This is a genomic window from Acinetobacter junii CIP 64.5 (assembly GCF_000368765.1).
In the GTDB taxonomy this organism is placed as follows: domain Bacteria; phylum Pseudomonadota; class Gammaproteobacteria; order Pseudomonadales; family Moraxellaceae; genus Acinetobacter; species Acinetobacter junii.
On record NZ_KB849654.1, the window covers coordinates 27,535 to 85,205 of the forward strand.

General features: G+C 36.9%; 44 protein-coding genes and 5 pseudogenes. 20 read left to right on the plus strand and 29 right to left on the minus strand.

Going from position 1 to position 57,671, the window contains the following annotated elements:
• Positions 1-360: IS4 family transposase (locus F948_RS01690; RefSeq protein WP_004959256.1), on the plus strand; the 360-nt coding region annotated here is incomplete at its 5' end.
• Positions 361-649: 289 nt separating this feature from the next.
• On the plus strand, positions 650-1,807 hold the full coding sequence (gene hpxO, locus F948_RS01695) for an FAD-dependent urate hydroxylase HpxO (protein ID WP_004959259.1): 1,158 nt from the start codon (positions 650-652) through the stop codon (positions 1,805-1,807).
• A 72-nt stretch (positions 1,808-1,879) separates the two neighbouring features.
• Here hpxO and F948_RS01700 read toward each other — a convergent pair whose 3' ends face one another.
• The 4 genes and pseudogenes from F948_RS01700 to uraD all read right to left on the minus strand — a co-directional run bounded on the left by F948_RS01700 (position 1,880) and on the right by uraD (position 4,791).
• Positions 1,880-2,227 carry a lysozyme inhibitor LprI family protein gene (locus F948_RS01700; protein ID WP_004959262.1) on the minus strand — a complete coding sequence of 116 codons (348 nt, stop codon included), beginning with the start codon at positions 2,225-2,227 and terminating at the stop codon, positions 1,880-1,882.
• A gap of 309 nt (positions 2,228-2,536) precedes the next feature.
• Positions 2,537-3,911, minus strand: a pseudogene (locus tag F948_RS01705) (nucleobase:cation symporter-2 family protein).
• A 43-nt stretch (positions 3,912-3,954) separates the two neighbouring features.
• Positions 3,955-4,290 (minus strand): hydroxyisourate hydrolase, encoded by a 336-nt coding sequence (gene uraH / locus F948_RS01710; protein WP_004959281.1) that lies wholly within the window; start codon positions 4,288-4,290, stop codon positions 3,955-3,957.
• Positions 4,290-4,791, minus strand: a pseudogene (gene uraD / locus F948_RS01715) (2-oxo-4-hydroxy-4-carboxy-5-ureidoimidazoline decarboxylase). Before uraD ends, uraH begins: the two are co-directional and overlap by 1 nt.
• A 261-nt stretch (positions 4,792-5,052) precedes the next feature.
• Between uraD and F948_RS01720 the strand changes: the two are divergent.
• Genes F948_RS01720 through F948_RS01735 form a run of 4 tightly spaced genes read left to right on the plus strand, consistent with a single transcriptional unit; the run spans position 5,053 to position 7,274 of the window.
• Positions 5,053-5,619, plus strand: coding sequence for a nuclear transport factor 2 family protein (locus tag F948_RS01720; protein WP_004959294.1), 567 nt, complete (start codon positions 5,053-5,055; stop codon positions 5,617-5,619).
• A gap of 36 nt (positions 5,620-5,655) precedes the next feature.
• Positions 5,656-6,024: a roadblock/LC7 domain-containing protein gene (locus F948_RS01725; protein WP_004959297.1), complete on the plus strand. Its 369-nt coding sequence runs from the start codon at positions 5,656-5,658 to the stop codon at positions 6,022-6,024.
• 49 nt (positions 6,025-6,073) lie between these two features.
• Positions 6,074-6,571, plus strand: a complete 498-nt coding sequence (locus F948_RS01730) for a chalcone isomerase family protein (protein ID WP_004959300.1) — start codon at positions 6,074-6,076, stop codon at positions 6,569-6,571.
• A gap of 13 nt (positions 6,572-6,584) precedes the next feature.
• Positions 6,585-7,274 carry a response regulator transcription factor gene (locus tag F948_RS01735; protein ID WP_004959303.1) on the plus strand — a complete coding sequence of 230 codons (690 nt, stop codon included), beginning with the start codon at positions 6,585-6,587 and terminating at the stop codon, positions 7,272-7,274.
• A 2-nt stretch (positions 7,275-7,276) separates the two neighbouring features.
• Here the strand turns inward: F948_RS01735 and F948_RS01740 are convergent, their stop codons facing one another.
• The 10 genes from F948_RS01740 to F948_RS01785 form a co-directional block, all read right to left on the minus strand.
• Positions 7,277-8,605, minus strand: coding sequence for a sensor histidine kinase (locus tag F948_RS01740; RefSeq protein ID WP_004959305.1), 1,329 nt, complete (start codon positions 8,603-8,605; stop codon positions 7,277-7,279).
• A 28-nt stretch (positions 8,606-8,633) separates the two neighbouring features.
• A complete protein-coding gene (locus tag F948_RS01745; RefSeq protein ID WP_004959306.1) occupies positions 8,634-9,683 on the minus strand; it encodes an SAM-dependent methyltransferase in 1,050 nt (349 codons plus the stop codon).
• Between the two features lie 9 nt (positions 9,684-9,692).
• Complete coding sequence (locus F948_RS01750; protein ID WP_004959307.1) at positions 9,693-10,472, minus strand: DUF1295 domain-containing protein; 780 nt, start codon at positions 10,470-10,472, stop codon at positions 9,693-9,695.
• A gap of 37 nt (positions 10,473-10,509) precedes the next feature.
• Complete coding sequence (locus tag F948_RS01755; protein WP_004959309.1) at positions 10,510-11,709, minus strand: SAM-dependent methyltransferase; 1,200 nt, start codon at positions 11,707-11,709, stop codon at positions 10,510-10,512.
• The gene (locus F948_RS01760) at positions 11,684-12,499 is read right to left on the minus strand and encodes a DUF1365 domain-containing protein (protein WP_004959312.1); all 816 of its coding nucleotides are present in this window, start codon (positions 12,497-12,499) and stop codon (positions 11,684-11,686) included. Before F948_RS01760 ends, F948_RS01755 begins: the two co-directional genes overlap by 26 nt.
• 15 nt (positions 12,500-12,514) lie before the next feature.
• Entirely contained in the window at positions 12,515-13,789 is a 1,275-nt protein-coding gene (locus tag F948_RS01765; protein WP_004959314.1) for an NAD(P)/FAD-dependent oxidoreductase, read from the minus strand.
• Positions 13,789-14,775, minus strand: a complete 987-nt coding sequence (locus F948_RS01770) for an acyl-CoA desaturase (RefSeq protein WP_004959315.1) — start codon at positions 14,773-14,775, stop codon at positions 13,789-13,791. Before F948_RS01770 ends, F948_RS01765 begins: the two co-directional genes overlap by 1 nt.
• A 200-nt stretch (positions 14,776-14,975) precedes the next feature.
• Entirely contained in the window at positions 14,976-15,773 is a 798-nt protein-coding gene (locus tag F948_RS01775; RefSeq protein ID WP_004959321.1) for a sulfite exporter TauE/SafE family protein, read from the minus strand.
• Between the two features lie 105 nt (positions 15,774-15,878).
• The gene (locus tag F948_RS01780; RefSeq protein ID WP_004959324.1) at positions 15,879-17,534 is read right to left on the minus strand and encodes a bifunctional protein tyrosine phosphatase family protein/NAD(P)/FAD-dependent oxidoreductase; all 1,656 of its coding nucleotides are present in this window, start codon (positions 17,532-17,534) and stop codon (positions 15,879-15,881) included.
• Between the two features lie 14 nt (positions 17,535-17,548).
• Positions 17,549-18,232 (minus strand): MBL fold metallo-hydrolase, encoded by a 684-nt coding sequence (locus F948_RS01785; RefSeq protein ID WP_004959326.1) that lies wholly within the window; start codon positions 18,230-18,232, stop codon positions 17,549-17,551.
• A 194-nt stretch (positions 18,233-18,426) separates the two neighbouring features.
• Here F948_RS01785 and F948_RS01790 point away from each other — a divergent pair, with 194 nt between their 5' ends.
• Positions 18,427-19,725 carry a sigma-54 interaction domain-containing protein gene (locus tag F948_RS01790; RefSeq protein WP_004959328.1) on the plus strand — a complete coding sequence of 433 codons (1,299 nt, stop codon included), beginning with the start codon at positions 18,427-18,429 and terminating at the stop codon, positions 19,723-19,725.
• 56 nt (positions 19,726-19,781) lie between these two features.
• On the opposite strand, the gene F948_RS01795 is transcribed toward F948_RS01790, so the two are convergent.
• Both F948_RS01795 and F948_RS16305 read right to left on the minus strand, forming a co-directional pair.
• Positions 19,782-22,247 carry an acyl-CoA dehydrogenase gene (locus tag F948_RS01795; RefSeq protein ID WP_004959331.1) on the minus strand — a complete coding sequence of 822 codons (2,466 nt, stop codon included), beginning with the start codon at positions 22,245-22,247 and terminating at the stop codon, positions 19,782-19,784.
• A 350-nt stretch (positions 22,248-22,597) separates the two neighbouring features.
• Positions 22,598-23,672: pseudogene (locus tag F948_RS16305) on the minus strand (IS4 family transposase); the annotation flags it as partial.
• A gap of 60 nt (positions 23,673-23,732) precedes the next feature.
• On the opposite strand from F948_RS16305, the pseudogene F948_RS16310 reads away from it, so the two are divergent.
• The 6 genes and pseudogenes from F948_RS16310 to F948_RS01830 form a co-directional block, all read left to right on the plus strand.
• Positions 23,733-23,894: pseudogene (locus tag F948_RS16310) on the plus strand (dihydroorotase); the annotation flags it as partial.
• A gap of 318 nt (positions 23,895-24,212) precedes the next feature.
• Positions 24,213-25,706: a DUF4331 domain-containing protein gene (locus F948_RS01810; protein ID WP_004959341.1), complete on the plus strand. Its 1,494-nt coding sequence runs from the start codon at positions 24,213-24,215 to the stop codon at positions 25,704-25,706.
• Positions 25,707-25,721: 15 nt separating this feature from the next.
• Positions 25,722-25,961, plus strand: coding sequence for a putative periplasmic lipoprotein (locus F948_RS01815; RefSeq protein ID WP_004914937.1), 240 nt, complete (start codon positions 25,722-25,724; stop codon positions 25,959-25,961).
• Positions 25,962-26,017: 56 nt separating this feature from the next.
• Positions 26,018-27,133, plus strand: coding sequence for a tetratricopeptide repeat protein (locus tag F948_RS01820; protein WP_004959343.1), 1,116 nt, complete (start codon positions 26,018-26,020; stop codon positions 27,131-27,133).
• Between the two features lie 96 nt (positions 27,134-27,229).
• On the plus strand, positions 27,230-29,347 hold the full coding sequence (locus F948_RS01825) for a TonB-dependent receptor (RefSeq protein ID WP_004959344.1): 2,118 nt from the start codon (positions 27,230-27,232) through the stop codon (positions 29,345-29,347).
• A gap of 30 nt (positions 29,348-29,377) precedes the next feature.
• Positions 29,378-30,226 (plus strand): hypothetical protein, encoded by an 849-nt coding sequence (locus F948_RS01830; RefSeq protein ID WP_004959346.1) that lies wholly within the window; start codon positions 29,378-29,380, stop codon positions 30,224-30,226.
• 906 nt (positions 30,227-31,132) lie between these two features.
• Here the strand turns inward: F948_RS01830 and F948_RS16610 are convergent.
• From F948_RS16610 to F948_RS01850, 4 genes are all read right to left on the minus strand, one after another.
• A complete protein-coding gene (locus tag F948_RS16610) occupies positions 31,133-33,640 on the minus strand; it encodes a DUF1998 domain-containing protein (protein WP_004959348.1) in 2,508 nt (835 codons plus the stop codon).
• Between the two features lie 12 nt (positions 33,641-33,652).
• Entirely contained in the window at positions 33,653-37,432 is a 3,780-nt protein-coding gene (locus F948_RS16615) for a DEAD/DEAH box helicase (protein WP_004959350.1), read from the minus strand.
• A gap of 1 nt (position 37,433) precedes the next feature.
• Positions 37,434-40,802, minus strand: coding sequence for an STY4851/ECs_5259 family protein (locus F948_RS01845; RefSeq protein WP_004959352.1), 3,369 nt, complete (start codon positions 40,800-40,802; stop codon positions 37,434-37,436).
• 131 nt (positions 40,803-40,933) lie between these two features.
• Positions 40,934-41,431 carry a hypothetical protein gene (locus F948_RS01850; protein WP_004959354.1) on the minus strand — a complete coding sequence of 166 codons (498 nt, stop codon included), beginning with the start codon at positions 41,429-41,431 and terminating at the stop codon, positions 40,934-40,936.
• Here F948_RS01850 and F948_RS01855 point away from each other — a divergent pair.
• The gene (locus tag F948_RS01855; protein ID WP_228128830.1) at positions 41,415-41,951 is read left to right on the plus strand and encodes a hypothetical protein; all 537 of its coding nucleotides are present in this window, start codon (positions 41,415-41,417) and stop codon (positions 41,949-41,951) included. The genes F948_RS01850 and F948_RS01855 overlap by 17 nt on opposite strands.
• An 80-nt stretch (positions 41,952-42,031) precedes the next feature.
• Here F948_RS01855 and F948_RS01860 read toward each other — a convergent pair whose 3' ends face one another.
• The 5 genes and pseudogenes from F948_RS01860 to F948_RS01880 all read right to left on the minus strand — a co-directional run bounded on the left by F948_RS01860 (position 42,032) and on the right by F948_RS01880 (position 46,415).
• Complete coding sequence (locus F948_RS01860; RefSeq protein WP_017397506.1) at positions 42,032-42,805, minus strand: 3'-5' exonuclease; 774 nt, start codon at positions 42,803-42,805, stop codon at positions 42,032-42,034.
• 17 nt (positions 42,806-42,822) lie between these two features.
• Positions 42,823-43,092, minus strand: a pseudogene (locus F948_RS01865) (transposase); the annotation flags it as partial.
• Positions 43,093-43,188: 96 nt separating this feature from the next.
• Positions 43,189-44,070, minus strand: a complete 882-nt coding sequence (locus F948_RS01870) for a copper resistance protein B (RefSeq protein ID WP_002058497.1) — start codon at positions 44,068-44,070, stop codon at positions 43,189-43,191.
• Positions 44,057-45,976, minus strand: a complete 1,920-nt coding sequence (locus F948_RS01875; protein ID WP_004959362.1) for a copper resistance system multicopper oxidase — start codon at positions 45,974-45,976, stop codon at positions 44,057-44,059. The genes F948_RS01870 and F948_RS01875 overlap by 14 nt, the downstream gene beginning before the upstream one ends.
• An 88-nt stretch (positions 45,977-46,064) precedes the next feature.
• Complete coding sequence (locus F948_RS01880) at positions 46,065-46,415, minus strand: hypothetical protein (protein ID WP_002058521.1); 351 nt, start codon at positions 46,413-46,415, stop codon at positions 46,065-46,067.
• Positions 46,416-46,565: 150 nt separating this feature from the next.
• On the opposite strand from F948_RS01880, the gene F948_RS01885 reads away from it, so the two are divergent.
• Both F948_RS01885 and F948_RS01890 read left to right on the plus strand, forming a co-directional pair.
• Entirely contained in the window at positions 46,566-47,249 is a 684-nt protein-coding gene (locus tag F948_RS01885; RefSeq protein ID WP_002058525.1) for a heavy metal response regulator transcription factor, read from the plus strand.
• Positions 47,239-48,615 (plus strand): heavy metal sensor histidine kinase, encoded by a 1,377-nt coding sequence (locus tag F948_RS01890; RefSeq protein ID WP_004959365.1) that lies wholly within the window; start codon positions 47,239-47,241, stop codon positions 48,613-48,615. The genes F948_RS01885 and F948_RS01890 overlap by 11 nt, the downstream gene beginning before the upstream one ends.
• Positions 48,616-48,688: 73 nt before the next feature.
• Here the strand turns inward: F948_RS01890 and F948_RS01895 are convergent, their stop codons facing one another.
• Positions 48,689-51,034, minus strand: a complete 2,346-nt coding sequence (locus F948_RS01895; RefSeq protein WP_004959368.1) for a heavy metal translocating P-type ATPase — start codon at positions 51,032-51,034, stop codon at positions 48,689-48,691.
• Between the two features lie 277 nt (positions 51,035-51,311).
• Between F948_RS01895 and F948_RS01900 the strand changes: the two genes are divergently transcribed.
• The 4 genes from F948_RS01900 (at position 51,312) to F948_RS01915 (ending at position 54,037) form a co-directional block, all read left to right on the plus strand.
• Positions 51,312-51,692: a copper resistance CopC family protein gene (locus F948_RS01900; RefSeq protein ID WP_002058523.1), complete on the plus strand. Its 381-nt coding sequence runs from the start codon at positions 51,312-51,314 to the stop codon at positions 51,690-51,692.
• A 66-nt stretch (positions 51,693-51,758) separates the two neighbouring features.
• Entirely contained in the window at positions 51,759-52,640 is an 882-nt protein-coding gene (locus F948_RS01905) for a copper resistance D family protein (RefSeq protein ID WP_004959372.1), read from the plus strand.
• 203 nt (positions 52,641-52,843) lie between these two features.
• Complete coding sequence (locus tag F948_RS01910) at positions 52,844-53,197, plus strand: antitoxin Xre-like helix-turn-helix domain-containing protein (protein ID WP_004959375.1); 354 nt, start codon at positions 52,844-52,846, stop codon at positions 53,195-53,197.
• Positions 53,198-53,701: 504 nt separating this feature from the next.
• Positions 53,702-54,037, plus strand: a complete 336-nt coding sequence (locus tag F948_RS01915; protein ID WP_002058504.1) for a hypothetical protein — start codon at positions 53,702-53,704, stop codon at positions 54,035-54,037.
• Positions 54,038-54,188: 151 nt separating this feature from the next.
• On the opposite strand, the gene F948_RS16620 is transcribed toward F948_RS01915, so the two are convergent.
• From F948_RS16620 to mobC, 3 genes are read right to left on the minus strand one after another with little or no spacing between them, the layout of a single operon-like run.
• Complete coding sequence (locus tag F948_RS16620; protein WP_004959380.1) at positions 54,189-55,037, minus strand: hypothetical protein; 849 nt, start codon at positions 55,035-55,037, stop codon at positions 54,189-54,191.
• On the minus strand, positions 55,019-56,617 hold the full coding sequence (locus tag F948_RS01925; RefSeq protein ID WP_004959383.1) for a relaxase/mobilization nuclease domain-containing protein: 1,599 nt from the start codon (positions 56,615-56,617) through the stop codon (positions 55,019-55,021). The genes F948_RS16620 and F948_RS01925 overlap by 19 nt, the downstream gene beginning before the upstream one ends.
• A 41-nt stretch (positions 56,618-56,658) precedes the next feature.
• Positions 56,659-57,231 carry a plasmid mobilization relaxosome protein MobC gene (gene mobC, locus F948_RS01930; RefSeq protein ID WP_004959385.1) on the minus strand — a complete coding sequence of 191 codons (573 nt, stop codon included), beginning with the start codon at positions 57,229-57,231 and terminating at the stop codon, positions 56,659-56,661.
• Positions 57,232-57,671 lie beyond the last annotated feature (440 nt).

Sequence of the window (57,671 nt, forward strand, 5' to 3'; positions counted from 1 at the left end):
AAGAAAAGAACATTCGAATTTCTGAGCAACAACTTTCATCTGGCAGCATCCACCATTGCTGCAATTTATAAAGACCGCTGGAAGATTGAGTTATTCTTTAAAGCCATCAAGCAGAATTTAAAACTGAAGTCATTTCTAGGTCGAAGCCGCAATGCGATACAAACGCAAATATGGATTGCATTAATTGCCTATTTGCTGGTGAACTTCGCTAAACACATGGCACAAGAAGGATGGATTGTTCAGCGTTTACTGAGAATTATTCAGGTCAATTTATTTGAAAGGAAACTTTTAAGGTCACTCTTTGTGCCTGATAAAAAATGGCGAAAACAAGAAGAACCTCAATTGAGGTTCTACTTGTGATATTTGTGGGACAGCAGTGCCATACACATACTTCTTTTTTTATTTTATAGATTGATGATATGTAAATAACTTTCTCAGAGAAGCATGTTCTAGATAAAAATTTTACCCACCAAAATACCAATGCACTACTTTAATCCAAACTTTGAACTACATTAAAACACCCAACCTATTCTTGCATTTTAATAATGCAAATTTACTGGTATGACCTGTTCAACCACAGGTTAAAATTGGCACAATTCTCGCTTAAGACTTATTAGAAATTTATAGTTCTAAAATTAGGGTCTAAAAGATGAATATTGCGATTGTAGGTGCAGGTATGGGCGGTTTAACTGCTGGTATCGCTTTAAAAAAATTTGGGCATCAAGTCACGATTTATGAGCAAGCAGCTGAAATATTACCTGTAGGAGCAGCGATATCACTCTGGTCGAACGGCGTAAAATGCCTAAATTATCTTGGTTTGACTGAGCAAATTCAAACTTTAGGCGGACAAATGGAATCATTAGCCTACATCGATGGCCTGAATAATCAAACCATGACTCAGTTTGATTTAACTCCTTTGTATAAAAAAGTTGGACAACGTGCCTACCCTGTTGCGCGTGCAGATTTACAACAACTTCTCATGGAAACATTTGGCTTAGAAAATATTAAACTAGGAATGAGAATGACCGAGATTGAAGATCAGTCTGAATATGTCAGCATTCGTTTTGCCGATGGTTCCGAGATTCAAGCTGATCTATTAATTGGTGCGGATGGAACCCACTCCATCACACGCAAGTTTGTACTCGGCCATCAAGTCGAACGGCGTTATGCTGGTTATGTCAATTGGAATGGGCTGGTTCAAATCGATGAAAAAATTGCACCGGCACAACAATGGACAACCTATGTCGGTGAAGGAAAACGTGTCTCACTTATGCCTGTAGCAGAAAATCGTTTCTATTTCTTTTTTGATGTGCCTGTAGAAGCAGGTCTACCCAATCAACGTGATCAATATAAAACTGAGCTGAAAAAATATTTCAAAGATTGGTGTTCACCTGTGCATCAACTGATTGATCGTTTAGATGAGCAAAAAACCAATCGCGTCGAAATTCATGACATTGAACCTTTTATGAATTTTTATAAAGGTCGTGTCGTTTTACTTGGCGATGCAGCACACAGTACTACCCCAGACATTGGGCAAGGCGGTTGCCAAGCAATGGAAGATGCTATTTACTTGGCACGTGCTTTGCAGATAAATACTTTTGGGCTAAGTGATGCACTAGAAAGATACCAAAACAAACGTAATGACCGAACCAAACAAATGGTATTACGTGTTCGTAAGCGTTGTGATGTAACGCATATGAAAGATCAAAAAGTGACTGAAGAATGGTATCAATCACTCTATACAGAACAAGGTTCGCACATCATGCAAGGAATTATTAGCAATATTGTGGGAAATCCTTTAGATTAATAACATAAAGTTTTAACTCCCCCCTTCAATGGGGGCTTTTTTTTTCTATTTTTAATTTTCAGAATTATAAAATTAAAGTGACTTCAAAAAGTCTATACGCTGTTTCAACAGCGTGACCTGACAATCAAGATTAAAAATCATCGTTGAGGGACTATAGCCACTATCAACACTAACAAAATCACCACACTGCTGATCTTTATAATTAAACCAAGACTTCTGAGCTGTATCTAGCTCTTTTTTAGCTTCAGTTTGTTTATAAACTTTTTTATAGATTGTATTTAGCTCAGTCCTCAACCTTTTTACTTCTTTGTCTAAACATTCTGTAGCTTCAAAAGAATTAGCTGATTTAGCACAAATCTGAGCAGCATAAATTTCTGAAGACATGGCTAACGTTAAAATTAATAGGCTTTTTTTCATCATTATTTTTTCAATCAAGATAGTTGTTGATAAATTCAGATAAAGTCTAACCTAATTTTAGAAATTATTTAGAAATAAAATTAACTTAACATACATATACTCTCTTTTTAGACAATCGAAAGCACTCTAATTGTGTTTTTCTAAATTTTTAAGAGCTCAATAACAAATCACTTCTAAGTTATTTAGAATACTGTTTTATCTTTTCTCAAATCAAAGCTCACCTAGACCTATTCAAAAATGAATAAGAAATTTTTTAATGGTTGATGTTTAAAATGTGTGATGGATTTAGAAAATCAAGCCACTTCAGTACCGTTATGAGTGGCCAGAATTAATAGGTAATGTTGTTGTTTCGACCGATTTTTTGGCGAAAGGTAAATGATTAAATAAAATATTGAGCAAAATAGCAGTAATACATGCTGAGCTAATTCCAGAATGTAATAGGGTACTAACCCATTTTGGAAACTGTGCATAGAACTCATGGATTGCAATCGGAATCATTCCAATTGCCAATGAGGTTGCGACAATAATCAGATTTTTATGATCGTTATAATCAACTTTTGCCAATGTGCGGATACCACTTGCGGCCACTGTGCCAAACAATACAATACCTGCCCCACCTAATACTGGCATTGGAATAGCAGCGACTAACCGCCCAACAATTGGTAATAAGCCAAGTACTACCAGAATCCCTCCAGCAGTAGCTACAACAAAACGTCTTTTGATTCCTGTAATTGCAACCAAGCCTACATTTTGTGCAAATGCGGTTTGCATAAACGAACCAAAAATTGGGGCAACTGCACTAGATAACATATCAGCGCGTAAACCGTCTCCAATCCGTTTAGAATCAACTTTGCTTACAACAATTTCACCAATTGCGATAATGTCTGCTTTAGTTTCAGTCATAATAACTAAAGTTACGATCACCATAGAAAGAATGGCAGTAAATTCAAACACTGGCATGCCAAAATGGAAGATATGAGGAAAAGCGAACATTGAACCGTTAGCAACTTTGGAAAAATCTGCAAACCCAGCCAATGAAGCGATAATCGTTCCTAATACAATCGCCATTAAAATTGCCAGACGACGCATTAACTGACTTTTTAACATACTGAAAATAATGACAATCGCTAAAGTCATCGCAGCTAGGCCAATGTTTGCTGGATCGCCCCAATTTTCAGCTTTGGGATTACCCCCATCATCCAACGAATCGCAACGGGTAATAAAGAAATACCAATCATGGTAATTACACAGCCAGTCACCACAGGAGGGAAAAAACGAATAATTTTTGAAAAGAATGGTGCTAGTAATAAACCAATCAATGACGCAACGATGACTGCGCCAAATGCTGAAGCTAATCCTCCACCTGTGGTGACAATTGCCAAAATTGTTGCAACACCAGCAAAAGATACCCCTTGAACAATCGGCAGTTTTGCACCGAAATGCTTAAAGCCCAATGTTTGTAACATTGTTGCTATGCCTCCAACAAAAAGCGCAGCAGCAACCAACAAACCTATTTCCGAGGCTTCTAAACCTGCGGCAGCGCCAATAATGATAGGTGGTGCAATAATTCCACCATACATCGTCAGCACATGTTGCAGTCCATAAATGATGTTTTATTCATTCCTAAATATTGATGTTCTGCAGATACGCTTGCACGAGCTTCACTGTGCATTTTATCGTTGTGCATGTAATTTTCCTCTATAAAAATTCTTTGTTAATGCATGGTGTACCTAGCTACCGCGATAGGTTGAATAGGAAAATGGACTAATTAATAAGGGCACGTGATAGTGCTGATGGATATCTGATATTTTAAAATCGATACAAACCTTTGGATAAAAGCATTCAACATCTATAGATTTAAAATAATTCTCCACATAGAAAACTAGTTGATAATTTCCTTGTATAAATGAATCGAGATTAAATGCTTTAATACGACCATCTATATCAGTTAACTGTTTATCTATAGAAAAATAGCCTTGTGACGTTTCATGTAATAATTCCACAGAAACCCCTACAGCAGGTTTACCTAATGCAGCATTTAGAATATGTGTACTTATACCTGCCATTATTGAATCTCCTGCTTTAAGCGAATTAATGCAATTTCACTGAGTTGTTGTTTAACTTCTTGCTGCTCTTGTTCAGCTGAATTTTCTAAACGTCGATTGAGTTCTGTTAACATTTCTGTACCTGAACGCCCTGCTGCTCGAATCAAAAAAATATGACTAAATTTGTGCTCGTAAGCTAAATTGCCCTGAAAGAGTGCTTGTTGAATATCTTGATCTACACCGAGCTGAGCCTGTTCTTTTTGTGAAAACTGCTGCTCTCTTTCCGATAAAGTCATGGCAGCTTTTTTTTCACCAATTCGTGGATGTTGTGCCAGTGCTTCTAATATTTCTGACCATTGCCATATTCGAGCTTGTAAAGCAGCCGCTTGATATAATTCTTCAGCTGAACCAAAAGGGTCTTTGCAGAACAATACTTTCAATCCATGATGGAATATGAACGCATGGTTTTAATGCTTCAAATGCTTGCTCATCATTTAAAAGATTAAATCTTTCTAAATTCATTGTTGCTCCAAATTATTTCATTGTCAGACTGGTCTGACCAGATAATTTATATTTAAGCAATGAACATGCCAAGACTGAATTTTATGGATTAATTGATTTTTGAATTAAATAAAATTAACAGTTAGAAAAATCTTAAATCAATGTTCAATAATTTAAAAAATTGTGATGTTTCATCGCTATAAAAGCATTGTTTTTTCAAGTTCACGTGATATTCACAGCGCAGCATCTAACATGAAATTAAAATGTAATTGGATGATAAATATGACACTCTTAAAAACTCTAGCAATATCAACACTTACCTTGATTTCGCTTGTCGGATGTAAAAGCATACCAAGTTATACATCTGATTATCGTCAAGCTGATAAAAATATTACGGGTGTGGCTCTCGATCAAGAAAAGGCACAAATGATTGGTAACCGTTTTGTGAATGCCTTTAATACTTTAGGTACACCAGATTTTGTTAAGAATGCCAGTGAATTATATGCAGATCGTTTATTTATCAATGACACACTTTCTCAATTTTCAAATAAACAAGACCTAATCAAACACTTTGAAGGCATGAATAAACGTGTGAGTAATGTCACGGTTAAACTTGTGAGCGCCACACATCAACGTGACTCTGCTTATATTCATTGGTATATGGCATATGACTTTAAAATGTTTGGTCGAACCAAATCTATGGCTTCATATGGTGTCACTCAGATGAAAATAAATGGTTCAAATCAAATCATTTTCCAACAAGACTATTGGGACCCAGCAAATGGTTTATATCGCTCATTACCATATGTCGGAAGTGGTTATTCTATGATCTTACCGTTCAAAAAATAGTTTAAAATTCAGCCCCCTTTAAGCAGAAAATAAATTATGGAAATCAATTTATTATCAAAACAATTAAAACGGATTAAGGGTTTAATTGTTCTAGCGCTGATCGATGCCTATGATGGTTCGATTCTCGAATACTTTGGTGATGAATTTTTCAATATTGATTTAGCTGCTGCTGAAGGGGCAAATTTACTCAGCTATCAACGACAACTGATGGCTGAGCTTGATTCAAATGATTACTTAGAAGGTGTCTTGGTCACGATGCGCGATCAATATCATATCGTGACGCCATTGGAAACCAATCATACGCTTTTCCTTTATGCTGTTTTAGATCGTACCGACACAAATCTTGCTTTCGCACGGTATGAGATACAGCAAGTTGAACGAAACCTTAATTTCTATACCTATTAAGCTCGGTCTATATAAGGCTAGATCTACATTTGAAAACTGAGGATTTGTTATGTTTTACCACAGAAAAATCATAGTGCTCTCAAGTGTACTATTTCTCTCTCTCGCAACAAATCTTAGTCATGCAAGCACTCAATTTTGTAAAAACGCACCGATTATCGTGACTAAAAAGAATGTTGGTACAGTCAGTTATTATGCTAGTGACTGTAGTCAAAAATGGGATAATCAAGATATACAGCTCGATTTCATGTACACACGTGATATTCCAGAATGGGCTTTTAAAAGAGCAGCCACTCATTTCCTCAAGAAAAATGTCAGCAATTTTACGGATAATTCTGCGTTGAATAAAATTACATCTTTATATAAGCCTGTCCGTAAAGGCGATCTCTACTCGTTAAAATATAATCATTCTAATCAAACACTTTCACTGTCTTTAAATCAAAAACCACTTGGGAAAATCACGGATACTGAAGCCAATCAGTACTTTAAAATTTGGTTTGGAAGCCAGCCATTTAATGCTAAATTAAAGCAACAATTACTAAATCAATAACTTGACTATTATTATGAGCAATCAATTTATTCTGATGGTTGAAGATCACTATGAACTTGCAGCAACAGTGTGTGAGTTCCTAGAAGAGCATGGCTTTGTGATCGATCATGCACGCAACCTTGATGCGGCACGAAATTTTCTAAAGAACCAACCCTACCATTTGCTACTTTTAGATATCAACCTTCCAGATGGTTCAGGCTACGACTTATGTGAATGGCTTAGAAATGATCAAGGTAAAGATATTCCTATCTTGATGTTAACCGCGAGAGATACCTTAGATGACAAATTAAAAGGTTTTACTGCTGGAACAGATGACTATTTAGTTAAACCTTTTGATTTTAATGAATTAGTGATGCGTATTCGTGCGTTGATTAAACGATCTCTTGGAGAGGTTTCTTCTAGTAAAATTCAAATCCATGATCTTATTTTAGATAGTTCTACCCAAACAGTTACCCGTGCAGGTCAACATATTGAGCTGCCAAGAATTCAGTTTAAATTACTCAAAATTTTGATGCGCAATTCACCTAAAGTGATCACTAAACAAGAAATTATCATCGAACTATGGGGAGATGAAGAACCTGAAAGTGATGCTTTACGCAGCCATATCTATAACTTACGCAAAATGGTCGACAAACCATTTGACCAAAAGTTAATTCATACCGTCTCAGGTGTTGGCTTAAAAGTCGCTTTTGAAGATTATTAAACTCAATTCATATACACCACAACGATTAAACCCGTTGTGTTTTCCAGTTTGAGATATTTGCGTGTGCTCAAATAATATTGTCGATCAAATAGCTCAACACGCCAGCCTAATTGATTACAGAGTTTTTGCACCAACTGTAATCCGATACCATGCCCTTTTGCTTTAAGTTGCAGTTGAGTCGTATTTAATTCTTGAACTTTGGAATCATTCGGCATCGTGATTCCAATGCCATTATCCGCAATCACAATACTATTTTTACGTTGAATAATATAAATGTTTGAGCCTTGGGAATAATTCAGAGCATTACGCAGGATATTGCTCAGAACCATTTTAGTCATAGATGGATAAATCATACGAGGAAATTCTTGAGGATCGTATTGAACTAGAATCTCCATTCCTTTGCTTTGACTCACTGGATCTAAGTCACTTACCAAATCACGAATGATCGTTGATAGAATCATTTGTTCAGCGGTTAGCGTGTTCGTGGTGTTTCGAGCAATAGCCAATAGCGTATCAACCAACAATTGCATATCTTCGATGGTATTCGAAATTCGATTTAGTGATTTATCTTCACCATATTTCGCCTGACAAAGTTGCACATTGCCTTTCAAAATCGTTAGCGGAGTACGCAATTCATGGCTCACATCACCCGTAAACTCTCTTTCTCGATAAATAAATTCAGTTAAAACTTGATGATATTTTTCCAGCGCTTGTTTTAGATATTCCGCTTCTAAATTGCCATTGGTACTTATACCTTGAAACGGCGATGCTTCTTTATTTTGATGCGCCCAATCAATATGTTCTAAAGCATTGGCTAATCGGGTTATCGGTGAAAAATAGCGTTTAGCACGGCGGTTGGACCACCATAATATACTGTAAAGCACAATTAGGCTAAACATTAATGGTGCAAGTCCGAACATCCATACAATTTTATTAACGTTACTTTCGCCAAAAACCAATAAAACGTGCTGACCATTTCGCTCTCCGTAAACAGTCATACGTTCTTTTCCATCCACAAAGATGCGCTGTACACCTTGTTCTAAACGTTGTCCTTTAAAAGCAGCGGGCGGCATTGCAGTGTTCCAACGATAGCCGTACAAATTCTTTGTGTCTGGTAAATCTGCATTTGGATTACGATCGACTCGAAGCCAATAATGTTCCATCTCTTGCTCGAGTGCAGTTTTAAGTAAAGAACCCTTAATTACCCATGCACTACACGCAATACCAATAATGATTGAAAGTGCGATCAGACCTATTTGCAACCAATAATGACGATTAAACATCTTGCTCAATGGATGTGTATTCACGCCATGATTTTTCGGTTTTAACATAAGCTGATCTGCAATAAACAATAATTAATTATACGACTTTCTTATTGAACAGGAAGTGACCAATCACCCACTCTTGCCCTTGTTCAAATCCAAATAACTCTGCACAAGCCATAAAGAATATACGCCAACGTTGCCACCATGCATCTGCATCTTGTGCATAGACTTGCTCAAACAAAGGTCTTAACTCATCAGCATGGCGATCCATATTTTCTAGCCAAGCATTCGATGTTTTTTCATAATGTGTGCCTGACCACTGCCAATGCTGCGCAAGCTCTAAATGATCTTGGAAATGTAAGAATGTAGACGTTGATGGCATCAGACCACCCGTAAAAAAGTAACGTGACATCCAGTCATATTCACTTTTGATTTCAAAAGGATAATGTAAGAAACGATGACAGAAAATATGACACCACAACTTACCGTCTTCTTTAAGCCAAGACTGAATTTTCTCAAAGAGTTTCTGATAGTTTCTAACGTGTTCAAACATTTCAACCGAAACTACACGATCGAACGTATTGGTCTTTAATTCAAGCATATTGACATCGCAAGTGATGATTTGAATATTATTCAAATTACGTTTTTCAGCTTCAGCTAAAATATGCTGGCGTTGAGTTGCAGAATTTGAAACACCTGTGATCTTCGCATTTGGATAACGCTCAGCCATCCATAGGGTAAATGATCCCCAACCACAGCCCAATTCTAAAATCTCTTGACCATCCTGCAACTGTGCACGATCACTATATATTTGCAGTGCAAATTCTTCGGCTTCATCTAGTGTGGTGCGCTCATGTGGAAAGAAACAGGCACTATATTTCAAACGTTTCCCTAAGACAGCCTGAAAGAAAGCAGTCGGCAACTCATAATGTTGCTCATTGGCTTTGTCTGTTTCAATCGCAATCTCACTGTGCTTCAACATATTGAGCACGTCCATATAACGCTGTGCACCTTGCTCAGGATGATAGCGCCCTTCTTGAATCAAACGCTTTTTACTCAATGCACGGATTGCTGCACGAATCGCCTGATCTGGAACTAAACCGCTTTCAACGAGTTTTAAAGATTTTTGAATAATAAAGTCCATGTGCAGTACCTACTGTTTGGGTTTCCACGGAATAAACATTGAAGTTCGTTTTTGATAATCGAGATAATTTTGACCGCGATTTTTTAATGCTTGTTGCTCACTAAATGGAATACCCGTGATGTAATACAAGAATAACCACATCAAAATTGGATAGATCCACAAGCTTAATAATCCTGCCGCTACTCCTATGATGGGATAAGCAAACCAATGCAACCATTCAAAGAAATAGTTTGGGTGACGTGAATATCTCCATAGACCTTGATCCATTGTTTTGCCATGATTTTTAGGATTTTGCTTGAAACGATATAATTGTTGATCTGCAACCGTCTCACCGACGAATGCAACAAACATAATTAGACCTGCAATAATCAGATAATCATTGGTATCCATGCTCCAAGACATGCTTGGCACATTGAGCAAGCTCCACATCGGAATGCTAAATAAAATGGCTAATCCAGCCTGAAACATGAAAAATAGAAAGAAACCAAAATGTTGATATTTGCCCATTGCTCTACGCATGTTGGCATATCGACGATCTTCTTCATGCTCAGCTAAATAACGACGGAATAGATGCAAAGTTAGACGCAAGAACCATATTGAACTTAATACGCCGAGAAACAATCTGACATTTAACGGAGCGATCTCAACAAACAATGCTGTCAGAGCAGTATTTAAAAAAATACAAAAGCTCCAAGCGACATCTACAATACCTGCACGATGGTTAACTGTTGCCCACAACCAACACAGCGTCATTACTACGGCATCAAGTAAAAATAATTGCCACAACATAACCACCTCATTGATGCATTAAAAAATCTTGGATTTTTTAATAAGGGCTTGCTTCAAATAGAAGATGCACATCACTGATCACGCCTTCTTTAAAACCTCCTTCGCAATAACAGAGATAGAAATCCCACATCCGAATAAAGTTCTCATCAAATCCTAAAGCCAAAACGCGTTCTTTGGCATTTAAGAAACGCTCACGCCATTGATGAATCGTTTCTGCATAGCTCAAGCCAATATCTTCAAGATGTTTTAAGCGTAACTGTTGTTCAGATGCCGCTTGTGTTAAAACGCTGATACAAGGGATAAAACTTCCTGGGAAAATATAGCGTTTAATATAATCCACGGTATTCAAAGCTTTTTTATAACGTGCATCTTCAATCGTAATAGCTTGAATCAATCCCAACCCGTTCGGTTTTAATAAGGATCGGCATTTATTAAAGTAAGTCGATAAATATTGCTCACCCACCGCTTCAATCATTTCGATCGAAACCAACTTGTCGAACTTGCCTTCTAACAATCGGTAATCTTTGAGTTGAACATCGACACGATGACTAAGGCCCGCATCTGCGATACGTTTGGTTGCTTCATCATATTGTGCTTGAGAAATCGTAATCGTAGTCACTTTACAGCCATAATGCTGAGCAGCGTAGATCGCAAATCCGCCCCAACCACTACCGATCTCAACCAAGTGATCCATAGGTTTGAGCTGTAACTTCTGACAAATCAGTTCTTTTTTATAATCCGATGCTTCTTCTAAAGTCATATCTTTGTGCTTATATACTGCACTGGAATACATCATTGAAGAATCAAGAAAGAGTTTGAAAAAGTCATTGCTCAGGTCGTAATGCTCTGCAATATTTTTTCGACTTCCTGACAATGAATTTTTACGTGTTTTGTACCAAGCTTTTAATACAAGTTGGCTGGCTTGAGAAATCACATTCTGATTAATCTTATCAAGCACATGACGATTTCTCGCCAAAATTTGAATGACTTCAACGAGGTGTTCACTGCTCCAATAGCCGCGAATATAACCTTCAGCTGCACCAAGTACACCGTTTTTAAAAATCAGATCGATCAATTCTTTATTATGAATATCTATCGTAGCTTCTAAATCTGAAAGCTCTCCCACGGTGCCATTCCATTCTCCACGAAAATGAATTTGACCATGACGAAGTTTGAGCAAGCTCCGAAGAACCAAAGGCAGTGAATCGTGTTCACCGAAAATAAGCGTTTTCATCATGTTGTTTTAAATCCTTATCTTTTTTAGGGTGCCGATAAAATGGAACTTTCTTTCGCCATAGATGAAAAGCTTGAACATAGATCGAAGCTAACATCTTGAAAGGTTCAAAGATATGATAAATAGCATAACGATTCAGTTGTGAAGGAACTGTGATGCTGGTTAAAGTGAAACGCATCGTTGCATCAAAGATAAATTTATCTGATTGATAAAGCTGCATATGAATCACATTTTGTTCATCTGAAAAGTTAAAGCACCATTTATAGTGAATATCCATCGGCATAAATGGAGACACATGAAAACTCTTTTCAAATTCGAACTCATAACTTTTGAAATGACTGTGCTCTTTTAATTTTTGACGGCAGTCATGCACATAAACTTTACGTTCATTCCAAGGGGTATTGGTGATTTCACTCAATATGAAAACAGGTTGTTTTTGAGGATTGAGTACAAAATAAAAGATGACTGAATTAAAACTAAATCCTAAAGTTCTTGGCAATGCGAGCACACGAATTTCTGATTGAGTCGATAAAATCGTGTCCACTTGCTGCAAAAGAATTTTCTTAATTCGCTCTCTGATCGAACCTGTATAACCTTTTAGAAAATCATTTTCATAAAGATTTAAGATATTCCAACGCGAAGTTGAACAAAGCCATGAACGATCTAGGTTTTGATCGATACGATCTGGATCAAAGCAAAAATAGCTCAAACTAGACTGAAAATCGTGTGCTTTGGGATGAAAGCGCCGATGTCTAATCTGAGCTTTGGCTATGGAAAGTGAATCTTCAAACATGTGATCACCTCCAAATTAGTCTTTAATTTTTAACAACTTATCTACTACACGCTGAGCACTTCTCGCCCCATCTTCATGAAAGCCCCAACCCCAATATGCTCCACAGAATGAACTGCGGTTTTGACCATTGATCAGTTCCCAACGCGCTTGTGACTCAATTGCTTTTTTATCAAAAACAGGATGTCGATAATGACGTTCGACATAAATCTTATCATTCGCGATCGGCATATTCGGATTCAATGTAGAAAATACCTGCGTTTTACAAGGTAGATTCTGCAAGCTGTTCATCCAATAGGTAAATCCATAGTGTACTTGATGAGCTTTGCTATTTTTTTCAGGTTTTTCTTGAGCAGTGACATGCACATGCCAACTGGCCCATTGAGATTGACGCTTCGGCATAATCGAAGTATCGTGATGTACCACCATAAAGTTATCTTGATAATCAAAACAACCTAATACATCTCGCTCATCTGCCGAAGGATTTTGAATAAGCTTTAACGTATCATCAGCATGACTCGCAAACACAACCCAATCAAAAGTTTCTTGTTCTTGATTTGTGACAATATGAACTAAATCATTTTCACGAATCACTTGTTGAACTTGCGCTTTCTTCCAAATAATCGATGGGCAAGTTTTTTGAATCGCTCGTATATAAGAAGCTGAACCACCTTTTACTGTCTGCCATTGTGGTCGATCAGCCAACTGCAACATACGATGATGTTGAAAGAAACTGACCACAAATTTGTAGGGTATCTTCCCAACTTGATCAACTGGACTTGACCACAGTGCGCCACACATTGGATAGAGATGTTCTTCTCTAAAAACCTGGGAGTAGTCATTTCGATTTAGATAATCTTCAATACTTAACTCAGCATCACATTGATCCACGACAACATCTTTATTCTCCTGATAAAACCTGATCAAATCAGACAGCATCAATCGAAAGTTCTTATTTAAAAAATTTTTCGGACGAGTCAATAATGACCATTTTTTAGATGGATTGTACTGTAGACCAGTGACCTGATTATTCACAGAAAAACTCATATCACTATTCTGTGCTTGGACACCAAGTTCAGCAATCATTGCACTGAATAAAGGATAGTTATAGTCATTAAATACAATAAACCCACTATCTACTGCAACATTCTGTTCATCAATCCAAAGATCGTGGGTGTCAGTGTGTCCTCCGAAATAATTTTCTTTTTCAAAGATCGTGACTTGATGCTGCTGTGATAATTTCCATGCGGCATACATGCCTGAAATACCTGAACCTACAATTGCAATCTTCATCAAGACTTCTCACTTTGAATTTTATTCGCGTTCATTTTTAAATTTTGTATTTGAGTTTTGTACGCATCATAAACGCGCTCAGGTACTGGTTTGATCGCCCAAATGAGACCTAAAAAAGACATCATTTTTAAAATGTAATAAGTAATATCGATTTGCCACCAGAAAAAACCTTGTCGCGTGCTACCTGCATAATAGTGATGATTATTATGCCAACCCTCGCCCAATGTAATAATCGAAAGGAATAAGTTATTTCGACTATTGTCATTAGTCTCAAAATCTCGGCTTCCATACAAGTGAGCAAGCGAGTTAATACATAAAGTTGCGTGAATCAACAAAACTGTTGAAACCACAAAACCCCAAACCAGCAATTGCAAACCTGATGTACCTAAACTTGGATAAGCAACTGCTAACCACTCACCCAAACCATAGATTGATAAAGCAGTCAGTAACACAACGGGTAAACTAAATCGGTCTAACCAAACTAATTCTGGAAATTTGATCCAATCTTTGATGACCTCCTTTCGCGTTGTGAAATTCTGTTCATTTAGGAACCAGCCGATATGGCTATACCAAAAACCATGCTCTGATGAGTGTGGATCATGCTCTGTATCGGTAAAACGATGATGATAGCGATGATGAGCAGCCCACCATAAAGGACCACGTTGCGCACTCATCGTTCCAATCAAGACAAATATAAATTGCACAGGACGAGAAGTCTGAAATGTTTTATGTGACAAATAACGATGAAAGAATGCTGTAATCGCAAACATACGAATAAAATAAAAAAACAGCATAAACGCGACTGCAAACCAAGATACACCGACCCAGAAAACGGCTAAACATGCGATATGCAAAAAAATAAATGGAAGGATTCGCAACCATTGAATTTTAGTATCTTTATATGTTTTAAACGTATCAGACTCATTTGTCTCAGAAGTTTGTGTAGTTGACCAACTGTCTATCCATCGCAGAAAAAATTTAAACATTGATTCTTCCTGACCCATTTCTCTTGTAATTTTGATTTTATAAAATTTGGTATGAAATTTATGTGAAGATCAATTGTATAAAAAAATATTAGCAAAATGATCGTGTAAAATCATTTAAAAACAAAAATTTATTTATACTCATCAGCCTATTCCTAAAAATAAGCTAATCATAGAATTTCATTTTTTAAATATGACACTTTCTATAAAAATAGTACAGAAAGACTTGTCCAAATTAGGTAAACAGCGACACCAATTACCACAGTTGCAAATATCTTTTGCACTGTTTTTAGATCAATCAAATTAATGAGTCGTCGTCCGACCAACATCCCTAAAATGCAAGCAACCACAAAACTGATCGTTACTGAAACTGGATATTGGAAGCCATCGAGTACGTGGATAGAAATGCTCACACCGCCAATCAGAAAAATGATCATTAACGACGTTGCAACTATACTACGCATATCGAGATCCGTTGCTTTACGCAGCGCTGGAACAATGACAAATCCACCACCAACACCAAGCAATCCAGTCAACAAACCCGCAACCACACCAATAAGACCCAATACACTGGCTGTTTTCACATTCCAAATAAGTTTTCCAGTAGACTGATTGACCTTACATGGTGGATCTTCAAAATCATGAACTTTATTGAAGAAAATTCGATAGGCAACAACCATCATCACTAAACTAAAAGCTAGGCTTAACCATGTAGGAGAGATGATGTTAGATAAATGCACGCCATATCGAGCCGATGGAATACTAATCAAAGCAATCCATATTGCAGCTTTATAGCGTACGATTTTTTTCAATAAGCCTTGTACACTCCCTACAAACGCAGAAAGTGTAATTGCAAGTAGTCCGACAGGTGCAGCTTGTGAGACAGTCCATCCTTGACTCGCCATCAGTGCGGGAACGGCTAAAATTCCTCCTCCTGCACCTGTTAATCCAAGCAAGCATCCAATTGCTAAACCTTCCAAGACTAATAACCACATATCCATAAAGGACCTCATGAAAAATGAGATACACTTTTTCAAGTGTGAAAAAACCTAACCCAGCTCTAAAATTAGAGCTAAGCTAATGATCTATAGGATCTAATGAATAAATTACAGTTTAGGTTTTACCAGCCACTCATGCCCTTTTAACATGCCATCCCAATACATCGGGGGTAGGATTTGTTCTTTTAATAGCCATGCCATACGTGAAGGTTTTTGACCATCCAAGAACCACTTTGGAAAACTCGGTAGCAGTTTCCCACCATAGCCAAATTCTGCAAGAACGATCTTGCCTCGCTCAACAGTCAAAGGACATGAACCATAACCATCGTACTGAGCAAATTGATCACTACCTTTTAAGTACTGCAAAACATTCACTGCAACAATTGGCGCTTGTTTACGTGCTGCAGCAGCAGTTTTCGCATTCGGAGCATTCATGACATCTCCAAGTGCAAAAATGTAAGGATATTTACTGTGCTGCAAAGTATTTTGATCAACGCTCACCCAACCTGCTGCATCAACTAAATTACTTGCACGAATAAAATCAGGTGCTTGTTGCGGTGGAACGACATGAATCATGTCAAAATCAGTTTCTAACAGTGATGTACTTTCACCTTGATTGACCTTGAACCATGCACGTTTGTTTGCACCATCAACTTTTACCAGCTGATGGTTGAAGTGCAGATTGGCGTTATAGCGTTTCACATATTCCATCAATGCTGGCACATAAGCCTCAACACCAAATAACACCGCACCCGTATTGAAAAAATCAACTTGAATATCTTTCAATACGCCTTGTTTTTGCCAATAATCGGCAGATAGATACATCGCTTTTTGTGGCGCACCCGCACATTTGATCGGCATAGGTGGTTGAGTGAAAATTGCCTTACCACGTTTCATTTGGCTGACTAACTGCCATGTATACGGCGCTAGATCATAACGATAATTCGAGGTCACACCATTTTTGCCCAATGTTTCAACTAAACCTTCAATACCGTGCCAGTTAAGCTTCAAACCTGGGCAAACCACCAATACTTCATAGTTGATCGGCTTACAGCCCTCTAACAACACCTGTTTATTGTCTGGATCAAAGGCCGCCACAGCAGCTTTTATCCACTGTACTTGCTTAGGTATCAAACTCGCCATGGTTCGAACTGTTTTTTCTGGTGCAAAAATTCCACCACCGACCATCGTCCAACCGGGTTGATAGTAATGAATTTCTGCTGGATCAATCACAGCAATATCTAGATTTGGCTCTCGTGAAAGTAAGCTTGAAGCAACTGAAATCCCAGCAGCTCCACCACCTACGATCACCACCGAAAATTTAGGCACATTATTTAATTGTGTTGGGTGTTGATTGAGGATTCTTGGAACTAAACCTTGTAAGTCATAACCCAGAGTTTTAGACACCAATAGCATTTGATCCAGACTTAATCCTGAAACCTGAGATAATCCCCAAAGCGTGATTGAGCGTGTACCTGTGCGGCAAAACGCCAAGATTGGCTTTTGAGCTGCTTGATAAACTGATTTAAACTCTTCAGCCTGCTCATCAGTTACACGACCACTCACCACAGGTAAATACTCAACTTGAATCCCGTGAGTAGATGCTACTTCTTGTATTTCAATGATATTGGGTTGATCAGCACCCTCACCATCAGGACGATTACAAATAATTGTTTTGATACCTTTATTTGCAAGTTCAGCCACATCTCGTTGAGAAATTTGATCTGCAACATAAAATTCTTGATTCACTTGTTTTAATTGCATGCCACTCTCTCGTATTACTGACCGCAGGCTTTATTCGCAGGTAAAGCAATATCAATTTTCTTTGGATAAGGAAGATTGAGGTTTTCCATCAAAATAATGAAGTCTTGCTTACTTTTGCCTTCCCCCAATCGAGAGTTATGTAGTCGCTCTTGTCCAACCGTAGATGACACGCGCCCCTTGTAGTCATGACCTGGATAAACAATAGTTTCATCAGCTAAAGTGAATATCTGTTGATGAATACTGTCATACAAAGTTGCAGCATCACCTTCTTGGAAATCAGTACGCCCGCAACCGTCTATAAGCAATGCGTCACCCGTAAATACCATACCATCCAATACATAACTGGTACATGCATTGGTATGTCCAGGCGTATAGCGAGCTTCAATTAAAATCTCTCCTACGCGAATTGCACTGCGGTCAGATATAAAAATGTCACCACATGCAACTTCGGAGTTGCGATGTAACACTGTTTTACATCCAAAACGTTCACGTAACAGATTTGCTGCCGTTACATGATCTGCATGCACATGCGTATCAAGGCTATAAACCAGCTTCAAATTGTTTTGTTCAAGCATGTCCGCATAACGCTCAATTTCCGATGCAACAGGATCAATCAGTACCGCTTCACGTGTCTGTTCAGATGCGATGAGATAGGTATATGTTGAACTTTCATTTTCAAAAAACTGATGAAATATCATGTGGATCAATCTCGATGTAATTATTTATATATTCTTAAATTGCAAACAAGATGCCAATTCTATGCACAAATTATTATATTCAAATAAAACAATATATTATTACATATTATTTAATGATTTCTTAAATTCATGTTTCACCATCAGTTCATTTTATGTTTCAATGAAACATTCAAAGAAATAACACCTGAAACAATATGAATCAATCCATTGATTTTATAAAACAAGTAGATTTGGAAAACTTCTTAGGGTATTTACAACAACTCATTACAGACTGCGCCCTGTTTATTGTTGATCAATCAAACTCAGCTATAGTTTATGAGTTCAAATCAACACGTTTTAATCCCTCTATTGCTCAACTGACTAAACAAAAAATACTAAACAACCTATTAGAAACTGGGAAAATTCATCTGCAATCTGCCACAGCTTCAATTGAGCTTTTATGTCACCAACACAATATCCAAGTTTCAGATCAGGATTTCTCTGGAAAGTTGTACATAGTTCAACCATTGCAACAGGCTGAAACATCAAAAAAAGAAAATAGTGGTCAGAGTTTGTCTGAAACATTTCATAGCCAATCTCCTGAAATGCAACGTATGTTTTCAATTATTGAACGTGTGGCAATTACAGAATTTCCAGTCTTAGTTCGTGGAGAGTCTGGAAGTGGCAAAGAACTGGTCGCACAAGCCATCCATGACCATAGTCAGCGAAAAAGCAAAGTTTTTATCGCAATCAACTGCGCTGCTTTAAATGCAAACATCTTAGAAAGTGAATTGTTTGGGCATGTCAAAGGTGCTTTCACAGGTGCTATTCGTGAACATAAAGGAGTTTTCGAGCGAGCTGCTGGCGGAACGCTATTTTTAGATGAAATTGCTGAAATCCCACTAGAGTTACAAGCCAAACTTTTGCGTGTACTCGAGACAGGTGAATTTACGCCTTTGGGTGGTGAAAAATCTATTAAAGCCAATGTTCGAATCATCACCGCGACCCACCGAGCTTTGCGCGAAGAAGCGAAACAAGGACGTTTCCGTCAGGATTTATTGTATCGCCTGAGAGTTATCCCTATTTTTATTCCGCCTTTACGTGATCGTAAAGAGGATATTCCGTTGATTGCTGAATTTATTTTGAGTCAACAGCAATCTGTATTTCACACACAACCGCATCTATCCGATGAAGCATTAAAAACATTGATTGCTTATGATTGGCCAGGAAATGTCCGTGAGCTAAAAAACACTCTTTTATATGCATTGACCATGGCAAATGAAAAATCAGAAATTGAAGTTGCTGATCTACCAGATGAAATCATAGATATTCATTTGCATTCATCACTAATACAGAATGAGGTATCAGAGAAGCCTGTTTATCCAGAAAAAATCAATAAAAATAAAATTAGAGATGTTTTGATTAAGCATCAAAATGACCTGAATCTTGCTGCAAAAGAACTCAATATGAGTCGAACAACTTTATGGCGATATAGAAAAAAATTTAATCTCTAATAAAAAAGCGAGCTATTTAAAATAACTCGCTTTTACTTATGATGGATGACAAATCCTTATCTTGGCAGATGCGGATTTGCTAAAGGTCGTTCTTGTTTCAATTCACGATCAAATACATCCGTTAACATACTGTCATAACGCTTAGCATTATATTTCAGTAGTTTATCTGCCTCTGTGGGAGTAATAAAATCAATCGCCACAGCATCATGGATTCTTTCTTCAAAGCTGAGTCCTTTGAACTTATCTTTTGATTCTGCGCGTTTGAACTTATCCCACAACGGTTGAATAGTGAGCAACATCTGGAATGTAGATTCCATACGCCCCATCACATCTGTTACTTCAGTGGTGTAATACACATGCTTCTTCAATTCTTCACGGAAAGCATTTTCCTGTAAGAGCAATTGAGCTACTTCTTGTTTCAAATGATCTGTTGGTTTTGCGACTGGACGTCCAAATGGGAAACAGATCAATTTCACTAATTTAGCTGCAACTTTTACTGGGAAGTTTTCATAGAATCCAAAGAAAGCTTCTTGTGCATTAAATAAAGCTTTGTTTAATGCCAATTCTGCATGTTTTTGCTCAGCTTCCGTCCGTTTACCACTTTCATAATATTTAAGAATCGAAGTTGCGATAAATAAGTATGAATGGATATCCGCCAAGCGTCCTGAGAGCATTTCTTTACGTTTTAAATCTCCAGCTAAAAGACCTAAAGCCATATCCGCGGTTAGAGCAAAATCTGTGCTCATGCGATTGATAATCACATAATACGGTTTGGTGAAAGCATCAGATTGCTTGGATGCATGACTCGGTCCACCCGTAATACCATAAGCGAAAGCTCTCGCACCTCGGTTAAAGGTATAAGCCAAATGCTTAAACAACAACGTGTTAAATTGTTTCAAAGCAACTGATTTATCTTCTGCTTGCAGGAGTTGTAATTCTTCAAACAAATACGGATGGCAACGCATAGAACCTTGACCAAAAATCATCAATGATCGAGTTAAAATGTTCGCACCTTCAACGGTAATCGCTACTGGGATAGATTGATAAGTCAATGCCAAGAAGTTACGAGGACCAAGCTGAATCGCACGTCCACCGACTACATCCATCCCGTGATTGATCACAGTTCTCATCGTTTCGGTTGCATAATACTTCGCCATAGCGGTCATAACTGATGGTGTACCACCTTGATTCAAACCACAAGTGACCATGTATCTAAATGCCTCTAACATATAAGCATCACTGGCAATATCACTGGTCGCTTCTTGTACACCCTCAAAGTTACCGACAGAAACTTTGAACTGTTGTCGTACACTCGCAAATGCACCAACCAATAAGTAACTCATCTCACCTGCGGCTGTAGCTAATGCTGGTAATGAAATACCACGTCCGACGCCGAGACACTCCATCAACATACGCCAGCCTTTACCAGCATTTTTTTGTCCGCCGATGATCCAGTCAATTGGAATAAATACATCTGTTCCTTCGACTGTACCATTCATAAACGGCGCGCCTGGATTATGACGTGCACCAATTTTAATTCCTTCATGATTTGCAGGAATTAATGCACAGGTGATGCCATATTCGGTTTTGGATTTATCACCCAGCAAACCATCAGGATCATACAGTTTAAAAGCCAATCCAATCACAGTCGCAATTGGTGCTAGTGTGATCCAGCGCTTAGAAAAATTCATTTTTAATCCAAGCACATCCTGACCTTGATACTGACCATAACAAACCACGCCCGTATCAGGAATTGCACCAGCATCTGACCCTGCTTCAGGACTTGTTAAACCAAAACATGGAATTTCTGTACCATCCGCAAGACCTGGTAAGTAACGTTGTTTCTGTTCAGTCGTTCCATAATGCAATAAAAGCTCTCCTGGTCCTAAAGAGTTAGGAACCATACAACTCACAGCTGCAGTTAAAGAGCGTGATGCAATCTTGCTCATAATACGACTTTGCGCAAATGGGCTAAATTCTTTGCCACCAAAAGATTTTGGAATAATAAGACCTAAGAAACCTTTATCCTTGATGAATTGCCATACTTCAGGAGGTAAATCTTTATCTTGATGATGAATTTTCCATTCATCGAGCATGGCACATAGCTGCTGAACTTCGTTGTCCAAAAAGGACCGTTCTTCAGCTGACAATGTCGGATAAGGATAATCATCAAATTTATTCCAATCAGGAGAACCCATAAACAGTTCTTTTTCCCACCAACTGGTTCCTGCTTCTAGGGCTTCTCTTTCTGTCGTACTCATCGACGGCATTGCTTTTGACAATGCTTTATATGCTGGACGACTGATGAATGCTTCGCGTAATGGAGGGAGGAGAAGAATCACACTCGCGAGAATAATTGGTAAGCCAATCGATAAACTCCAAGGTGTGATAAATACACTACATAAAATAGCGATAGTAATTGATAAAATACTACCAATCGTGCGATTTAGTTCGAAATAAAATACAGCCCACAACAAAACAAACTGAATAAACAAGCTAAGCAATATCAATAATAGAGTCATGGTTACTCCTTTGCCTTCAACTTGAACTGAGAAAATTGATTTATTTGAATTACTTCATGTTTGAACTTAGATGGCGATAAGTGAAAAAAGAGTGAATTTTGATTGTACTGATTAAAGACTGATTTGCTTAAATAACTACCATTCATTACACAAGCACATCACAAAAAAAACTTTTTAAAATAAGAAAACAGAATAATTTACAGATACTTAAAATTACCAAAAGATAAATTAAAAGCCCAATAGGTATATAATGATTTATTCAAATCATTGCAATCGGTTTAAATTATATTGAACGCTACAGTCAACTTATAATATTTTGCTCTGTACACGACAAATTTCATAGGGCCTATCCTATCAGGCTTTTTCTTTCTTAAAATTGCGAGCACTTTCTTAAATTCTTCTTTTTTTCCAAAACCAATCAAACGTAGAATAACCATTTGAACATAGTCCAAACCGTAGCGAAATAAACTTATTGAAAGTCGTCCATGCTTCTTTATTTTTATCGCTTTTTTTCGATCATGTTGCCATTCACCTGTTAAATAACACCAACAGAAACCGATAGCTAGCACTGCTATCAATTTCTTGACTCGTCTAGGGTCTGTTAAACGAGTATTTTCAAGATTGAATCCACGTCCTTTGAGACAACTAAATAAGGTTTCGATTTCCCAGCGTAATGCATAATCACCAATAGCAGAAGCATTAAACATAGGAGAAACAACAAGTAAAAGTTCTCCATCTTCTAATCGTAGCGCACTAATATACAGTTTCACTCGACCAACCCAAATACGTCGTTTACGACATTCTGTTTGACCAACTTGAAGATGACGAAATAAATCACTAATTTTATGATTCTTGGCTAAGTGATTGGTCACAATAAAGTTTTTTTAACACGTATACAGAAGTGAATGTCATTTTCAATTAACCATGTAAACCATTTCTCACCGATAAATTCTCTGTCTGCGAACACATTCACAATACGATCTTTACCAAAAATGGAGATAAAGCGTTGAATCAAAGCAATACGCTCTTTTGTATCTGAATTGCCACGTTTATTGAGCAATGTCCAAACAACAGGTATCGCTATTCCACGATAGACGATGGCTAACATCAAGATATTGATATCTCGTTTTCCCCATTTCCAGTTGGTTCTATCCAAAGTTAATTGGACTTTATCGAATGATAATATATTGAAAATTAACTGAGAAGTTTGACGATAATCGAAATACTGATCTGCAAAGAAGCGTTGTATACGTCGATAAAATGATTGTGGTAAGCACTTGGTGGGTAAGGCTTTAGATGCAGAAGAAAGATAACATGTCTGTTTTACAATTAATGCAAGCATAATCAGTGTAAACATTTTGCATGTGACTTGTTCCACTTTAGATATTTGTTTAAGATGAGATGTAACTCATTGAAATGTGTCATCATATTCGTCGTCAGAAAACAAGTATTATGCCATTATTTCAATGAGTTATCTTTTTTGTCGTGTACAAAGAAAAAAATTATATGCAATGTGGTTGGACTCCATTCCAAGATAAAACCTTTCGTTATGAAGTTGATACTACCATTGTTTCTGGGCAACTGGCTTGGCATCAAAATCAGTTATTCTTAAATTGTCGTGGACAAGCATTAGAAATTAATCGTTAAACAAGGGATGATTTTATATTTTTAGAGATCAATGAAACTAAAATTCACTGATCTCATTTCATAGATTCAATATTTTCCTGCCTGATTTGATCATCAACTTAGGCTATTAACGTATAAACTAAAAAACTATTTAAAATATAAAAATCAATCACATAAGAAAATATGTTAAGTGCATCACACAAAATTCACAAGCTGATCTGTAAAACTAAAATGTCTAATGCATATAACTACTTTTCAAATTAGGGAAAAGCATAAGACCCATAACAACTTATCAAAAATTAAAACCTAAGATCAAAAAAGTGATCAAGGAGATATTCTATGGACTCTCGCCTACTTATTGCAATCTTGCTAAGTAGCTTTAGTGCAACCACATTTGCTTCAAGTCACCGAGAAGCACCCTCAATCACTAAGCTACCAAAAGTAGATGCTACAGATTTTTATATGTTTAAAAGCTATGAATCTGGGCGCAGTAACTTCGTTACATTATTAGCCAATTATCAACCACTTCAAGATGCCTATGGCGGCCCGAACTACTTTTCTCTTGATCCAAAAGCATTATACGAAATCCATGTAGACAATAATGGCGATGCTCAAGAAGACATCACCTTTCAATTCAAATTCAACCAAGAATTAAAAGACCTTCAAGTTCCAGTGGGCGGCAAAAATATTTCTGTTCCATTATCTAACATCGGCAAGATTACCAATGACGGTAGTTCAGCACAAAATACGGCTGAAACCTACACAGTGACGATGATTAAAGGAGATCGTCGCAAAGGTGATCGTAATGTGCTCGGCACTTTCAAAAAACCATTTGATAATGTAGGAACAAAATCTATTCCTAACTATCAAGCTTATGCAGATACTTTTGTACAAAACGTGAATTTCGGAAGCTGTGGTTCAGGTAAAGTTTTCGTTGGTCAACGCCAAGAATCTTTTGCGGTGAACTTGGGAGAAGTATTTGACTTAGTCAATATCAAAATTCCAGCCACTCAACTTGCACCTTCTGGTGTCAATGCTGAAGATCAAGGCTTAAATACAATTGCTGATAAAAACGTCACGACGATCGCTCTTGAAGTTCCACAATCTTGTTTAGTATCAACAAACGATACTGTGATTGGTGGTTGGACGACTGCGAGCTTACCTCAAGCAACCTTATTAAATCCAAATCCTGATAGCAACTTGAACAGCGCATCAAAAGTTGGTGGTGCATGGACTCAAGTTTCACGTTTGGGTATGCCGTTAGTCAATGAGGTTGTGATCGGCTTGAAAGACAAAGACAAATTCAATGCCAGCAAGCCAGCCAATGATGGTCAATTTGCTGATTATGTTACTAATCCAGCACTACCAACTTTAATTGAGGTTCTGTTTAAAGATGCCACAGGCGGCGCTGTTGTAGCACCAACCAACTTCCCACGTACAGACTTAGTGAATGCATTCTTATTGGGTATTCCTGGTCTCAATCAACCAAAAAATGTGAAAGCGTCTGAGATGCTACGTTTGAATACAGCAATCGCACCGACAACAAAAGACAAGCAAAGTCGTTTAGGCGTCATTGGTGGTGATACTGCTGGTTTCCCAAATGGTCGTAGACCAGGCGATGATGTCGTCGATATTGAGCTAAGAGTTGCAATGGGCTTACTTTGCACAATTGATGGTGTGAATACTGCGGTTGGCTGTAAAGCGAGTGATGCTAAAGCAGGAGGAATAGGCTTTACTGATGGAGCTCTACAATCACCTCAACAATTTGGTACTGCTTTCCCATACTTAAACACTCCAGTAGCAGGCTCACCGTTTAATACAGCTAGCAAATAATCAGGAGTAAACACCATGAAAAAATATATGCTGTTGTTCATGGTTGCAATTGGATTAAGCGGATGTGGTGGCGATGATAATAAATCTAAACCCAACAATAACAACCAATCTCAAGGTGATGCTGTACTGAAAGAAACGTTGATATTGACCAACCAATCGCAAAGCAACTTTGAACAAGCTGAACCAAAAACTCTGACTGCAATATCAGAAACAACCATAGATAACAAAGCTGAACCTGTAGCAGTTAAATTTTAAAACAAAAGCCCTTGGTTAGATTAGCTAACTAAGGGCTTTTTTAGGAGTTTTTCTAAATGTTAATCCGCCAACTTACCCTTGCTGTTTTAGTACTTAGTTACTTTGGTCCTGTGCATGCACATCCTAAACATCAACATAAAAATACAAGCTCAGAACTTACAAACAATCAAAGCAGTTTGAATAATCATTATAACGATACAGTGAGAAACCAAATTGTGACCGTATTACTCGAAAAAGCATATGCTCGTGGCGATGGTGATTTATTGCAACAAGCTGAAAACCTAATGAAAACCAGTAAAAATCCTTCCGATGTGGAAAATAAATTACTGGCAACTCGATTAGCGCAGGCTAACCATGATTTTAGTACAGCAGAAAAAACTCTAAAAGAAATACTGAAATCTCAGCCAAACCAATATGATGCTATTTTACAGCTCGCAAATATTTACAGACTTCAAGGTCAATTCGATCAATCGCTTAGCTTATGCAATCAACTAAATGATTCCGAAGTCAAATGGTATCAAGCTGGCTGTATCCTCCAAGTTGAGGCAATGACCAAGAATTATTCAGATTTAAAACCTAAAGCAGATGAGCTTTTAAAAGCGACTTCACGACTTAGTAAAAATGATAAACAGTGGTTTGGAAATATATTGCTTGAAGTTGCCACACGATTTAATGACCAACAACTTGCGACGCAAGCTATTCCCTTACTTGCAACAGATAACCTACCTAATACTCTCGCCAAAGCAAATTGGTATATCGCTCAACAACAATATCAAACAGCATTAAAGATCTTAGAACCCTATCGTTATCATGATGGTGCTCTTTATCGAATTATTTTAGCGAAACAGATACTAGATGATCACTCATCAAATAAAGACCTGAGTGAGTTAAGCTTGCGTGTTCAAACCTTATTAAAAGAGCAAGATCACATCCATTTGAGAGAACAAGCACAATATCTTTGGGTATCAAAGCAATACCAAGAAGGTCTCAAGATCGCTGCGAAAAATTGGGATATGCAAAGAGAAAATGAAGATTTTGAGGTTTATGCAGAACTGGCACTCGCAAGCCAAGACCGTATAAGTGCTGAAAAACTGTTGCGTTGGAGCACGATCACAGGTTATCAAAATCCAACTTATCTTCCACGTTTAAAACAAATGGTTGCTGTGCTTTGATTTTTTTTAATATAAAGGATTTTAATCGTTACGATTCACAGTGATTTCACAGCAAAAAAATTAAGCTAAACCATAAAATTATATAAGTGAAAAAAAATGAAAAAAAAGATCATTTCTTTACTTTTGATAGGTAGTAGCCACTTTTACTTGAGTCAAATGACTTATGCAGGTGGTGAACTTATTCTAGGTCTTCCGACGATCAAGCTCTCAGCTTCATCTTCTACAGATGAGTCATTTGGTATCGCTACAACTGCTTCTCAAGGTACGATCTCTCAAGAGCAAATTCAAACTCGCCCACTCTCTAGACCTGGTGAAGTACTAGAAACGATACCAGGAGTCATCGTAACGCAACACAGCGGTACAGGTAAGGCAAATCAGTTTTTCCTACGTGGATTTAACTTAGATCATGGTACTGACTTTGCCACTTCATTCGATGAAATCCCTATCAATATGGTTAGTCATGCACATGGGCAAGGCTATACCGATTTAAATTTTCTGATTCCAGAACTGATTGAAACGATCCAATATCATAAAGGTGCAACATCAATTGATGATGGTGATTTCGCTTCGGCTGGTACTGCGAAAATTTCAAGTATTCATTCATTAGATCGCCCCTATGTACAAATGACACTAGGGAAAAATGATTTACTTAGAGTTTTAGGTGTTGGCAATCTGCAACTACAGAATGGTGAAATTATTGCTGCAATTGAAAATTTAAATAACGATGGACCATGGATAAATCCTGAGAATTTGTCCAAACAAAATGTATTTCTAAAATACTTTAGCGGAGACCACAGTAAAAATAAGTCCATTGCTTTTCAACATTACCAGTCTAAATGGGATGCAACTGATCAAATCCCCGAGCGTTTAATTGACAATGGGGAGATTGATCGATTTGGTAGCCTGAATACCAGTGATGGTGGAGAGTCTTCACGTATTGCCCTTTGGTACAGTGCAAAAAATCATGATGAAAAACAATTTTCTGAGCTTTCATCCTATGCCGTCTATAACAAGCTGAACTTATTTTCTGATTTTAGTTATTTTCTTAATGATCCACTACGTGGGGATCAATTTGAACAAGCGGAGGAACGCACAACGCTTGGAGCAAAGTATCAAAAAGGTTGGGCTACGGTTTGGCAAGATAGAGACGTTTTAAATACATATGGAAGCTCTTTTAGATATGACTACATCGCGGATATCGGGCTTTATCAAACTGAAAACCGTCAACGCTTCCACACAATTCGCCAAGATGATATTCAAGAGTTCTCTTTTGGTATTTGGGGGCAGAATCAAACCAGTTGGCAACCTTGGTTAAAGACTATATTTGGAGTTCGTGGCGATTTTTATTCATTTGATGTCAATTCAGATCGTAAAGAAAATTCAGGTAATGAAACTGATCAAATTCTCAGCCCTAAACTGAGCATCGTTTTAGGACCTTGGAAAAATATTGAATATTATCTGAATTATGCGTATGGATTTCATAGTAATGATGCTAGAGGTACCACGACAAGATTGAATGTTGACCCAAGAGACAGTAACTATTTAAGTAAAATTGATTCTGTTTCACCATTAGTCAGAACCATCAATTCTGAAATTGGACTCAGAGCTAATTTTATTCCAGAACTTACGAGTACGATTGCTTTATGGCAACTTGATTCTGATTCAGAACTGGTATTTATTGGCGATGCTGGTACAACGGAGGCTAGTCGACCAAGTAAACGCCAAGGGATTGAAATTTCACAGTTCTATCAACCTACTGATGCGTGGATCATCGATTTAGATGCGGCATGGTCAAAAGCAAGATTTAAAAATCATAGTATTGAAGGAAACCACATACTAGGTACGATCGAAAAGACTGTCGCTGCTGGTTTTACATACCATTTTAATGACCAATTAAACTTTGGTGGTCGTTTACGTTATTTTGGTTCACGCCCACTGATTGAAGATAATTCAGTTCGTTCAGACTCTTCAACTTTGGTGAACTTGCAAGGCAGTTATCAATTTAATAAGAACTTCCAAGCACAACTTGAATTGTTCAACGTATTTGATCAAAAAATTAATGATATTGAATACTACTATGCTTCATGCGCCCGACAGGATTTAGGAGATTCGGCATGTTCGCCTAGCTCAACTGAACGTGAAGGTATTCTAGATAAGCATGTCCATCCAACTGAGGGAAGAAACCTCAGAATGACCTTACGTTATTTATTCTGATTTTCAACATGAATGCTCAGGAGAAAAGTTATGTGGTCTCAAAACAAACTAAATGTTTCACAGAGCGCATTTCTCTTTAGCATCATCGCGCATGTTGTGATCCTCATCATGCTCTTAAAACCTGATGCTGAAAATAGCTCTGATATTAGATCGACTATGAAAGTAACTTTTGTTTCGGCATCAGTTAAAACAAATAATGATACAGTGCGAATATCTTCTGAGCCTTCCTCATCAACGGTCAATCAACTTCAGACTCAGAATTCAAAAAGTTTAGATGCCTCCTCGACTGACAGCACCACTTTAGCAAATCAAGTCCCCGATTTTTTTGATCTCACTCAAGATACACAAATGATAGAGGCTAATAATTTATATGATCCATTATTAGATGCACAAAACAGAGCTAAAAAAGCCATCAAAGATGCAAAGGATGTGTCTAATCTGTATCAAGCAAATATCAAACCGATGGATACAAATTTTTTGGAAGATAATAAATCACCCATCTCGAAGTCTGAAACTGAGTCATTAGGTTTATACAAGGTCGATGTCATTGATGATCCTAAAGATTTAGAGCTTTACTCTACTTTGATTGAGCTTAGTATGACATCGCCTTCAAAAGATGATGAATTACAAATAAATCAGCTCACTCAACAAATCACAAAACTTTTACATGAAAATGATTTGAGTCTTATCAAAACGAAACCGACAACGATTGAATTTATGATAGATCCCGTCAATCTGATTGTGCTTATTAAACTTTCAGCTGACTCAATCAAAACACATCACAACCTCAAAACATTATTAGAAAACATGTCATTTGACGCGATTTTTATAAATAGCAATCTGAATGAAAGACCTTATTCTTTTACGGTCGAAGTTTAAAAACCTAAATTCTCAACGATCTGAATTTGATTAAAAATAATAACCATACGAAAATGGTGAAAGTATTAAGAAATTTTCAAAAAGCGCTTAACTAAAGTCGAAACCCATAGAAAGAACAAAGCGACTATTATTAAATTAATAGCCGCTTTTCCACCAATATTATCTTGATGTGTGCTGATAAAAATGGATTAGATTTAAAAACACCGAATCAAATGGCAGAGAACTTTTACAAATTATTTGCATAGAAACTTCCAAGTGAAAGTTTCCTGTAGTTTCGATACACATCATCAAGTGCGAAGTACATTACAGATTCCTTGTACTGGAAGAAATCTTAAATTCAACGAGTATCTGAACATTTTTGAATTATTCTTATTTAGATTTTTATAATCCAACATTTGATGTGGGGTAGGTTGAGGGGTAAATGCACAAGTAAAAAATAAACCCTTGTAAAAACAAGGGCTTATTTAGATATTTGGCGGAAGCGGTGAGATTCGAACTCTACAAAAATAACATTAATAGATTCTATTAAATTCTAATTCATTATTTTTCAATAAATTATAATACGTTAGAATCTATTAGGCTTTAACGTTTGTGCCAAATTTTGTGTCAAAATCCTTAATAAAAAATCATCGTTCAAAAGCTAAAGTAGCTGGAACCGAATCCTAATTGAGTTTAGAAAATCCTTAGAAACTTTAGTTGGCTGTAGTATTTGTTTCATAAAGATTTATAATTCGAAACATAGCATGTTCACGGCGTAAGTTAGACACAAGTATTCCTGATTAAGCATGTTTTTATATTATCCCTTATGATATCGCAGCAAAAAATCTACAATACAGATGGGTGAGATTTATTACCACCCATCTAATCTTTCTCGAGATGAAAAGAGACAACATTTCAATAACATTATTATTTAGAAACAACTGCGACTAAATCAGCCACTCTCCTTTTCACATAAATGCTCGTTGGATTCTGTTCTCCATTTCTAACGACAATAAATTTTTGTAAATCAGTAAGCCCTTTAGCCACACTTACGAAGTCCCTTTGAGCATTAAAATAGACATTTCGTTGTGACAATTTATGACTCTCAAATAATCTCCAATAGCCAAGCCCCTGATCGAGCTGAATATCAAATATAGTCCCCGACTCAAAAGTTATAGTTAAATTTCGCTTGTGATACAGAGCCTTACCATTTTCATAGGTCATTAAATCTATTTCTTTTTGGGATATATCTAAATTATCAGTTAATAGTTTTTCAAAAACCTTCTCAAATTGTTTCACACTATGGTAATCATGATGAAGGATCGTTGGTAAATCTTTTGTCTCATCATCAGAAATAACTGTCTTAATCTTCAACTGACCAATATTTCCAACTTGATCCTCAAGCCCCTTTAACCAACTAACAATTAACAACATATTGCTAGCTGACTTGATATAACGATCTGAATACTCAATACTTTTTATAGTTTCATTCTGGCAAATTTCTCCGAACTCACTAGTACTTTCAGCAACCAAATTCCAGAACTTACGACCAAAGCTACATAAATCAACATTCAATTGATCAAGAAGATCTAATCCCACAATCGAGCTTTGATTTTTTTCCACTAAAGTTGGTAATGTTATGACTTTCTCACTCAGTAACTTATAAGTTTCACTAACTCCAACTATGGCATTTGTATTCAACCACTCTTCATTTGGTATACGACTATTCATATCAGGACTAACAACTGTAACAATACGATCTGTCAAATATAGTTGTGCCACAATAGATTGATGAATATTGTCACCATCGACAAATTGTACATTAAAGTGTGTTTGTAAAAATTTCAGCTCAGCCAAATATGCTTTAGAATCTATGATAGTTTGTGGTAGAGAAATATCGATTTCTAAACTTGTATCCTCTGCCCATCTAGCAATTGTTTTTTTAACACTAGGAGATAACAACTCCCAACTATCAGATTCTCCACCCCAATTCAAAATTAGTTTCTTAGCCCCTAATGATACATGGTGTTCAATGCATTCTTTCAAGCTATATGGCCAATATTGTGCACCAGAGAAGAATGACAATTCTTCAGTAGAAATAAAGTTTTTATAGTTTGCACCTAACCACTTTTTAACATCATGACGATTTAACAAACTGTAATGATGTCGTGACTGTGAATCCAAAAGACAATGAGCACATACAGACTCACAATATTTCGGACATTCAAGCTCATCGACCATACTAGATAATAACGACTCAATGTGACGAGGAGCTGAACTCGCAAATCCTGCTCCACCACTAATGACGTCATACACCTGAATAGCTGTAATCTGATGATTACCATCTAATAATATTGGACGCTTACCATATCCCAATTCATTAGCTGATATACCTAACTTTTTCGCTAATGCTTTTCTGAAAGCCACAGCCAAAGTAAATGCTATACTTTCATTTTCTTTACTATCTGTAAGATATTCATTACGTTCAGGGTGATGTAACACCAATTCAAAGATATCTGTAGTCATATAGCTTCCTAGATGTAAATCTTTGATTAAACGCTCACTGCCTTCACAGAACTTTCTTTGCCCATTTTCTCGATCATGTTTAGATGGTTTTAATGGATAATGTTTCTGCTCTGATGAAAGAGACAATGGAAATTTTTCCTTTTCCTTTTGGGATTCTGCTCGACCACATTCAAGGCACACAGCATAACCATGCCCATATAAACCTGAACTATAATTAAATACATGCCCCGATGTATCGGCAACCATAAATCCTAAGGCACTATTCGGCAAGCTTAATCTTGCCCCCTTTCCAGCGATCCAAGGGGTTTGGACAGGTATGAAAGTTTGTGTTGTTACATCGTTACTAGGTTCTTCATAAAAATCATGAACGAAACCAGTTGGCTGCAGAACTTTACGTTGCTCATTTATGCGAATTTTTTCACCGCAACTTGGATTATCACAGTAAACATTATTAATATCGACTGCACTATCTGTATTAAATCCATTTTGACCGCAATGTACACAGCGCCATGCCAAATCAAATTTCTGTGCTTCTTTTGCATCAGAACTATGAATATTATGCCAAGCTAATGATATCCCTTTGGATTTAAAAACCCTTCCATCCAATACAATTTCTGAACCCGGCGCATATTCTCGAATAGCGACAGCTAAATTTCGACTTGGCATATCACGTAATAAAGACACATTATCTTCTCTAGACTTTCGTTGCTTTTCAGCATCTCTATCTTGCTTTTGACGTATGTAGTCAATGACATTGGTCGTTTCAAATGATGCAATATCAGTTGGGAAGCCATACCCTGGTAGAAAGCATTTAGCAGCAAGTTCTCTTAATAAATATTCATCACTGAGTCTACGCATTTCAATACTTAATCTATAAGCGTAAGCACTACCTTTCACTGCCTCACTCATCTGTGTTTCTAGTCACAGGTATTCTCTTAACCATTGATCACGCATTTCAGTGATTTTTTGGATAGTGTTCCCTAAAATACTTTCAACGGAATCAAAAGATAAATCGGTACCTTTGATTAATTTTTCTAGCGCATAAGAATATGTATAAATATTGGCTTTTAACCAATTAATAAATCGATTGCAAACAGAAATATCTTCGTCACCATTTGCTAAATAAAACCACTTCAAATTTAATTTAGTTTTCTCAGCATCTGTATTTCCAATCTCATTTTTTAAAAAGAAAGAGAGATACATGGAATTGACATGCCTTTGGATCAATCTCTTGGAGTTTAAAGCGACATAAGGTGCCGGAATACTGGTCTCAAAAGCCCATTTAGGGTTATGAAATACTTGTTGATCATGTGGATTTGACTTACAGATTGTGTAAGAAAGTGCTCTAGATTCTTTACTACGACCCGCACGACCCGCACGTTGCAGATAGTTTGCAGGATGTGGTGGTACGTTATTCATCACCACTGCTGAAATACCGCCAATATCAACCCCCATTTCCATAGTAGTTGAACAGTTCATTACATTCACTTCGCCTGATTTAAATCGCTTTTCGTAGTCTTGTAATCGCTCACTTGCTTGCTGTGCCGAATGTTCTGCAACTCGATAATACATGCCACCTTCAATAATTCGATCACAAAGATCATTCCACAAATTTAAAGAGCGTAGCTCCTTAATTGTCTCATCATTAGCAATTAATTCACGGATGTATTGAATGTTGTCATGATGATCTTTATTGGAACTAAACACCTTCAAATTCGGCATTTTTGTCTTTTGACAAATGAAAGCCTCTTTACTCTTTGGAATACCTGTCGGTAGATATGGCGTAATACCTTTGAAGGTAGTATCAATTAATCTATGAGTGACGGGACAAATAAATACGTGTTCATTCAATGAAAATTTGAACTTTTGTGGTCTAATGAAAAATTGACCATTATCACTTTCTAAAATAGCTATATCTTGAGTCAAAACTTTCCAAGCGCATTTTAGCCATTCATCGGCGATATCTATATCAATTGGAGCATTTAAATCTAATTGCCCACCTAATGCTAATAGTTTCACTAAACGATTATTCTTTCGCTTAGAAGCTAAAGGCCATTGTTTACTAATTTTATCTTCTGTTAATTTTGAATCAGGTCCAAATAGTCGTTTTGTAACAATTTTCCTCCCCATCCAATTTGAAATACTTCTATCTATATGAATGTAGTAATACTCTCGCACATAGAAATCTAGAACGACTTTTAAAAAGTCCTTCCAGTCTTGTAAGTTAAGGCCTTTAGATTCCCAATATAAAGGAACACTGCTAACTTTTTCTAAACCACTATAACCAACTTTTACTAATCCCAACGTTTCAGTACTATTTCGATTACGTGGACGTCTGCTAAATTCACTCAACAATAACATTGAGATCAATCTATGTGACCCTTCAGTTTGATCTCCAAAAACTTCCGGAGAGTAATACTTCATTGCGTTCAGTATTGAAAAGTTAAAATCGGATAAAGCTGTAAGCTTCTCGATCATCTCTTTCCATGAAATCGAACTTTCGTCTGAGGTGTCTAATTTCAATAGTTCCTGTTGAAGCAATGTCAGAAACATCTTCATCTTTGGATCATGTTTTATTTGTTCAATTTGCTCCTCAATTTCCTCTCGAGACATCTCCCCACCCGATAGATCAGGTATTTTTTTTAACATTTCCACCACAGCACCCCTTAATCGTGAACGCTGCGCCTCCTGTTGCATCTGTACGGACATTCTTGCGGTGCCTTGGCGACTATCCGTAAATGTAATTAAACGACGTCCAAATGAAGGTAAGCTTTGAGGTGAAATGTTCGTAACACCATTTTCTTCTAACTCTTTAATCGTAATATCAGGACAAAATTCTAAAATAGTCGGGATTGCTTTAGTAACATAAAAAGGTGCACCAAGAATGCTTCTATTTACAGGCAAATAACCTTCTTGCGTCTCTAGCTCACAGTAGTGGCATTTATTTGATGTCGCAAAAAGATTGAATTCCTCTTCCCCTGGATATTTTTCAAAGCCTCCACGATCTAGATTCAGCATCTCCCCGTTATCATTTACACTTAGCAATATTGATTGATTGTAATCTATTAACTTGTTCGAGCTATTATTAATGTCGGCTTCTTCAATTTCATCTTCTTCAGTTAGCAGCGAAAACTCATCAATTTTGACTTCCCCAACTTGTTTAAGCTGACGAATACCATCATTAGCGTCAACGAGTTGCCCTAATAAATGTGGTGAATTACATTCTTTACAAAATGTCAGCTCCAAGACTGGTGATTCACATTTACACTTTTGTTCACACGTCGCATATACATTACCGTATGGCCATTTTTTTAATGCTGTACCCTCTTTTTGATTACAATGAGGATTAATACAACTCCACAAGCCATGCGTAATTCTTTGTAAGAAGTGAGCTCGTACTTTTAGGAAAGCCTCTTCTTTTTCTTGTGCTTTTGTATTTGTTAGTAAGTCAATCCAAGCAATAATTTCGACTTGATTCACTGAAATAGCATAGTCGGCATTTAATTTTTCTTTAATTTCCAAAGATGTTAATGGCTTATAACTTTCTCTACCTTGTTGAACAATGATTTCCCGAATTGCTCGTGCTGTTTGATTCGATTCTAATGCTTCAAAACGTTTAGCACTAACTTCTAAATCACTCTCAATTTCAGATAATTCTTTTAAACTGAGTTTATTGTGATTCGTTTCAAGTTTTAATTGTGGGACTGCACGCTGGCCACCTATCACTTCGATTTGACTTTCCTCAATACCAGCCAACTGAGATAAATAGGTCTTTAATTGTTGTTCTGCATTACTGTCAGCAATGGTTGCAGAAGTTGCGACAAATCTTACATCTTTGGCCTCAACACCAAAGGCCTCTAAAACACGTCGTAACTGCAAGGCAAGCTCTGCTGCCTGTGATCCAACATAGCTATGAGCTTCATCTAAAACAATCCAACGCAGGCTTTTCTTTGCTCTAGATTTTTCAATAATCGGTGCATCAATTTGACGCACCATAATATATTCCAACATCGTCCCGTTGGTCACCAAGATTGGAGCAGGACTTTTTCTCATCAATTCTCGTGATAAAACTTGATAAGGACGGTCCTTTTGTAATGTTCTATTTGAACTCTCTGATTCGGGGGTATTCCCGTTATACAAACAATATCTAAGTTTTCCGCCAAAATGTTGAGTCCAAGCACTTAACCGCTCTTCTTGAGAATTAATCAACGCATTAAGCGGATATAAGAATAGAGCATGCACACCTTCCAACGGCGCATTGATATTTTCGCTTAATTCAAATAAATCATTCAGAATTGGTACCATAAAACATTCTGTTTTACCTGAACCTGTACCAGATGTGACAACAATTGATTTTTTATCCGCTAATAAGTTTTTCCAACTTTTTAGTTGATGTTCAAAAGGCTTAAATTCTGCCCCAAAGCGATAGCGACCATTACTCTGCGAATCCAAAGCACTTACAACTGACTTCGCTAATAATTTTCCACTTAATTCTGTCATCGTCACAGGTGCTTGTTTCCAAGCAAAAGTATGCTCAAAAACAGGTGGAGCTAAAAATGAAAATTTGCTTCCCGGAAGCTGAGACATTTGTTCAGCAAGGTGTTCTCTTAACTCAGGATCGTTGATCCCTAATACGCTTAACGTTGATTCTTTTGTACGCTGACATGCTTGTTCTAATAAATCGGAATAATAAGGTTGCATATTAGTGAGCCTTTAAATTTAATAAATAAGATGTTGTTATTTCAAAAATTGAGTTAAACCAAGACTGGTCAAAATCACGGATCTGACGAATCTTATGATGAGTTAAACTATTTGATTTATCTTCAAGCACAAAACTGGTTAGACCTACATTTTTTAGCGCAAGATAAATTGGCAAAAGAATAACTGATGCATGCTGTGGCAAACTGACCATAGGTTTTAATGGAAGATTTAGATTATCTTTTTCAAACCACGCTGTGAGTTGTTGCTGGAACCACATTGGCCACAATTCACCTTCAGGCTGGTATCTCAATAAATTCTGAAGATAATGACCGTTAACAATATTATTCAACTGATTCTGCGTTAATCCATTTAGAACCGGCTCATCAAAATAATAAGCTTCTAAACTTTGATTTAGCGTTGAAATGTCTTGAGATAACTTTGCATATCTCGCTTTCAGCGTTTTTTTAACAATGGCCTCAGGGATACCTTGACTCACATAAAGTTCAAAAGTTTTAGAGATTGCATTTTTCCAAGCTTTAGCAGGGATTAATTCCCATACTAAATCGAATTCTCGTTCGAAGCGTTGATAAATATCATGTTCAAAATCAAGTAACCATATCGCCAGTGCCAAACATGATGGATTTCTTACCAAATCCTTCCACACTTGAAATGTGACCAACGGTAAATGGTTGTACTTCGAATATAAGTGGTAAAGATACAGCCATCCAGAGTTTTGCAAATCACTCGCCATAAGTTCTAAGTAATCTGCAATACTATTTGGGTTAAATGTTGGATGATAATCACGTACGGCAGTATGTAAGGTATCCGCAGTTTCAAAAGACAATGAATCTTCTTTTATCTGCTGCGATATGAATTTCGGTCTAAATTTAATCGATTGTTCATCTCTAGGAATAATTAAACAAGGACCCACATTGCTCAATCTTGGCAATTTATACTTACCTGTTTCAACACCTTCAGTTGTAACTGGTTCGAGTGGTAAAACAGCCTGTTCAGGTTGGTTTAAAACCATGATGACTGGATCAACCACTTGTGAACCTGAAAGATTCAAACCATTTAAAAAATAATGACCTTGTTCATCTATTTCAAACTCGGTTTGATAATGTTTAATCTCATAATTTAAAGATTGTTTCCCACCAGTGACTTCGAGAATAATCCGTGCATCTAAGTCTTTTGTTAATGCTAATAATTCTTCTATTTCAGCTCGATAATGAATAAGTGATTCTTGATGTGGTTTTCCACTCACCAAAAATTGCCATTTGTAGTAAGGCGCATCTACATCTCGAATATGAATGCTCTTCAGTCTGATTGTCATCCGAAAATTGGTTGGCTTATTCTCTGGCGCATATAAACATAATCTTGAACCAAGTAAATCATCTACAGTTAATACTTTTTGTTTAATCGGCTGATGATTTCCGTTGTAGAGCGTTGCACCATGTGATGGAAATGGTAGTAATAAATCTACTTGATCTCCCAAATTCAGCATCAAATTCAGTTTTATATTTTCAGGTGGATGCTCATTGCATTTTAGATGATATTCATAACCATATTGCCCATATATATCATCATTCAGTTTACGCGACTTAAAACTCACTGCTTGATGATCAGTAGTGATTCCTAAGCAAATGATATTACTTTTTGTTATAAGACGAATATTTGCTTCATTAGGCGTATCACCCGCCAGTAATTCAATTTGTAGGTCTTCAGGAAAAATTACAACCTTGCGACGTAACACCACATTTTGAGATGAATTTTTAATGGTTAAAGTCTTTACGCCATATGCTGCAGAACCCATATGATGAGCTAAAAGCTTTTGTTCTGCATAAATAGCTAAACTATCATTTTTTGACTGCAAACCCGTTTCTATATAACGTGCCTTAGGTCTTCCTAAAAAAGCCAATGCAGGTACTGTAGGCCAAGAAAACTTCTTACCAACAAGATCTACAAGTTCTGATTTGTCAAAATATTTAGAGCATTGAATCTGATATTGTTCTTGATTATCACCAATAACTTCAATATCACCTTTTACCTTGTAAACATGCTGGCCAAAAGCATTCGACAAGTGCCCAGTGACACACTCCTGAGAAGTAAATCGATATGATGGCGGTAATAGTAAAATAATTTCTGATTCTGCTGTCTTAAATGAAGCCTGCCCAATAAATGGACAAAGCTCACCCTCATCCTGCGCAAATGCAACAGGAACACTACCGATTTCTAAACAAGTTTGAGGTAATTCTTTTTGATAAAGAATCTGATCTTTATTTTGTAGTGCCAGAATCAATCCATGTTGATAATGCTTTCTAGTAATAATGCGCGTTTGTGCACCTATACGTATATTCACTGGCTTCTTAGCCTCAGGCCTTGCCATAAACGTTGCTGTGCCAAGTTTTGCTAAGGGTTCATGTGCTTCATACAATACAATTTCTACTCGAGGAGGAATCCCTTTAACGTCCTCCAAAGTAATTTCTAAGGAATTTGGTAGGAAAACTTCAGTTAAGATTTGATTAGAATTGCGGTTAAAAAAACTCGCACAGGATAAAGCATCCTGTTTTGTCTTCATTTGCTTCAATTCAGTACTAGAAGTAACGAGTAACTGATTTAAAAACTGCTCCGCCACACTACTTTCTAATGGTAGAGGAAATGCTTCCCTCCACTTCGGGAAATTGTTAGATAAATAAGCTGCTGGATTATCTGTATTGTCTAATTGATGCGTTTCAACCAAATGAACAAGATGTTCTGCCATATCTGAAATAAGCACTCGCGTTTCATGCTCCTTGAATGCCTGTGGCAGATAACGAGTATAAGCTTGAATCAGTTGGTCATTTATTTCAGGGTTATAATGTCTATAGTGACTAAACTGCGCCACAATACGTTTAAATACAGTCTGATAATGATTGCCTTTTTCCATTAAAAGATTTGAAGGGAATCCCCCTTCTTTAAATGCAGAACCCAGATAGTTGGTATGATTTGAACCTTCAAATTTAAGGATCGGACGCTTCCAAAAACCCTCTAAGCCTTGCTGAACCACATAGCGAATATCATCCAAAGGTTGAAAGCCCAGTTCATCATATACAGGCCCCCAACTCCAACCACTCTTATATTCTCGACGAAACCATTCCGAAACAAATAGTGTAAAAACTGCACACCATTCACGACCAGGTTTATGGCTTTTTTGATCTTGTTGGCTATATCTCAGCGTACGCTTTAGGTCTTGATATTCTTCTAGGGTAATATGATAGCTATACAGTGGATGACTTGTTGGCTCAGTAAGTTTACGCGACTCAAAAATTCGCTTAAGAATATGTCTAGCACTCAATTGCTCCCCTAATATATCAGATGCTAACAACTCCATAATGCCCCCATTATTATTCCCTGCTTCAAATTAAATAATATAATCGATTCAATGACCTATACAAACCTAAAGGCGTCATAAAGTGTCGCTTAGATAGGTTAATTTTCATTATTTAACTCATATTTTAAGAATTACCTCATAACACCCTGTTGCAGGCTATATTTCCATGACATTCTAAATGCAGTATCTTTTGAATAATGCTTATACATATCCATATCGATCTTTCTTTGACGTAACATCACTTCATTCATGATTTTATCAAAAGCTAAATCTTTGGTATGTGGATCGGGATTATTTAAGTACTTACTTTCGAAATCAGCATGTTCTTTTATCTGTTTTAAGATATTCACAAATTTTACTTTTTGCTCTTCAGGCGTTGCAGCCCAACCTCCAAACCAGCGTTCATTAAATGTTTTAATAATTTCATCTAATGGATCTTCTTCAGTTTCACCGCCATGAGCACCACGAGGATTCGAATTTGTAGGATCTAGAACTGTCTCTTCAGCATCCAACTCAATTTGCTCATTTAGTTTTTTACGCTGTAAACCATAGGAGTTTAAATCAACTGAATTTAACAACTCATCCAAAGCATCTGCTTCTGGATCTTCAATTTTGAGTTTCGGAATCAAGAACTTTAAGAACCAATACAACTTTTCCCAAGCTGGAACTTCATTTTTGATATTTGCAGATAATCCTACATTAGATAAATTGAATAGTTGGATGAAGAAGCTTGCCCAAAAATTAAATTATCAAAATGGAGAGGTAGCAGTTGCGATAGTTAATGCAAAAAATGAGCAGTCACGCAAAATGTTGGAACGAGCTGGGCAAGTAGCTGGACCAGATTGGGAAGAATTTAATAATCAACGGTGTTTAAGATTGACGATTCCAAGGCCAACGGACTCAAACGATCTAAAAAATCATCGATTCCATATGACAATGGCTCGGCTATTGTTATCACATTCAGATTCTTTGGTTGGCTATAAATACTGCAATGGTATTGATAATGATCGCCCAGACGATGATATTTGGATTGTACGCCGTCGGAGTGCTGATTTAAAAACACTTGAAGAATATCGTGTATTACCAAAACGCTTAGCAGAACCAATAAATAGACTAATGGCAGTAGTTTCCTCTATACAAGATAATTGATTTAAAAAATAATGTTATTAGTCTATTTATTGGATTGCTCCATTTTCCTGAACATGAGACAGCCTCTTTTGAAGTTACTGTTAAAGCTGCCTTGTCGGTCTATATGATGCCCCCCTAGCTGTTTTATGTCCACATTCGGAAATTAAATAAAGATGTTTTTTAGCACGTGAGGAAATGACATAGAGTAGTCTTCTAGCAACATAATCTTGATGCATATCGCTACAGCCTATTATATTATTCCAGTGGGGTATTTTTCCCTCCAAAAATCCAGTGCATATAACGACTTCATATTCGTCACCTTTGGTGGAGTGTGCAGTTGTTATTTTTACTCCTGTGGAGGAGGAGAAGAATTTTTCTAGGTCTGATGCTTTGTAGTCCATGTCATACTTCTTCATTCTCTCCCTTGTCGCATTCAATATGCTTTTCATCTCTTCATTAAATAAGTCATTTTTTGTGAGTTTTATTCTAAGTCTTTCGCAAAAGTTAACTATAACTTCTTCTATCCACTGATCAATTTCTTTGTCAAATTTCACAGTTATTGCATTAACTGCAGTTAGAATAGTTTTAGGATTTATACTCTCTTCGTCAAAGAAAATGTCATTTAATTTTTCTGAAATTTCATTAGCGTACCGTTTTCTTTTTATGTAATTGTGGATATTTGGCTTGGTCAGCATTAGTCGAATTAATGCCAGCCAAATGTTATTTTGATTTTTAGGTATAGGTGAAATCAAAACGCCATCGATATTAAAGCCTATATTTAGTGCACTAATGTTTTTTGAGATATTTATAACATCGAACCAGCTAGGACAGAGAATTGCTATTTCTTGTTCAGGGATACCTTGCGTAAGGTGCAACTTAACAATATCACCCCTTTACGTAGAATTTCATTGGCACGCTTTAATTCTTTAATTTCACGTTCCATTTGCTTCATTTTTTCTTGATCAGATATCTGTTGTACTTTAATAGGATTTTGCTGATCTAAATGCTTTTGATGCCAGGCACGAAGTGTTTCAGGAGTACAACCAATCTTAGGCGCAATTGCTGTGATTGCAGCCCAAGTAGAAGGATAATCTTTTTCAGATTCAATCAATAATTGAACCGCTCTTTCTCTGATTTCAGGGGTATATTTTAATTTTGTCATCGGGATAGTCTCTCAGAATATTGACTCTCCGACAAACCCGGTACGGTTCAAAAATAGCAGGCCCTAGGGCCTGCTATTTTTAATATCGAGACAAAATTAAAAAACTAATTCAATACCTGCACCATATAGCCATCCCTTTTCAGAATCTGTTGCTTCTTGAAAAGGAGTTGATTTTTGTCCTTTCTCATATTGATAAGCTATATCAACAAATGGTCTGATACGTTTGCTAATCTCATAACGAGTTTTAATACCTGTCTTCAATTCTGACAATCCCGTCCTTGATGCAAAGTCGGAATTATCATTAAAGACAACATCTGCTTCAATATATGGCTGAGTAATCAACTTTTGAGTGAGTAATAAATCACGGTCGAAATCAAAACTAGCTCCCCAGAAGTTGTCTTTTCCACCATAAAGGTAAGCTTTGGTCTCAAAGAAATAAGGAGCAAGACCTAATATACCAACGACACCATCGACTCGATCGCTGTTCTTGTTATTTTTATCCTCGCTGTATCTTAGACCAGCTTGTACATCCCAAAATGGTGCTACATTACGGCTATAAAGTGCAGACACATCATAATTGGGATCATTACTCTCTGCTTTATTCAGATTGGCTTCAACAAATACTCGATTCTCATCTGTTCCAATCAATGTTTCGAAACTAGAACCTAAACTACCCTTACCATCGTTATCAATTACCCACTCATTGGAAAATTTAGTTGTTTGGTAAATCTGTCCACCATGCTCGTTCAGATGTTTATCATGATTTTGGCTAAGAGCTAATTTGCCTTTTGAAGTACTTTGAGCAGCATTACGTTCAACATAGCCTAATCCTCCAGCTTCTTTTAAAAGCACATTCATACTTGACGTACTCTTATTTAGATTTTCAGTCGAATTATCATTAGCAAATGCCATACCTGCTAAACCAATTAAAGCAACTGATAAAAGTGTTTTTGAAAAAAGTTTTTTAGTGGTTTGCATGTTGATTCACTCCCTTATCATTTGCATGGGGTTGGGCAACGATACTTTTTGAATCAACATCATTGCTATCTACATTTGCCACAATGAGTTTGTTCATCATTCCAGCTGCCATGTGATATAACAAATGGCAGTGGATAGCCCATTCACCTAATTCATCAGCAGTAAGTAAAGTTGTAACTGTTTTCCCTGGTGGCACAATGATCGTGTGTTTATTTGGCATATTACTTGGATCTTGACCATTTTCAAGCTGCATAAACATACCGTGCAAGTGCATTGGGTGAGCCATCATACTGTCATTCACAAATTTCAAGCGTATACGTTCCCCATATTTCACTTTGAATGGTTCTGTTTCATTAAACTTCTTACCATTAATTGTCCAAATGTAGCGCTCCATATTCCCACCAAGACGGATTTCCATTTCACGTTCAGGGGCACGAGTATCTGGTTGAGGGTTTAAAGATTGTAAATCACTATACTGGAGTGCTTTTTGACCAACGGGTGTTGAAGCATTTGCCCATCCAAATACGGTATTATCATTCTTGTCTGAAGCCGACTTAACAGTAGCGCTATTCATCGGCATATCGTGATTCATACCTTTCATAGAAGACATATCGTGATTCATGCTTTTCATAGAAGACATATCGTGATTCATGCCTTTCATAGAAGACATATCATGATTCATATCTTTCATTGAAGACATATCATGATCCATACCTTTCATAGAAGACATATCGTGATTCATGCCTTTCATAGAAGACATATCATGATCCATACCTTTCATAGAAGACATATCATGATTCATACCTTGCATTGAAGACATGTCATGATCCATCCCCATATCTTCCATAGTCAATAAAGAGCGAGGACGAGGTTTAGGCATCTCAATTTGTTTTACAGGTAAGGTATTTTCATCATGTAAGGTTCCAACCGAAAAACCAGTACGATCAATAGATTCAGCTTCAATTTGGTAATGTGCTTGTTTTGGTTCCACAATGACATCATAAGTTTCAGCAGTACCAATACGGAACTCATCTACAGGAACGGGCTTTACAGGTTGACCATCAGCACTGACTACAGTCATTTTTAGGTTTGGAATGCGTACATCAAAGAATGACATAGCGGAAGCATTAATAAAACGAAGGCGAACTTTTTCACCAGCTTTGAAGTTACCCGTCCAATTTTGCTGAGGTGTCTTGCCATTCATTAAAAATGTATAACCAGTCACATCGGACATATCTGTTTTCAGCATTCGCATCTGATTCCACATAGAACGGTCTTGCCAAGTCGCTTTTAGCCCATCACGTTTAACTTGTTTTAATACATCGAATACTGTTTCGCGGCGGTTCTGATAGTAGTCTGCTTCTTTTTTAAGATTTTTCATAATTTGATCACTTGTCGAATTATGAAAATCAGAAAGCAAAACAACGTAATCTTTATCGGTTTTTTCAGCAGCTGTTAGTGGAGTTTTATCTTTAGGATAAATAACAAAAGCACCATATAAACCGTCTTGTTCTTGTCCTTTACTATGTGAATGATACCAATAAGTACCATTTTGGCGGACTTTAAACTTATATTCATAAGTTTTATTAGGGGCAATGCCATTAAATTTGTTAAATCCAGGTACACCATCCATAATTCCAGGTAATAATAAGCCATGCCAATGGATTGAAGAGTCCTGATTTTTTAACTTATTGTGAACACGGATAACGGCCTCATCACCTTCTTCAAATTCAAGAAGTGGTGCAACGAATTTACCATTTACAGTAATTCTCTCAACTGGTTTTCCTGTGATATTTACAGTTTGTTCAGCGATTGTTAAATCATATTCTTTAACTGCCGCCATTACCCAAGTTGATGAAAATAAACCAACTCCTATTAAAAGGACATGACTTAATTTTTTAGACATTTATTTCACCTATCTAATATAAAGATGGGGAGCTCAAGCAAACCAATTATTCGCTTTAATCTCCCCAATCTTTCATTTATCGTATTTGTTATTTATTTGATGTATTTGACATGTTCATCTTTGAGTGGTCCATGTTCATCATATTTGAATGATCCATATTACCCATTTTAGACTGATCCATATTCATCATCTTAGAGTGATCCATCTGAGACATATCAGCCATATTGCCATGCTCATGCTGACTATGATCCTGTTGGGTTTTCTCATCATTCTTCATATTACAAGGTTTTTGGCATTTCTCTGACATTTTTGAGTCCGCTTTAGTTTCAGTGACTACAGTGGTTCCCTGTTTAGCATCGGCTGCCCAAGACTGAGTTCCTGCAATTAAAGTTCCAATACACATAAGTGTAGTTAAGCTACGACGGAATAGAGTTTTCATGTTTTGCTCCAAAAATTAACTTTATACAAATACCTTAAAGGCTACCACCAAACATCTATATGACATGAAAATGACATTTTTGTAATCTACAAAGAATCACGTATTTATAACGTTATTATATTCTTAATGAGTGATATTGGATTTTTATCAATGAGAATCTTACTAGTTGAAGATGAACAAAAAACTGGTGACTACCTTAAACAAGGTCTATCTGAAGCTGGGTATATTACGGATTGGGTCACAGATGGATTATCAGGTAAACATCAAGCACTTTCCGAAGAATATGACCTCATCATTTTGGACGTTATGTTACCAAAATTAGATGGCTGGAATATCATTTATGATATTCGCAAAAGCGGAAAGACAATGCCTATTCTATTTCTTTCAGCGCGTGATCAAATTGAAGATCGAGTTAAGGGATTAGATTTGGGAGCTGATGACTACCTCGTAAAACCTTTTGCTTTTGCTGAGTTATTAGCACGCATTAAAAGCTTACTCCGACGGGGACAACAAAAAGAAGATAGTAACCTTATTACAATTGCTGATCTTGAACTTGATCTTCGTAAACGCCGCGTCACTCGCGCTGGGCAACGTATTGACTTAACAGCTAAAGAATTCGCGCTGATGGAATTATTTATGCGTAGACGTGGTGAAATTTTACCTCGCGCACTCATAGCTTCTCAAATTTGGGATATGAATTTTGATAGTGATACCAACGTCGTAGAAGTCGCTATTAAACGTTTGAGAAGTAAAATTGACAGTAACTTTAGCCCTAAGCTAATCCAGAACATACGGGGAATGGGTTATGTTCTAGAGGTTGAAGATGACTCGTAAATTGTTTAATGCAATCAGCTTTCGTATAGCTATTATTTTTTCTCTATCTACCGTAATCATTCTAATGATTATGGGACTAGTTATTCATCAACTCGTAATGCATCATTTCGAAGCTCAAGACCGAACTCAATTAGAAGGTAAAATTCAACTTATAGAGAATCTATTAGAACAGAATCCTTCTAATTCTCAAGAATTGAATTTATATTTAAAAGATGCCTTAGTTGGTCATCATGATCTAATTGTTCAAATTGAACGACCAACGGGTCAAATTATTTTTAGTTCAGCACCATCCACCATTCATACCCAAACACTCAATAAATCAAAACGAAAGCCTTGGGTTGAATGGAGCATTCAAAATAAAACCTACCGTGGTTTAATTTATACAAAGTCTTTTAATCATCAAGACTCAATTATGTCAGCTCAAATTGTCGTTGGCATCGATACTTCTGAGCATCTACATTTCTTAAATGACTTTAGACGTCAACTTCTATACATTGGATTTGTGGGTACAATTTGTTTAATGTTCTTAGGGTGGTTCGCAGCATGGCGAGGGTTACGCCCAGTTCAAAAAATGGCAAAAGTGGCAGAAGGTATATCTGCTCAACATCTTTCTGAACGCTTAGAAGTCGAAAACACGCCAACAGAGCTTAGATCCTTAGCCATAGCTTTTAACGATATGTTAGATAGACTGGAATCTGCTGTAGAGAAATTATCAGACTTCTCATCTGATCTTGCTCATGAAATTCGCACACCTATTAATAATTTGATGACTCAAACCCAAGTATGTTTATCCCGTAGTAGAGATATCAATACTTATCAGGAAGTTCTCTTTTCTAACTTAGAAGAGTTTGAACGTTTAGCTCGGATGGTTTCAGATATGTTATTCCTTGCCAAAGCCGAACACGGTTTGCATTTACCAAACTTACAAAGAATTGATTTGGTCAAAGAAATTTCAGCTTTATTTGACTTTTATGATGCTATTGCTTCTGAAAAGAAAATGACTTTAGAACAAACTGGTCTAGGTTATGTAAATGGCGATCCTTCAATGTTACGTCGAGCACTCAGTAATCTATTATCAAATGCGATCAAATATGGAAAAACAGATTCAGTGATCAAAATCAATTGCCAACAAAGCTTTGATAAAACTGTTTTTACAATTGAGAATGAAAGCTCACCTTTATCATCAGACCAGCTAAATCGATTATTTGACCGTTTTTATAGAACAGATGCTTCCAGACAGCGAGTTGAGGAAGGTACTGGCTTAGGGCTAGCAATTACCAAATCCATTCTTGATGTACATGGCGCAACAATTAGAGCAGACTATCATAATGGCCGCATAACTTTTAAAATTATTTTTAAAAATTAATCACTTATATAAAAATAAACAACTACTGACTACTCATCTTTAATAGTTAAAAATAATGAGTAGTCAGAAAAACTTAGTTTTGGCTACGTAGTCGTAAAGCATTACCAATTACCGATGCTGAGCTTAGGCTCATTGCTAATGCTGCGATCATAGGCGAGAGTAACCAGCCAGTAAATGGATACAGTACACCAGCAGCCAAAGGGATACCTAATCCATTATAGAGGAAAGCAAACATCAAGTTTTGTTTCATATTTTTAACAGTTGCTTCTGATAATGAACGAGCAATCTCTATACCGCGTAAATCACCTTTTACCAAAGTAACTTGTGCACTATTCATTGCTACATCTGTTCCTGTACCCATTGCAATTCCGATATCAGCCTGAGCTAAAGCTGGGGCATCATTGATCCCATCACCAGCCATCGCAACCACTCTTCCTTCTTTTTGCAATTTCTTAACCAATTCTAATTTATCTGCGGGTTTAACCTCACCATAAACCTCATCAATACCTAATCTAGCGCCAACAGACTTAGCTGTTGTTAATCCATCACCAGTAGCCATTACGATTCTTAGACCGGAATCTTTTAATGAAAGAACAGCCTCAGGTGTACTTGCTTTGATTGGATCTGAAACAGCTATTAACCCTATCAGTTTTCCATCCACAGCTAAATGCATGACACTTGCACCTTCGGCTCTTAACTTTTCAGCTTCGGGAACAAATGCTTTAACTGATATTCCCAGCTGTTCCATTAATGCTGTATTACCAAGAGATAATTGTTGTCCATTTAACTCTCCTTTAACACCAATCCCAGAGCCAGATTCAAAAGATGTTGGTCTAGACAGTACAAGATCTCTTTCACGGGCAGCACGTACGATTGCATCAGCTAAAGGGTGTTCACTCCCCTGATCCAGACTAGCTGCTAACCGAAGTACCTCATTTTCTTCATAGCCCGAAAGAGCGATAACCTTATCGAATGAGGGTTGGCCTTCAGTTAAAGTACCTGTCTTATCAATAATTAAAGTATCAATCTTACGTAAATTTTCTATTGCAGCTGCATCACGAAAAAGTACACCATTCGATGCACCACGACCTGTTGCCACCATAATTGACATAGGTGTCGCTAAGCCTAAAGCACATGGGCAAGCAATAATTAACACTGCGACAGCATTAATTAACCCGTAAACCCAACTAGGCTCTGGGCCAAATACCCCCCAACCAAAAAATGTAAGCACAGAAATAGCAATAACTACCATAACAAACCAACCTGCAACATGATCTGCCATTCTTTGCATCGGCGCTTTAGAACGTTGAGCTTGCGATACCATTTGTACGATCTGAGACAGTACCGTTGAAGATCCAACCTTTTCTGAACGCATTACTAATGAACCATTCATATTTATTGTTGCACCTATTACTTGATCGCCTTCACGTTTTGTAACGGGAACAGGTTCTCCTGTTAACATTGATTCATCAATAGAACTTGACCCTTCAGTAACAACTCCATCAACAGGGACCTTTTCACCTGGTCGTACTCGGAGCAAATCTCCAACATGTACATGGGAAAGAGGAATATCTTCTTCTTTACCATCTTCATTTATTTTTCTTGCAGTCTTAGGTGCTAGCCCAAGTAAAGATTTAATTGCTGCCGAGGTCTGTGATCGAGCTTTCAACTCAAGAACTTGGCCTAATAAGGTCAGCGAAATAATGGCTGCTGTGGCTTCGAAATATACAGCGACACGTCCCATAGAAACAAAAGAGTCTGGAAATACTTGTGGAGCCAAAGTTCCAATGAGGCTGTATATAAATGCGGCACCAGTACCAATTCCAATTAAGGTCCACATATTCGGACTACGATTTAAAACTGATTGCCAACATCTAACAAAAAATGGCCACCCTGCCCAAAAAAAGATAGGTAATGTAAGAATGAGTTCAATCCAACTCTGTATCTTCATATCAAATAAATTCAGCTGATGCCCAAACATGGCTAAAAATACAACGATAAGAGTTAAAGGTAAGGTATACCAAAATCGTCTTTTAAAATCTTTTAGTTCAGGGTTTTCGTCAGCTTCATCCAGATTTGGAAGTAAAGGCTCTAAAGTCATACCACATTTAGGACAATTCCCAGGGTGATTTTGTTGAATTTCGGGATGCATCGGACAAGTGTAAATAGTAGAAGTATTCACATTTATCGGCTGATCAACCACAATTGAATTTATCCCAATCTCTTTTGGATTAGTCGCTTTTGCTAGTTTATTAATATAAAAAGCAGGATCATTCTTAAACTTTAACCAGCAATTTTCACTGCAAAAATAGAAAGTTTTACTGTCAACTTTTTCATAAAATTGAGATGTTTCTTTTACTGCCATGCCACAGACAGGATCAGTAAGTGTATTTTTATCTTCGTGATGATGATGGTCCATACAACCTCCTTCATATTTAATTTTAAAAGTAATAAATTGATTAAAACGTAAATAATTTCCTATTACTTGATCATTAGATAAGCGAAATTTTCTTTATAGTCAGTGTAGCACTTGTGACTTTTCAATTTTTAAAATGACAAAAATGTAATTTTGAAGTCATCGGAGTGTTTCTATCTTTCTTTGATAATAGGATTACAAAGTTGGTGACCAAGCTATCAATCAATGAATTTCATTCGGTCATTACTGGGCCCAAGATTAATTTAAAGAGGATGAAGAAATGAAAATTTTTCAAAATAAAATGTCTACTCTACGTAACGTACTCGTAGGCACGACTATGGTTGTAGCTACTTCAAGTGCATTCGCACATGTGAAACTTGAAAGTGCAACACCTGCTATTAATGCATCTGTAGCTAGCCAACCGAAAAATATAACTTTGAATTTTGGTGAAGAAGTTATGTTAATGAACGTCAAGTTGCTTGATGCACAACGTAAGGACATTCCTTTAAATTATAAAATAACTCATGATATGAAAAAATCATTTGACGTCGCTGCACCTAAACTAAAAAAAGGAAAATATACAGTCGTGTGGACCACAATGGGAGCGGATGGCCACAACATGAATGGCGAATATAATTTCACCATTAAATCAGCAAAATAAAAATCAAGTGCTAATAACAACATGCCAGCGAACTGCTGGCATGTTGCTATTACGATGGAGAAAATTATGATTCCTGAATCTTGGATATATGCATCATGGCTTGTTAAAGTCATTTTATATTTAGGTATTGCATTTGTTGTTGGTGGTACTTTCTCCTACTTCTTACTTGGACGTTATGTAGAAATAAAGGAAACTATTCTGAAATACATAACTCTTGGCACAGCATTAGGACTAATTTCCAGTATTCTAGGATTCTTCCTTCTCATCGGAAGTTTTGCCAATACTGGACTATCTGGTATGTGGGATACTAACTATATAAATCTAGTAATTTACACTCCAATTGGCCATACCCATATCATACGATCAGTGGGTTTTCTGCTTTTATTTTTATTTATGCTCGTGAAATTAAGCAGAAGAACTAATCAGTTTTCTAAAGTTGAAGGGTTAATCTTTACCATCTTACTCTTACCTATTGTTTTTAGTTTTTCCCAATTAGGTCATGTCACGAATTTACCCTTATTCGCTCAAGCTTTATTATCAATACATGTACTTGTAATATCCTTATGGATGGGATCACTTTATCCTTTATGGAAAACAAGCAAAAAAATTAATGGCTTACCACTCAAAGAACGTATGCATCTATTTGGGCAAATAGCGGCCTTTATTGTAGGAATACTCATCGCTTGTGGTCTTAGCATTACTTTATTACTTTTTAAAGATTTTAATACTCTAATCAATACACCTTATGGGCATGGATTTATTATTAAAATTGTATTTGTCCTAAGTATTTTATTGTTAGCCGCTTTTAACAAATGGTATTTCACACCTCGCTTACAAGACCCGAAATTTGCGAAACAATTGGGCTATGCCATTTTATTTGAAATGTCGTTAGGTCTATTAATTCTTTTAGCCACTGGTTATATCACCACCGTAGTCGGTATTGAGTAAAAAAAGGATCATGCTATGACTTCAAGGATGAAGTACAATTTATTATTTCCCATTTTTGAATCAATGCCTAATGAGCTGTTAATGAGAAGATTGCGATTTACTCTGGCTGATTTAAAGCGATCAAACTGACGTTCCCTCTTCTTCAGTAATATCCTGTAAATGAGATAGAATAAATAATCAGCAAAATTCAGTAGGACGCATGGATGAACTCAGCCAGTACAGCATCGGTTTTAGCAGAAGCCGTATTGAATACCGCGGATTTACTCGGTCTTAGCCAAACCCAACTGGCTACTGTGATGGGTCTCGATCGCGCATCAATAAACACACTCGAATTCTCAGCTGTATTTGAACCCGCATCTGCACATGGTGAAACTGGATTATTACTGATTCGCCTTTATCAAAGCTTATCAACACTCACTGGCGATGATTCTGAATGGATTGATTATTTTATGAATGCATTCAATACCGCAACTGATGGTGTCCCCATTCAGCAAATTCAGAACAGAAAAGGCTTAGAGAAAGTCTTAACAGTAGTTGAAGCCCTAAACAATCATTAATTTATTTAACTCATTCTTTTAGCGAATCAGCTTCAATTTGCTTGATTAGAAATTCTGATCATTATTTTCATCACTTCCGTTAAAAACACAGCAAAGATTAAAATTTGTGCTCAACACATCGCCATAAACATGATTCACAATCAAATTCCTAGCCGTCAGAAATTTAAAATATCTCCAGCAGAATCAATGAATTATTTAATGTTAAGATATGTAAAAAGATCCAATCACAGCGTTGACAGCTCAAGCGATATCCAGTTAAGCTAACTCTACACAGCAAAATCTGTGTTCAGGCGTAGGAACCTGATATTATCAGAGAGCGGTAAAATAAAAGTCGCTTAGCGGCTATTTTTTGCCTATTGTTTAGCAGTCATTATGGCGGCTTGACAGGACAGCTTTATGCTGGCCGTCCTCTCTGAACGGTATTTCCTACTCCTGTTGAGCTGCCACCATCACCGTAGGAAAGTGATGATGGTAAGTGTTTAAACTTATCAGAGAGAAATGACTATGAACGCAATTCTTCATGGTGCAAATACGTGCACACCTAAAAAACAAGCCTCGCAACTGATTGTTGAACTTGGCAAAACAATTTCAAATCCTCAACGTCAAACACTCGCCAATCTTTATATTGCTGTTGACACTGCAAACTCCTTACTCAAAGAACTTGAACAAGCACATCAAATCATTCGTCAATGCATGCATGAAATGACTGATGAGCAAATTCTTGAAGTTGCAAAGCTCAATCAAAATAACAATCTCTCCTCTTTGTGGGCATTTCGTACACATCAACGTCACAAGATGATTGAACGTGCACAGCGTGTATTGGGAATCCGTTCTATTTAGGTCACTTAATTAATTATGTATTTTTAGCTTGCTACTGTGCACTGTATTAATCGACTGCATTATTATCGAATAAGCAGAAATAATGCTGAATGCAATCAGTGACAGTAGCAACGCTAAAGATAATAGACTTGTGAATATTAAAAGTGATTGTTTAAAACTCAGCACCAAAATCATTTGGTTTTTGTTGTTTAGATTCAACTTGTGGTTGACTTTGAATGTTATATTGCTGTCCCAGCATTGCTGCAATTAAGTGCATCATCAGACTGACAATTTCTTCAACGAGTTTTGCAAGTTGCAGTATTGTTGCTGTAAGCTCTGCTGAATGCTCTCGATCGAATTGGTATTGCTGTTGCACTGTTGCTGCATATTCTTGATCTGCGTCTGCTTGTTCTCTAAGTCGACGCATATTTTGTTTAAATTGCTCATACTCTGAATACAATTCAACATCATCTCGTTTAAGTCTTTGATTTGTTTTTGCTGTTGCAATTGCAACTGTTTCAAATTCGACTCTTGCTTCTCCAGCACGTCGAAGCGCTTGATCCAATTTGTCGTTAAGTGCTCTAGTCTGCTGATCTGTGTAGCGAATGACATGCTCTGTTCTTGAAGTTGGTGCTCTTTCTGATGCTGTAACTGCTGCTGTTGTTCTAACTGTTCTAATTTTTCCTGCCTCGATTGTAACTCTTTTATCATCAATCCAATATTCTGAAATAAACTGATCTCGGTGTGGCTCAATTCTGACGGATTGCTGAAGCCTAAGATTTTCAAGATCTTGTTCATGTCGTCTCTGTTGCTCTGCTCGTAATGCTCGATCACGCTGAGCCTTTTTTTCATCTTCTCGACGTTTTCTTGCAAGTCTTGCATAGTACTCAGCGATGATGGCATCAAAGCTAAACTCATTTGTTCGAGTAAATCCAAAATCATCTGCTGTGTATCGCTGCCGTTGTGATGTTGAATAATCGTATGTTGCTGTTCTTTCATAACTTACTTCTCCACGAAACAAGGAAATGTCAGATGAATATTCGGTTCTGTCGGATGGACTTTCTTTTTGCTCAAATTCAGAGTATTGCAATCGATCCATTTCGAGGAGGTGATCGCTCGGTATCGAGTGCCGTCTTCGTCCGTCAAGATTTCGGTCTCGTTTTTGGTTAAGATCGGCTGTGTGAGATAGTAGGTGGAGGGCAATATTACTAAAATATTCAGTAACCCCATTCCAAGCAACATCAAAATAAATGTTTTCAGAATTAATTTCGGGTTGTAAGTGATCGACTGAGTTAATGCTTGATCTACTTGCTGCTGCAACTGATTCTTCTGATCTTCTAATAACAGTGTGATACTTTGGGTATTGTCCTGAATTTGGGCTTTGATCAGATTCTGATTGTCTTTGATCGTATGTTGCAATTGGGCTTTGCTCTGCTGAAGATGCTTTTGCATGATCTGATCGATTTCGTTGAGATGTGAAGACAGCGTCATTTGAATATTGCTGATATTCTGCTTCAACTCTGCTCGATATGATTTCAATCCTCTGATTAAAATCTGAGTCTCGTTTTTCTGATGTTGTAGCAGATGCATAACGTTGTCTGTTGTAAGCTGCTCTTGCCTGTCTAGCTCCTTGCAAAGTTTTTTCTGCTCTATCTCGAAGTTCTGCACAAGGCATTCGAGTATTTTTTGAAATCTGATTAACTGTTCGCTGCTCATCGTTTCCACGTTCGCTATCTGCTTTTCGAACTTGCTCAAAAGCTTTGATACGTTCTCGAAATGGTTCTGAGCATTTTCTGATGTCAAATTGTCTTTCATATATTCCTCCTTGAAAATAAATAGGTTTTTCCCGAAAGTTGGAATTAAGCTAAACTGATTTTCTCGAATTTTGGCAACTTCGCTAGCAAGTTTGTTTGTGAGTACAAATTGCATAAAGTCATCACGGTTATGTACTAAAATTTCAGAGAAGAGAAATTCATTTTGATTTGTTTCTAATTGTTTTAACGAAATGGACAAGAGTCCAACATATAAATTTTCAATGAATGTTTTATAGTTTCCTCTATTCTTTTCAACTTTTTTCAGCGCAGATTGTAAATACAGCTCATAGCCTTTTTTTGTAAATCTTGCACGGTCAGGATCCTTCGGATCTGCCCACCCATATTCGGAATTAAGCTTGTCTTGCAAAGTATGAAAATGCTTTTGAAACAAACCTGGAGGGGCTATATTCATTGCTTTTCCTGACCTGAGTTCAAGCCGTGGCACAAGGATATGGATATGCTTTGACCCATTTGGTTCGTGATGCAACACAGCCGTCATGTGATATTGATCAGGTTCAAGACCACTGAAAGCTAATGCTTCGAACTGTTTTAAGACATCTTTTATTTCAATATCAGTCGGCTGATCTTCTTCAGCAAAAGCAATCACGGCAGATGTATATTTATGTTTGAAAGGAGAACTATCTGCAATTTTTGCAAAGATATGAGGGTCCCCACTCAACACTTCAACGTGCGGACGGACAATATTCATGTGATCCTTTTCGTCGAGCACATAACTTGCTGCACGTGCTACACTGCCCGTTCCATGCCTCAACATCTTAATCAACATGATCTGCCCTCCCGTTTAAAAATATAAATGGAAATAAAAAGTCAATTTTTTAGATGGTAATTAGAAAGGTCAGCGTCTGAAGTTGATTCAAGTTCACCTTCTCCAACGACTTGCATTTGTCGCAATAAATCAGCGAGATATTTTTGTTCAATATGCTGGTGTCGGCGCTGAACTGTCTTATCAGAACGATGCAGTGACGGAGGACAAGGAAGCGGATAAAGCTGATAGATTTTTTTTAAATAGTCTTCGACAAGTAGGTACGTTCGAAGTAAGTCGACTGGTTTTCCGATTTTGTTGCTAATGTGAATTGCACGGGTAATCTGATTGAGATTATTGCCAATTTTTGCAAGTTGGAATGCAATGCTTTCGCTATCTTCTTGCGTCCTGTGATTTGACTCTTTTTTCTTCGCTACAACATGCGATTCACGAATTGAAGATCGATCAACATTCAAATTATTTTGAATATAACAACTCACGCTAAATCGAATAAAATCACTTACAGTTTTATTTAATAGACTTGCTGAATCTCTAATTATCTCTAATTCATCATCATTTAAACGCAATTCAAGTCGACTTACTCTTCTTGATTTTTTAATAACATTAGCAACAACCATAATACACCTAAAAACCGTCAATCTATTTTTAAACTATAATAAATTTTAAAATAATAAAAGTGTTTTTTGATAGGAATTTTAAAATAATTTATATGTAGAATAAATAGTTACTCTAAAAATTTAAAACAAACACATTATTAAAAGTAGCGGTTTGGCTGCAAGCCAACCAGATTCCGTTCGTACACAATTACAACTTTAGTTGTGATTTTGTACGGACAGGGTACTCTGGCTCAACCGATTATTTTCATATTTTATGTACTTTGGACTATTAAGTGATATATTAAATATCACAAAGACTAAACACGTTCTAATTTTCAAATAAAAATAAGATCATGATCTATAGAAGATATACACCAAGAGGAATTTTAAATTTATTCTATAATTAAAACATATGCTTAACTAAAAACAACACCTAAGTTTAAAGTTTATTCTCTTAAATT

Bases quoted from the DNA above. Each gene is read 5' to 3' on its own strand.
- hpxO (WP_004959259.1), top strand. From the start codon at position 650: ATGAATATTGCGATTGTAGGTGCAGGTATGGGCGGTTTAACTGCTGGT.
- F948_RS01700 (WP_004959262.1), bottom strand. From the start codon at position 2,227: ATGATGAAAAAAAGCCTATTAATTTTAACGTTAGCCATGTCTTCAGAA.
- uraH (WP_004959281.1), bottom strand. From the start codon at position 4,290: ATGGCAGGTATAAGTACACATATTCTAAATGCTGCATTAGGTAAACCT.
- F948_RS01720 (WP_004959294.1), top strand. From the start codon at position 5,053: ATGACACTCTTAAAAACTCTAGCAATATCAACACTTACCTTGATTTCG.
- F948_RS01725 (WP_004959297.1), top strand. From the start codon at position 5,656: ATGGAAATCAATTTATTATCAAAACAATTAAAACGGATTAAGGGTTTA.
- F948_RS01730 (WP_004959300.1), top strand. From the start codon at position 6,074: ATGTTTTACCACAGAAAAATCATAGTGCTCTCAAGTGTACTATTTCTC.
- F948_RS01735 (WP_004959303.1), top strand. From the start codon at position 6,585: ATGAGCAATCAATTTATTCTGATGGTTGAAGATCACTATGAACTTGCA.
- F948_RS01740 (WP_004959305.1), bottom strand. From the start codon at position 8,605: ATGTTAAAACCGAAAAATCATGGCGTGAATACACATCCATTGAGCAAG.
- F948_RS01745 (WP_004959306.1), bottom strand. From the start codon at position 9,683: ATGGACTTTATTATTCAAAAATCTTTAAAACTCGTTGAAAGCGGTTTA.
- F948_RS01750 (WP_004959307.1), bottom strand. From the start codon at position 10,472: ATGTTGTGGCAATTATTTTTACTTGATGCCGTAGTAATGACGCTGTGT.
- F948_RS01755 (WP_004959309.1), bottom strand. From the start codon at position 11,709: ATGATGAAAACGCTTATTTTCGGTGAACACGATTCACTGCCTTTGGTT.
- F948_RS01760 (WP_004959312.1), bottom strand. From the start codon at position 12,499: ATGTTTGAAGATTCACTTTCCATAGCCAAAGCTCAGATTAGACATCGG.
- F948_RS01765 (WP_004959314.1), bottom strand. From the start codon at position 13,789: ATGAAGATTGCAATTGTAGGTTCAGGTATTTCAGGCATGTATGCCGCA.
- F948_RS01770 (WP_004959315.1), bottom strand. From the start codon at position 14,775: ATGTTTAAATTTTTTCTGCGATGGATAGACAGTTGGTCAACTACACAA.
- F948_RS01775 (WP_004959321.1), bottom strand. From the start codon at position 15,773: ATGGATATGTGGTTATTAGTCTTGGAAGGTTTAGCAATTGGATGCTTG.
- F948_RS01780 (WP_004959324.1), bottom strand. From the start codon at position 17,534: ATGCAATTAAAACAAGTGAATCAAGAATTTTATGTTGCAGATCAAATT.
- F948_RS01785 (WP_004959326.1), bottom strand. From the start codon at position 18,232: ATGATATTTCATCAGTTTTTTGAAAATGAAAGTTCAACATATACCTAT.
- F948_RS01790 (WP_004959328.1), top strand. From the start codon at position 18,427: ATGAATCAATCCATTGATTTTATAAAACAAGTAGATTTGGAAAACTTC.
- F948_RS01795 (WP_004959331.1), bottom strand. From the start codon at position 22,247: ATGACTCTATTATTGATATTGCTTAGCTTGTTTATTCAGTTTGTTTTG.
- F948_RS01810 (WP_004959341.1), top strand. From the start codon at position 24,213: ATGGACTCTCGCCTACTTATTGCAATCTTGCTAAGTAGCTTTAGTGCA.
- F948_RS01815 (WP_004914937.1), top strand. From the start codon at position 25,722: ATGAAAAAATATATGCTGTTGTTCATGGTTGCAATTGGATTAAGCGGA.
- F948_RS01820 (WP_004959343.1), top strand. From the start codon at position 26,018: ATGTTAATCCGCCAACTTACCCTTGCTGTTTTAGTACTTAGTTACTTT.
- F948_RS01825 (WP_004959344.1), top strand. From the start codon at position 27,230: ATGAAAAAAAAGATCATTTCTTTACTTTTGATAGGTAGTAGCCACTTT.
- F948_RS01830 (WP_004959346.1), top strand. From the start codon at position 29,378: ATGTGGTCTCAAAACAAACTAAATGTTTCACAGAGCGCATTTCTCTTT.
- F948_RS16610 (WP_004959348.1), bottom strand. From the start codon at position 33,640: ATGAGTGAGGCAGTGAAAGGTAGTGCTTACGCTTATAGATTAAGTATT.
- F948_RS16615 (WP_004959350.1), bottom strand. From the start codon at position 37,432: ATGCAACCTTATTATTCCGATTTATTAGAACAAGCATGTCAGCGTACA.
- F948_RS01845 (WP_004959352.1), bottom strand. From the start codon at position 40,802: ATGGAGTTGTTAGCATCTGATATATTAGGGGAGCAATTGAGTGCTAGA.
- F948_RS01870 (WP_002058497.1), bottom strand. From the start codon at position 44,070: ATGCAAACCACTAAAAAACTTTTTTCAAAAACACTTTTATCAGTTGCT.
- F948_RS01875 (WP_004959362.1), bottom strand. From the start codon at position 45,976: ATGTCTAAAAAATTAAGTCATGTCCTTTTAATAGGAGTTGGTTTATTT.
- F948_RS01880 (WP_002058521.1), bottom strand. From the start codon at position 46,415: ATGAAAACTCTATTCCGTCGTAGCTTAACTACACTTATGTGTATTGGA.
- F948_RS01885 (WP_002058525.1), top strand. From the start codon at position 46,566: ATGAGAATCTTACTAGTTGAAGATGAACAAAAAACTGGTGACTACCTT.
- F948_RS01890 (WP_004959365.1), top strand. From the start codon at position 47,239: ATGACTCGTAAATTGTTTAATGCAATCAGCTTTCGTATAGCTATTATT.
- F948_RS01895 (WP_004959368.1), bottom strand. From the start codon at position 51,034: ATGGACCATCATCATCACGAAGATAAAAATACACTTACTGATCCTGTC.
- F948_RS01900 (WP_002058523.1), top strand. From the start codon at position 51,312: ATGAAAATTTTTCAAAATAAAATGTCTACTCTACGTAACGTACTCGTA.
- F948_RS01905 (WP_004959372.1), top strand. From the start codon at position 51,759: ATGATTCCTGAATCTTGGATATATGCATCATGGCTTGTTAAAGTCATT.
- F948_RS01910 (WP_004959375.1), top strand. From the start codon at position 52,844: ATGAACTCAGCCAGTACAGCATCGGTTTTAGCAGAAGCCGTATTGAAT.
- F948_RS01915 (WP_002058504.1), top strand. From the start codon at position 53,702: ATGAACGCAATTCTTCATGGTGCAAATACGTGCACACCTAAAAAACAA.
- F948_RS01925 (WP_004959383.1), bottom strand. From the start codon at position 56,617: ATGTTGATTAAGATGTTGAGGCATGGAACGGGCAGTGTAGCACGTGCA.
- mobC (WP_004959385.1), bottom strand. From the start codon at position 57,231: ATGGTTGTTGCTAATGTTATTAAAAAATCAAGAAGAGTAAGTCGACTT.